Genomic DNA, 55,138 nt, shown 5'->3' with positions numbered 1-55,138 from the left:
GCCGCTCCCGGGCCACACGGGTGCGGCATGATGCCGTGGCACCAGCCATCGAACCAGCTTAGACCGACCGGCAAATGGGAGGCGGCGTCGCGGGGCCAAGGGCTGTTCCGCAATCCCTGGTGGGCGCGCGACGACAGCTGCGGCACCTCGCCGCGCTGTCGGAACGCCCGAATACATCCAGCATGTGGGCGTCCCTCCGCCTTGCGATGCACCACATCTGACGCCGCGCGCTGATCCACCACGGATTACGGGACAGCCCTTGGGCGCCGAGTTGACGCCTCGGGTCGACGCGGTGATCCATTGCGAAGGCGTCCGCGGGCGCGGCGCCGGGCGCTACTGGCCCGCGCGCCGGTAGAAGGGCTGGACCTTCTCCCGCATCCAGTCGCCGACCGGGTCCTGCGCCACGTCGAGCAGGACCAGATTGACCGGCCAGGGCACCCCGACCCGGCCGAGCGCACGGCCGAGGGCGTCCATCGGAGCGTTGCGTCCGGCGCCCTCCCAGGTGGAGAACTCGACGCCGATGAAGAGGACGGGCTCGCCGCCCTCGATGCTGGCCAGCGCCCGGCGGGCGGTGAGCACGACACCGCTCTCCTCGAATTCGCCGGCCGCCGCGGAGAGGAAGTCGACGGGCTCCTCCTGCCAGGCCGGTTCGTACAGCCGGACCCTGCCTCCGCTGTCCGGTCCGTCCAGCGGGGTGCGTCCGGCGCGGCAGAGCTCCGCCACGGCGGGCGGCGGCAGCGGCATCCCGACGGCGCCGCCCGGGTTCACGGCGATGCCGAGCTGCGGGGGCAGGCCGCGGGCGAATTCGCGGGCGGGCGCGACGGTGAAGGGCATACGGGTGCCGACGCAGCTGAGGAACTGCTGTTCGGAGCTGAATACGGGAACGTACGCAGCGCCCTCGATCTCCAGCGTGGGCAGGTCCAGGTCGGGGGAGTCGGGTCCGCCGCCGTTGGGCAGGGGCACCCAGACGTTACTGCGCCCCAGCACCTCGACGAGGCGTCCGCCCGCCTCCGGGCTGCCCACCGAGGCCATCAGAACTTCTTCGAGCTCATTGGCCGGCCATCCGCTCTGCGGATGGGACTGGACCTGTGCCGGAATGTCCACTGCTTCCCCTTCTTGCCCGAGCCTTCCGGCAGAAGATTAACGTCCGGCCGCCAGGCCCTCCGGCCCCTCGCCCCCTCAGGCCCTATGCGTCCGCGAACGCGATCCGGCCCAGCTTGCCCGCCGCCTCCCGGTCGAGCAGCACCGCCGAAGCGCACCCGGGCGGCAGCAGGCCGGTCTCGGTGTTCCGCAGCAGCCTCCCCACCGCCCTGCGGTGCCGGGCAAACGCATATCCCGAGACGCCGCGTCCGCGCTCCCGTTGGCCCTCCCTCGCCGTCTGTGGTGTGACGTCGAGCAGGACGAGGTGCAGGGCGCGGCCCCGGCGCCGCGCGTCACGGGCCAGCCAGCCGCGTACCCACGACTGCGTTCCGCAGTCGTGGACGACGAGGGACTCACCGGAGCGCAGCGCCCGCCACAGCCCCCAGTAGTGGGCGACGCGAACGAGGGGGCGGTAGAGGGCATACGGGAATAAACGGGGCATCAGCCGCGCCCAGCGGTCCCGGGTGTCCTGGGAGTCGATGGCGCGGACCGTGGTGACCGCACGCCGGATGAGCGTCGATTTGCCGCCGCCGGGCAGCCCGGAGACCACCACCACGTCGCCCGCCGCGAAATGCAGGCTGCGCGGGCTGCGCCCGGCCCGCTCCCGCAGATCCCGTACGACGGGCGCGTGCGTGCCGAGCGTTTCCGCAGCTTGAGCCCCTGGCTGTGCGGGCATCGCGCCGTGCGCGGCCCCCGCGGTCGTCGCGTACCGCTGCAACGTCATCGCCCTCCCCCTGTCGGGTCACCCCACGTATGCCCATGAAGTGTAAAGAAAAGGCAATGCGGCACAACCATCCGCGCCGCAGTTTTCCCGTGAGGGACCGGGGCTCCACTCCGGTGCGATGCATGCAATGATGACCCGGCCAACTGCATAAAGGCCGCTTGAATCCGCGCGGGAGAGTTCCGGTCACTGCATGTGCCGGGCGCCGAAGGAGCAAGTTCCTCCCTTGAATCTCTCAGGCCCCGTACCGCGTGGATGAGGCAGATCTGAAAAGCGGGCCGCTTCTGCGGCTCCACCCAAGGTGCAAGCCGACTCCCTTCAGGGGGCTCTCGGCGAACCTCTCAGGTTCCGATGACAGATGGGGAGGGATTTTCCTCGTCGTCATGCCCTGGGAGCCACATCCATGAGCACCGCCCCCCGTCTCACCGCCCTCGATGCCCTGCACCGTTCGCTGGGCGCGACCATGACCGACTTCGCGGGCTGGGACATGCCCCTGCGGTACGCCAGCGAGCGCGACGAGCACAACGCGGTGCGCACCAGGGCCGGTCTCTTCGACCTGTCGCACATGGGCGAGATCACCGTCACCGGCCCCGCGGCCGCGGCGTTCCTGAACTTCGCGCTGGTCGGCAACATCGGCACCGTCGCCGTCGGCCGCGCCCGCTACACGATGATCTGCGCCGAGGACGGCGGCATCCTCGACGACCTGATCGTCTACCGCCTGGGTGACACCGAATACATGGTCGTCGCCAACGCCGGGAACGCCCAGATCGTGCTGGACGCGCTGACCGCGCGGGCCGAAGGCTTCGACGCCGAGGTGCGCGACGACCGCGACGCGTACGCGCTGCTCGCCGTCCAGGGCCCCGAGTCCCCCGCCATCCTTGCCTCCGTCACCGATGCCGACCTGGACGGTCTGAAGTACTACGCCGGCCTGCCCGGCACGGTCGCCGGTGTCCCCGCGCTGATCGCCCGTACCGGCTACACCGGCGAGGACGGCTTCGAGCTGTTCGTCGCCCCCGAGCACGCCGAGCACCTGTGGAAGGCCCTCACCGAGGCGGGCGCCTCCCGCGGCCTGATCCCGTGCGGGCTCTCCTGCCGCGACACGCTGCGCCTGGAGGCCGGCATGCCGCTCTACGGGCACGAGCTGACCACCGACCTGACCCCGTTCGACGCCGGTCTGGGCCGGGTCGTGAAGTTCGAGAAGGAGGGCGACTTCGTCGGCCGCAGGGCCCTCCAGGCCGCCGCCGAGCGCGCCGAGACCGCCCCGCCCCGCAAGCTGGTCGGACTGATCGCCGAGGGCCGCCGGGTGCCGCGCGCCGGCTTCTCCGTCGTCGTCGAGGGCCAGTTCGTCGGCCAGGTCACCTCGGGCGCCCCGTCGCCCACCCTGGGCAAGCCGATCGCCATCGCATACGTGGACGCCTCGCACGCCACGCCCGGCACCGCGGGCGTCGGAGTGGACATCCGGGGCAGCCACGAGCCGTACGAGGTCGTGGCGCTGCCGTTCTACAAGCGCCAGAAGTGACGTCCGCGCACCTCGGAAGTGACGCAGTCGCGTCTCACACCGTAAGACCACCGTTCATCAGCACTCCCCCGCGTACAGGAGAATTCAGGACATGAGCAACCCCCAGCAGCTGCGGTACAGCAAGGAGCACGAGTGGCTGTCGGCCGTCGAGGAGGGTGTGGCCACGATAGGCATCACCGAGCACGCGGCCAACGCGCTCGGCGATGTCGTCTTCGTCCAGCTCCCCGAGGTCGGTGACACGGTGACCGCGGGCGAGACCTGCGGTGAGCTGGAGTCGACCAAGTCGGTCAGCGACCTGTACTCGCCGGTGACCGGCGAGGTCACCGAGGCGAACCAGGATGTCGTGGACGACCCGTCGCTGGTGAACTCCGCTCCCTTCGAGGGCGGCTGGCTGTTCAAGGTACGCATGGCGGAGGAGCCGAAGGACCTGCTCTCCGCCGACGAGTACACCGAGTTCTCCGGCAACTGAGACCCAAAGGGACCACCTGATGTCGCTTCTCAACTCCTCCCTCCACGAGCTGGACCCGGACGTCGCCGCCGCTGTCGACGCCGAGCTCCACCGTCAGCAGTCCACCCTCGAAATGATCGCCTCGGAGAACTTCGCTCCGGTCGCGGTCATGGAGGCCCAGGGCTCCGTCCTCACCAACAAGTACGCCGAGGGCTACCCCGGCCGCCGCTACTACGGCGGCTGTGAGCACGTCGACGTCGTCGAGCAGATCGCCATCGACCGCATCAAGGCCCTGTTCGGCGCCGAGGCCGCGAACGTCCAGCCGCACTCCGGTGCGCAGGCCAACGCCGCCGCGATGTTCGCGCTGCTGAAGCCGGGCGACACGCTCATGGGCCTGAACCTGGCCCACGGCGGTCACCTGACCCACGGCATGAAGATCAACTTCTCCGGCAAGCTCTACAACGTGGTCCCGTACCACGTCGACGACACCGGCGTCGTGGACATGGCCGAGGTCGAGCGTCTGGCCAAGGAGTCCAGGCCGAAGCTGATCGTCGCCGGCTGGTCCGCGTACCCCCGTCAGCTGGACTTCGCCGCCTTCCGCCGCATCGCGGACGAGGTCGGCGCGTACCTGATGGTCGACATGGCGCACTTCGCCGGCCTGGTGGCCGCGGGCCTGCACCCCAACCCGGTGCCGCACGCCCATGTCGTCACGACCACCACGCACAAGACCCTCGGCGGTCCGCGCGGTGGCGTCATCCTGTCGACGCAGGAACTCGCCAAGAAGATCAACTCGGCGGTCTTCCCGGGCCAGCAGGGTGGTCCGCTGGAGCACGTGATCGCGGCCAAGGCCGTCTCGTTCAAGGTCGCGGCGACCGAGGAGTTCAAGGAGCGCCAGCAGCGCACCCTGGACGGCGCCCGCATCCTCGCCGAGCGCCTGGTCCAGCCGGACGTCACCGAGGTCGGTGTCTCCGTGCTGTCCGGTGGTACGGACGTCCACCTGGTCCTCGTCGACCTGCGCAACTCCGAGCTGGACGGCCAGCAGGCCGAGGACCGGCTGCACGAGCTGGGCATCACGGTCAACCGGAATGCCATCCCGAACGACCCGCGGCCTCCGATGGTCACCTCGGGTCTGCGGATCGGTACGCCGGCCCTGGCCACCCGCGGTTTCCAGGCCGAGGACTTCACCGAGGTCGCGGAGATCATCGCGGCGGCGCTCAAGCCGTCCTACGACGCGGATGCCCTGAAGGCCCGCGTCGTCGCGCTGGCCGAGAAGTTCCCGCTGTACCCCGGCCTGAAGTAGTCCGGGACAGAGGTTGTCCTGAAAGTAACCCGGGACACAGTTCGTCACCTTTCGGGCGGGGCACCGCGCACACTGGGCAGTGGGCGCGGTGCCCCATCCCATGTCCCCACTGCTCTTCGGGCCGACCGGTCCGCACCACCCGGCAGACAACGGCGTCTACCAACCCCTTAGGAGTCACACCGTGGCCATCTCGGTCTTCGACCTGTTCTCGATCGGCATCGGCCCGTCCAGCTCCCATACGGTCGGCCCGATGCGCGCGGCCCGTATGTTCGCGCGCCGGCTGAAGAACGAGGGCCTCATCGCCCACACCGTCTCCATACGTGCCGAGCTGTACGGCTCGCTCGGTGCGACCGGTCACGGCCACGGCACCCCCAAGGCCGTCCTGCTCGGTCTGGAGGGCGAGTCGCCGCGTACCGTCGATGTGGAGTTGGCCGACGACCGGGTGGAGCGGATCCGTACCACCGGGCGGATCAATCTGCTCGGCATGCACGAGATCGACTTCGACGCCGACGAGCAGCTGATCCTGCACCGCCGCAAGGCGCTTCCGTACCACGCCAACGGCATGACGATCTTCGCCTTCGACCGCGAGGGCGCCCCTCTCCTGGAGAAGACCTATTACTCCGTCGGTGGTGGCTTCGTCGTCGACGAGGATGCGGTGGGCGAGGACCGCATCGTCCTCGACGACACCGTGCTGAAGCACCCCTTCCGCACCGGCGACGAACTGCTGCGGCTCTCGAAGGAAACCGGCCTGTCCATCTCCTCGCTGATGCTGGAGAACGAGAAGTCCTGGCGCACCGAGGACGAGATCCGCTCGGGTCTGCTGGGCATCTGGCGCGTCATGCAGGCCTGCGTCTCGCGCGGCATGTCCCGCGAGGGCATCCTGCCCGGCGGCCTCAAGGTCCGCCGCCGCGCCGCGAACACTGCCCGTCAGCTGCGCGCCGAGGGCGACCCGCACATGCTCGCGATGGAGTGGATCACTCTCTACGCGATGGCGGTCAACGAGGAGAACGCGGCGGGCGGCCGCGTCGTCACCGCACCCACCAACGGCGCCGCGGGCATCATCCCGGCCGTGCTGCACTACTACATGAACTTCGCGGCCGGCGGCGCCACCGAGGCGGAGAAGGAGGACAGCGTCGTCCGTTTCCTCCTCGCCGCCGGAGCCATCGGCATGCTCTTCAAGGAGAACGCCTCCATCTCCGGCGCCGAGGTCGGCTGCCAGGGCGAGGTCGGCTCCGCCTGCTCCATGGCCGCGGGCGCTCTCGCCGAGGTCCTCGGCGGCACCCCCGAGCAGGTCGAGAACGCCGCCGAGATCGGCATGGAACACAACCTCGGCCTGACCTGCGACCCGGTCGGCGGCCTCGTCCAGATCCCGTGCATCGAGCGCAACGGCATGGCCGCGGTCAAGGCCGTCACGGCGGCGAAGATGGCGCTGCGCGGCGACGGCAGCCACAAGGTCTCTCTCGACAAGGTCATCAAGACCATGAAGGAGACGGGCGCGGACATGAGCGTGAAGTACAAGGAGACGGCCCGCGGCGGGCTCGCGGTGAACATCATCGAGTGCTGAGGGGGCGGGCCCTGACCAGCGCGTTTGCTTCTTTCAGCACTGTCAGGGCCTTCCCTGCTCACCCGGCGGAAAGTCCCTGGAATCAGCGTGAGGACGGCGGCGAGCAGCACGTGGTACAGCCGCGGCCCGAGCGGTGACAGGGGCAGCGGGATACCGATCGCGGCGAGGGCGGCGGCCGCGTACCGGAGCGGTCGGCCCGGTGCTCCCCGGAGGAGCACAGCAGGCAGCTGACCACGACCAGGGCGAGGATCACGCTCCGGTGCCCCAGGCGGCGACCGCGGCCGACACCAGGCCGAGGCAGAGCAGCACCGCGGGGAAAGGATCGCGCAGACTGCGTAGAAAACGCCGGGGCCAGGAGACCGGCCGCCGGACGGACAGCAGGTTCTCCCCGTACCGGTCCAGCCTCCGCTCGGCCTCCGCGTCGGTCAGCCCACGCGGTCCGCTGTCCAACTGGCGCATCACCTGGAGCGCCGTGAGCGCGACCCTGTGCCGCCTTCCCGGTCGACGCGGCAATGCGCTGGACTCCGGAACGAGAGGGTCCGGAGCAGCCGTCTCAGTGACCGGAGCCGCTGCGCCGTACAAGCGTCGAGGTCCGGACGGCACGCGCGGTGAGCTGACCGACCATCACCCGGACCATCGCCACCACATCGGGGTCGTCGACGAAGTAGACCTGACGCCGTCCCTCACGCCGCGAGCGCACCAGACCCGCCAACTTCAGCTTGGTCAGATGCTGACTGACCGCCGGCAGCGCACCACCCACCCGCTCCGCGAGCCCGGTCACATCGCTCTCGCCCTGCGCGAGCGCCCACACGATGTGCAGCCGCGCAGGCGAGGAGAGCAGTCCGAAGGCGGCGGCGGCCTGCGCCAGTACCTCGGCGGGAGGGTCCGCGAAGTCGCCCGCGTCTGTCGCCACCGTGGCTCTCCCATCCCGAGTAGGTCCGAAGCCCCAAGTCTAGGGCCGTGCCGGTCTTGTCCCCTCTCATCGTCGGTGGGGGCTGTTGCCGGGGTTGGGCCGGCTCCGTTCAAGCCGGCCTCTCGCCCTCGTTGGGGACGCGGGCTCCGCCGCCCTGGCGGACGCGGTCGAGAACGGCGGCGTGCAGGTGCGTGAGTCCGCCGGGCGGTACGGGTGCCGGGCTGCCGGTGAGGGTGTACCACTCGTCGGCGTCCGTGTACTGGACCAGAACGGCGGCCCGGCCGTCTGAGAGCGGGCTTGTGGCGACGGTGAGATCGCCGGTGATGACGCCGACCTCGTCGGTCATCGCGCCGCCGGGGCCGGCCTTCACGTGATCCAGGTGCGCGTCCGGGCGGGGGGTGGGGGTGTCGGTCATGGGGAGCAAGTGTCCAGCATCTGACCGAGCATGTCCTTCTCCGCCACGGTTACCGACAGCTCGTACGTGGCCTTGACCGACGTCCAGGCCCGGGCGTAGGCGCACCAGTAGGTCTTCGACGGCGGCTGCCACTCGTCGGGGCCCTGGTCGCCCTTGGAGCGGTTGGAGGCGGCCGAGACGGCCAGGAGCTGCGGGTGGGTCAGGTCGTTTGCGAAGTCCTTTCGCTTCTCCTGGGTCCACTTGTTCGCGCCGGACCGCCAGGCGTTGGCCAGGGGCACGGTGTGGTCGATGTCCAGGTCCGCGGCGGCCTTGAACGTCTTGTCGTCGTAGACGCTGACCCAGGTCCCGGATACCGGACGGCACTCGGAGTCCCGCTGGACGTTCATGCCGTCGCGGTTCAGTACGGTCTCGCGGGTGTTGCAGCTCTCTCCCTGCGAGGCCCAGTGCCGGAACTTGTCGCGGCTGTAGCCGGACATCGAACCGTGGGGAGCCACCTTCAGCTCGGCGAGCTGCGTATGCGCCTGCTCGGCGGTCGGCATACCCGGCAGCGTCCCGTCGGCCTCCGCAGGCCCCCCGCCGGCCGCGCCACTACGTGCAGGGGCCGGCTTGGCATCCCCTGCTCCCGGGGACTTGTCGCCGTTCTCCGCCGAGCAGCCCGCCGCCGTGAGCAGGGCCGCTGCCGCCATACCCGCTATCCATACATGCTTCTGACGTGCCATGACCTGATCCATTCCCTGTGCCTGGGTTCGTACGCGCGGCAGCGTATCTGTTCGATCAGCGCCTGCCTTCCCGTCATGCCGCTGTGGGCCCTGGCGTGGGAACGTGGCGGCGAACGCCAACAGCGTCGGGAGGCCCTCATGTTCGAGACCCTGAAGAACCTCAAGGACAGGGCCCAGGAATACATCGAGAAACTCGGCGACAAATAGCACGCCGAGGGGCCGACTCACCGGCCGAGATGCCGCCGGACGAAGGGCGCCGAGCCGAGAACGAGCGCGGTGAAGGCGAGCAGCCGTTGGAGGCCGGGCTGAGCGGCGATGTCGCTGTGCTGGATCCCGTACGTGGCGTACCAGTTGACGGCGAGGCCGGTCGCCATGATGGCGCAGGCGAGGTCGACGCCCCGGCGCTTGCCGGCGATCAGGAGCCCGGCGGCGAGCGAGTCGAAGAAGGCCGGCGAGGACCAGCTGGTCGGCAGCGGCACATGACTCTGCCGCCCGCGCCGTGAGGGACGGGGTGCTCGTACGGCCGGGCGCCGCAGCCGAGAACCTCACCAGCGCTCCCCAAGCCGCGCACACAGCGCTGACCGGATTCCGACCGCACCGGGACGATCTGCTGATCCGGCTGGCCGATACCCGGCCCACCATCGTCGAGTCGGCGATCACCTCCGCCCCCGGTCAGCCACCGGTGCCCGACCGCACACTCCTGATCGGCGGGAACTCCCGGGCGGCGAACTCATCACCTTGCTGGGCAGCTTCGTCGAGCCCGGGTCGGTCCTGGACATCGCCGCCCCACGGCAGCCAGAGCGGCTCCCGTGGGGGGACGTGGAGAACCTCACCGTGGGCTACAAGCACTGCGAACCCACGCGTAGACCGTCGTTGGAAACCCTGGACCTGGGCGGCTACCAGCACATCGTCGTCCTGACGGACGACAGCATCGCAGGCCGCGCCTGTGGGCCCGAGCGCCACGCGGGCGCCGGGCCGCGGGGACGTACTACTTACTGACGGCGAAGCGCATCAGGGCATGTTCGTCGCCCTGCTTGATCTTCGCCGTCACATTGATCACTTCGAGCTTCCAGGTGCCGCCGACACGCATGGCCTTGGCCACGGCACAGCCGTTGTCCTGGGTGAGGAGGCTGGGCCAGATGTCGGCGACCTGCTGGGAGCTTCCGCCGGTCGCGTCGTACACCTTGAAGCTGATGTTGCGCGCCTTCTGAAAGGAGCTGCCCTTCTTGTAGGCGGCGGCGACGAACACGATCGACGTGATGTGGGGCGGGATCTGCGCGAACTCGACCGTCACGGTCTCGTCGTCGCCGTCTCCGTGCCCGGTCTGGTTGTCGCCGCTGTGCACCAAGGAGCCGTTGCCCATGGGGTCGAGAGAGTCCAGGCCCGCCAGCCGCACCGGGTCGCCCTCGTGCATGGCGATGGCGATCAGGTCGAGATCGGTGCCTTTCTTCTGGCGGAGCTTGCCCAGCACGCCGCCGCTGCTGCCGATGGTGGGGTCCCAGGACACTCCGATGGACAGATGGGTCACCCCGTCCAGATCCGCCGGGCCGGCTTCCTTCGTGAGCGTGATCATGTGTGAATCGTCCTCTTGGTGATGGGGGTTCGACAAACAGAGTGTGCCTGGCGCTTTGGTGGCTCCCCGCGAGGGGCCCTGTCCGTGAGCGGCAGCGGAGAAGCGCGGGCACTGATGGGCGCGAGGGCGTGCGGACCTGCGGCAGGCAGGGGCCGGGTTGCTGCTCGGGCGGGTGCGGCGGCGGTTCAGTCCCGTGAGTTGCCGAAGAGGAGGCGGTACCCGATGAGCAGGACGAGGGAGCCACCGATGGCCGCGCCCCAGGTTGCGAGGTCGAAGAACTCCTTCTGGATCGGGCGGTCGAGGAGCTTGGCGGATATCCATCCACCGAGGAACGCCCCGGCGACGCCGATCAGGGTCGTGCCGATCAGACCGCCCGGGTCCCGCCCGGGAAGGAGGACCTTGGCGATGACTCCGGCAAGAAGTCCGAGAACGATCCAGCTGATGATGCCCACGTCGTGATCCCCTCGTGGCTCGCCGGGCCCGGGATCGGGCCTGGGATGCGAATGGCGTATTGCGCAGTTGCGCAACTGTACCGACACTGCCGGAGACGCCGTACGGGCGGCATCGGTTGCGTTGACCGAAGCCGTGACCGCCCGGCTACGCCACCACGTGGATGCTGCCCCGCTCGCTGCTACCGATACGGCTTCCGGGGCCGGGGCACCGATTCCAGCTCCTGGGTGACGGCAGTTCGACTCGCAGTTGCCTGACGAACCGGGCGCCTGCGCGTCTTGAGGGGTGGCACGGCGACAGGGGCAGCCCGTGCCCGATGGCATTGCCGGCGCCGACGCCGTAGGTGAACTCCTTGGCGATCCGCAGGGGGCGGCGAAGCGGCTTCCGCATGCCGTTCCTCCCGGAGCGCTTGGCGCGGGTCGTACTGGAAACCAGGCCGACGCCAGTGAGGCCCCTGGCCGCGTGGGGTCTTCCAGGAAGCCTCGCCGGCCCACGAGACAGCCTGCGCCCTGCGCGACCTCGGCCGGCCGCGTGACGCAGAGATGTAGACGGCACTCCCGTGATCGACCTGGCGCCCTGCTTCGAGCAGATGGGGCCGCGAGGTCCTGTTCGTCAGCCGGCCTGGCCCGGCGAGATGCTCGATCCGTGCTACTGGGCGGACGGGAGCGAGCGTCCGGCGGGCAACGAATAGCCCTGCCGACCAGTCAGAGTTGTGGTCTTCGGGGCCTGTCCCCTCCTCGGGCACAGGCCCCCACCCCGTCGCGGAGCGCCGTCACCCCCCGGCCGGTTCGATGGCCAGCTCGAGCGTGTCCCTGACCCGGCCCAACAGTTCCACGACGCCGGGGTAGTCGGGTGCGGACACCCACACGCCGATCGGGATGTTCAGGGTGTTGTCCGTGACCGGCACGTAGTCGCCCGGCTCGTAGATCGACAGCACCTTGTCGACACCCGGCATGTTCCGGACCTCGTCCAGGCCGCGGATCTCCTTGAGAATGCCGGGAGGGCCGTCGTTGCGGATGGCGCTCGCGCCGCAGGACTGCCTGAAGTGCACCGGCGCCGCCAGACAGGCCGGACGGACGCCGAGGTAGCAGTCGAGTGCCTGCTCGAAGGGGTTCAGGTCGGTGTGCGCGAGCCACTGGTCCGTCATCGGACCGCCGGGCAGACGCGCGCCGACCTCCATGAGATGGACGCCGTCCGGGCCGATCTTGACCTCGGTGTGGCTGGGGCCCAGCCGTACCTCGAACGCTGTCAGGGCCTCGCGCACGTAGTCGGCCGCGGCCTGCCAGTCGGGATCGTCCTCGGGCAGCTTGGCCGACTCCCAGTACGGGAAGTCGTAGTCGCTGTCGTCGGGCTGCCGGTACTCCCAGATGTCCACGATGCGGTGCTCGCCGTCATGGCTGAAGCAGTTCACGGCCAGCTCGCGACCGCGGATGTACTGCTCGACGAGCCACTCGTCGACCTGCCAGCCGAACTGGTTCTTCGCGTGCATCGTGGACGTCTGCGCCGCGTCCTCGGGGGTGCTCAGCAGGTACGTGCCGTAGGAGCCGGCTCCCGTGGTGTGCTTGGCGATCGCCGGGAAGCCGATCTCCGAGGCCGCCGCGGCGATCTTCGCTGTGCTGTCGACGAGGACGAACCGGGGGATGCGCAGGCCCGCCTCGACCGCGACCCGGCGCATGTCCGCCTTGTTCCGGCGGGCGGACGCCCGGGCGATCCCGTTGCCGGGCAGCGACATCCGGTCCGCCAGGGTGTCGGCCAGGTGCACCGCGGAGTCCATGGCCGGGACCACGCCGATGAGGTTCACGCCGAGCGTGTCGAGCCGGGCGAGGATCTCGTCGGCGTCGGCGGAGTAGATGCTGATGTCGTCGCCGTCCGCGTGATCGGGCCAGTTCTCCGCGATCACGTCCTTGGCCACGGTGTACACCGAAACAGTCGTGAAGCCTCGCCGGTGTGCTTCGGTCTTGTAATGGGCGCCGGTGCGAACGGGGTCCAGAAGCAGAACAGCTGGTGAGTCGTTGACAGGCATGGTCTGAGCAATCTCCTGTGGAGGCGTGCGGGACGAGCGGCGAGCGGACTTCCGGCGTGCGGGAGCGTCGCGGCGTGCGGTGAGGCGGCCGGCCGTGCGGAGGACGGGTCAGAAGACGCCCTGGATGTCCGCCGTCGCCGGCAGGACCCGCTCGCTCGGCATCATCAGCCGGGCCCAGCCCGGCACCGCACGGTGCGAGTAGAAGCGGCGGAGCCACCGGTCCCGCCCGTCGTAGCGAGGGGTGAAGGCGGACCGTCCGTGGGCCGCGATGTGATTGTTGACGAGCATGAGGTCCCCGGGTTCCAGTACGACCTCGACGCAGACGGCCTCCAGGGCCTCAGCCAGTGCGTCCAGCGCCTGCTCCGCCTCGAAGCCGACCGGCTTGGTGTTGAACGAGTCGAAACGGAGGAACTCGCGCCCCGGGTTGCCGAACAGGACCCGGTGCTCCCCTGTCATCGGCCGCTCGCCGCAAGCGCCCCGGGTGAACGAGGTCGGGAACAGGCTCCTGAACCTCAGCCGCCGCAGTACGGCGGTCTCGGCCGCTGACAGGTGGGCCACCGCGTGCCTGACGGAGGCCACGCGGGTCGCGGTCGTCCCCTCGTGTCCCTGCCGCAGACTCAGCAGCCCGAGGAAGTCGGGCCGCAGCGGGTGGTGGACGTTCTCGGTGTGGAAGTCGAAGGCGACCGAGCCGCTGTTCTCCATCCGGTCCTCCTCCCCCCGCACCGGGTGCACATCGTGGAAGAGGTCACCGTTCTTCTCGTCGCCGTACCCGATCAGGCTGCCCAGCACGTCGGCCACGAGAGCGAGCGTCCCGTTGGTGGCGTGCCCGACGAGCGCCCGCGTGCCGTATGCCTGCGGGGTGTCCGGGAGGTCACCTGTCAACACTCCCTTGACGAGCAGGTATCCGCTGCTCGACGTCCCCTCGCGGAAGTCCACCAGCGCGCTGCGCACCTGTCCGGGGACGTCCGGAAGGAGCTCCGACAGGTCGAAGGAGCAGGAGCGGTCCAGGAGCGAGACCACGTTCTCCGACAGCTCCCACAGGGCCTTGCTCTCGGCCGGCGTGAGCTGAACGACAGGCCGTGTCACATGTTTTTCCTGTACGGCAAGTGCCATGTCCACTCCTTAGGTCACAGGGAACTCTGGAACTCGGGTGAAGGGGGCTTGCGGGGCGAGAGGGCCTCGCGAGCCGGTCGGCGCGGCGACACGTCACCGGGCGATCTCAGCACCGCATCCCGTGTCCTGATCCGCCGGGCGAACTCCGCGTCCTCGGACATCAGGAGGCGGTGGACGTAGCGCAGCGCGTGATGCGGCACACCGGGCCACATGTGGTGGACGGTGTGATAACCGTCGGCGTGCGGGTGGAAGAGCAGGCGCTGGAGCCGCCCGGTGTTCGACACCGTTGCGTCGAACACCGTCCTCGCGTCGGAGTACACGTGCTCGTCCGCCTCGGCCACCAGCCGCAGCGGCGGAAGCAGCACGAAGTGTGCGAAGAGCCAGACGCCGACCGCGACGGCGCCGGTGCGCGGCCCCAGGAGGAGCGCCGTGGGTGCCCCCACGCAGACGGCGCTCCACAGCAGGGTGACGAGCGGAGCGAGAGCGTTCGTCCTCAGTTCCCGCAGCCAGCCCAGCTGATAGCGCAGCAGTCTCCTGGTCACACCGGCGGCGAACGCGCCGAGCGAGGTACGGGGCAGGGCCTCCAGGTCCAGTTCCGCGTAGCGGTACCGGTCGGGGTCCTCCGCCGTGCCGAACCGTCCGTGGTGCAGCAGGTGGCTGGTCCGGTACGCGCTGATCCGGCTGCCGGTGGGGGCGGCGGCGAGAAGGTAGCCGAGTACGTCGTTCAGACGCCGCCGGTGCCGGCTCCAGTTGTAATGGGAGGCTTCATGGACAAGATTCTCCAGCGCCCGCAGCTGGCGGGCGATGAGCGCGCCGGCGAGCAGCGCCGGGACGATCGACACGACGGGGTGGTGCATGATGAGCCAGGCCGCGGCCCCGGCGGCGAGTCCCGCGACGAGGTGGTCGAGCAGCGCGCAGGACACGGTGACCCAAAGACGCGTCCGGTGTGCGTCCTTGATGTCCTGGCGGAGCCGCGAAGGGGCGGTGTACCCCTTCGCGTAGGCCCTGGCCGCCCGGTGATCCTTCTCCGACACAAGCATGAACGTTCCTTCGAAGACGATGAACGGTCACAGCACAAGCCGTTTCTTTCAGCCGTGCACGGTTCAGGCGCCGTTCATGAGGCTCAGCAGCTCGGTCCGCTCGAAGCTGTTCTCGCGGAAGACGCCCTCGAAGACGGCGGAGGTCATCTGCGCCCCGGTCTTGATGCCGCGCATCGTCATGCACAGGTGCTCGCCCCGGCCGACGACGGCCACGTCGGGCGATCCGGTGATCTCGCTCACCTCGGCGGCGATGTCGGCGACGAGCCGCTCCTGCACCTGCAGCTTGTGGGCATGCTTGTGCGCGATCCGGGCGAACTTCGACAGTCCCAGCAGGCTGTTGTGGGCCCGGTAGGCGACCTGCAGATCACAGTTGAAGGGCAGCAGGTGGTGCTCGCACAACGACCACACCCGCATACCGGAGACCATGACGGTCTGGTTGCTGGCGACGCTGCTGAAGACGGTGTCGAGGTTGCCGGGGTCGTAGTCGACGAACTCACGCCACCAACGCGCGTAGCGTCGGGGGGTGTCGCGCAGGCCTTCGCGGTCCGGGTCCTCGCCCAGCTCGATCAGGAGGCGCCGGGCGATGGACTCCAGCGGGTCACCCCCCTGTACCTCTTCCTCCAGGATGGTGATGGCCGAGGTGTCCACGTCGATGCTCATCTAGATTCCTCTCTTGTCGCCCCACGCCAGGACATGCAGGCGGGTGGAGAGATTCCAGCCACGCCGCACGACCTCGTCCGCGAGGGAACTCAAGTGCTGACTGATGTGTGCCACGTCCTTGCCCTCGGGCATGACCCATACCGGCGAAATGGCGAAGTCCCTTTCGAGGGCCGCCACTTCGTCCAGGTGCTCCGCCGTACGGCAGACGAACTTGAACGCCACGTCGGGGGTCCGCGCCAGTTTGCGCAGGGCAGCGGGCACGATCCTCTTGGACTCCGGGTCCCCGGCATGGGAGAGCTTCGGGGAGACGTTGAAACGCACCCCCGTCGTGATGATCTCGTCGTCCGGGACGACGGTCCCGTTCGTCTCGAACTCCACCGTGACGCCCGCCTCGCGCAGCCCCTTCAGCAGAGGGCGCAGGCGGCGCTGCTGGCTCAGCGGCTCACCGCCGCTGATCACTACGAGTTCGGTGTCCAGGGCGAGGAGTTCCTTGAGGACTCCGTCGACATCCCTGTTGTGCAGTTCCTTGCGGGGGTCGTACGCGGTTCCTTCGTCGCTCTCCCCCTTCCAGTCCCAGGTGTAGGGGGTGTCGCACCAACGACAGGACAGGTTGCACCCGCCCAGTCGCAGGAAGGCGCACTGGCGGCCGGCCGACGGCCCCTCGCCCTGGACCGTAGGGCCGAAGATCTCATTGACGACTATGCTCACGGCCGGTACTCGGCCCAGGTCTTGTCGGTCTCCGAGACCCGCACGGCGCTGAGTTCGGGGTAACGCTCCGACCACTGCTCATAGATCCACATGGCCATGTTCTCGGCCGACGGGTTGCGGTCCTCGATGACATCGTTGAGGTGCCGGTGGTCGAGCGTGTGGTCCAGCCACTTCTTGAAGTCGGCCAGGTCTCCGTAGTCCCGCACGAATCCGGCCTCGGTCAGCTGGTCCGGCGCGGCGGAAAGACCCAGCTCGATGATGTAGTTGTGGCCGTGCAGACGGGCACACTGGTGGTCCGAGGGCAGGTGGGCCAGTCGGTGACTCGCCGAGAAGTGGAATTCCTTGGTGATATGCAGCATCAATCTACTCCTTGAAGTAAACCGTGGTGTCCGTCGTTTCGGCTTTCTCGAAGGCCTGGATACGGTCGACGCAGGCGGCGCACGTTCCGCAGTGCACCTCGGTGCCCTTGAAGCAGCTCCAGGTCTCGGTCCAGTCGACGCCCAGCTTTTCCCCGAGACGAATGACGTCATGCTTGTGGAGATCAATGAAAGGGGCTACGACTTCCAGGTGGGCCGGCGCATATCCGGCGCACGCCACCTTTTCCATGGCATTGAAGGCGGAGATGAATTCAGCCGAGCAGTCGGGTGCGGTGGACGCATCGCCCGCCAGCGCTCCGATGGCGACCTGATCCGCCTTCACGGCGGCGGCCTTTCCATATGCGACGGACAGCAGAATCACATTGCGATTCGGGACGACATTAACACTTCCCGGTGCCGTGTAGTGCTGATCCGGAACATCGACCTGAGAATCTGTCAGGGAATACCCCGGGAGCATGGCGGCCACGTTCGCGAGATCGACGATCTCGTGCTCGGCACCGATGCGTTCGGCCGCGATCCGGGCGTAATCGTGTTCTTTCCGGTGCCGCTGACCGTAGTCGATCGACAGCAAATGCACCTCATGGCCTTCGGCATGGAGATGGTGGGCGAGCACGACGGAGTCGAGCCCACCGGAGACGATCGCGATCACACGTGCCACGGTGACGCCTTCCTGAAAAAAGAGAGTGGGTACAGGGCCGGACGCAGGCGCAGGCAGCGCCCCTCGGCCACCGGCCGTGCGCGCTGCGCACCACACGGGAACGGAGGGTCGGGAAAAGGTGAATGGGTGAAAGAGGGAGAGGGGTGGCCCCAAGGGCCGCATGCGGCAACGATGTCCGCGTTCTCCGCCGCGGGGAGCTCCGTACCGCCCCCCGTTTACCGGTCGCCCTAAGCGACCGGGTCGCCTGCCAGGTGAACGAGCCGCGCCGCTGACGGTACGGCTGCGAGACACTCGTCCCGTGATTCCCCGGTCGTGACCACGTACGCGTACCGGCCCGCCACGTGGTCGCGGGGCGGCAGCCGGAGCCGGCGGCCCGGGGCCGCCATGAGTGTCACCTCGTGGACCCCCGGCGGCAGCGCGTGGTCGCCGTCGACCGTCAGGGTGGTCACATCGAGATCGTGCTCCGGGTACAGGAACTGGACATGGGCCGTGCCCGATCGCACCGGGGTCATGGCCGGCTCGCCTCCCGCGACGAGGTCCGCGGCCACCATGCCGTAGTCGATCCCGGTGGCCAGCTGGGCCACGTACGGAATCAGGTCCCCGCCGAGGCGGGCGTTGACCTCCACGAGGCGCGGACCGGTCCGGGTCAGACGCAGCTCCGTGTGGGTCACCAGGGTGTCGAGACCGAGCGCCGTATGGGCCTCCTGCAGCACCCGTCGCACCTCGGGATCGTCCAGCAGCGGATCGTTCGCGCTGACCGTGTGGCCGATCTCCTCGAAGTGCGGAGGGAAGCCGAGGGATTTGCGGGCAATGAACAGCGGCGTCACGCGGCCGTCCGCGCAGGCGCTCTCGACGCTGATCTCCGGACCGTCCAGGTACTCCTCGACCAGCACCCAGGCCTCGTCGCGCGGGATCTCGTCGAAGTGCGCCTCGGAGGCCTCCGCGTAGGCGGATTCCAGGGCCTTTGGCCCGTCCGCCCGGACGACGCCGACACTGGCCGCGAGGGCGCGCGGCTTCAGCACGACCGGGTAGCCGATCGCCCGCGCCGCGTCCCGCGCCTGGTCCAGCGACGCGACCGCCCTGGACACGGGCTGTGCCACTCCCGCGGCTGCCAGCGCCTCCCGCCCGAGGTGCTTGTCCCGGCAGGCGCGCACGCCGTCGACGTTCGCGCCCGGAAGCTTCAGGGCCTCGGCGACCGAGGCCGCGACCGGTACCCGGATCTCGTCGTAACAGAGAACTCCGGCGATCGGCGCACTCTCGCCGAGCCGGACGGCGGCTTCCACCGCCGCACGGGCATCGAGCGTGTCGACGATCGTGTTTCCCTTGAGATACCGGGATTCCCAGCCGGGCTCCTTGGGCGCGAACAGCCAGAGGTCATAGGAGTGCCCGACGGACTTCAGAATGTACTCACGCCAGATCTGGCCGCCGCTGCCTATCAGCAGAAGCAGTGGGCGATTTTTCCGGTCGACCCTTCCGGCTCCCGCCGTATCCTCCAGTGACTCATCGAGTCGTAGCATTGCCGCCCCCGTTCAACGTTCTCTGCGAAAAGCCTCGATCACGCTCGACTTACCTTCATCGACTCGATGCTCCACGTCTACAGCGATCAAGGCTCGGAAACGCGTCGGCAGCAACCCGAGGGGGGCACGAATCGGGCATTGGCGAGGAAAACGCCAAATCACTGGAGGCCGGCATCCTCCCTCTTCGCCAGCTGTTCATGAAGGAGATAACCGGCGTGCATTCGGTTGCGCGCCCCGATTTCCTGCATCAGATCCGCGATATGACGCTGACAGGTCCGCAGGGACAGACCCACCCTCGCGGCGATCTTCTTGTCGCTCTCCCCGGCCACCAGCAGGTGCATGATGGCCTGCTTGACCTCCGAGGAGATATTCACGATCTGGCTCTTGCTGTACTGCAGCGGAAACGGCCGGGCCCCGTTCCAGGTCCGCTCGAAAGCGTCCACCAGCGTGTCGATGACGTTCTCGTTGCGCACGACGACAGCACCCTGGGGGTGCCCCTTGAGAGCCAGAACCGCCACGCGCCGGTCGAAGACGAGCATGCGGGTGAAGCCGTCGGCCGTGGTGCGGACTTCACCACCGAGCTTCGACACGTGTTCGACATACGCGACCGTGCCCTGATCGAACTGCGCGGTGTGCTGATATAACGTGCGCATCAGAACGCTGCGACCCAGCAGTTCCTGAGCGAACACCAGGGCGTCTTCCAACTGCTCCACCGGCCGACCACCACCCGGCTGGGAGGTGAGCACTTCGGTCTCGGCGCGCACACTGAACTCCTCGATGAGCGGCAGCACCACGTCCAGATCACGTACCACCTCGATCTGGCCGGCGGCCGAGCCCGCCTCGTCCCGGTAGACTGGCAGGAGCGATCCGAGGCTGGCCCGTATCTGGTCCACCTGCTCCTGCATGACGGAGATTTCGCGCACCAGCGGCCCGAGGAGCCGGAGTTGCGCGGAGTCGGGCGCCACGGCAACGAGTTTGCCGCCGTCGGCGTCGGGGTGCAGCAGCCGCAGGTCCACCAAACCCGCGAGCACCCAGGCCGTCTCCTCCTCGTCCAAGTCGAGCTCCGCGCCCACCTCCTCCGCGGTCACCGCACGACGGCGGACGGCCAGGGCGTAGACGCGCCGCATGTCCGTGGTCAGATGCGTTTCCAGATGTACCAAGGCGGCCCTCCGCGGTGCCTCGCCGCCCCCCTCGACGCCACGCACCACCCAGTGTCACATGGTCAAACCTGCTGGCCAGTGGGGGTCCCGGCCGGCCGCTCACGAACTTCGCATCTGCATGCCAGGTTGTCAAAGGTCTATCCGCAGAACGTTACGCCCTGCTTACATGGCGTGACCCCTCTCCCGTGACCCGCCTACTGACATAACAAGCAGAACGAGGAAATCCCACCTCGGGCGATTTGACGTGCCATCACCTGACAAAACATCGGAGACCGCACTTATCCCGTCTTGTACCCCTGCCGGTTTCCCGCCAGCGGAGACCTGAGCCCGGGTAGCTGTAGACACAACTCGCCCTTATCACAAGGGTGGTAACCGGCACTGCGCACAGATCGCAGGCACGTTCAGGGGAACTACCGATCACGGAACATGTCACGGGGATACTGAAGACAATGCAACATTTCACGGGGACACTGAAGACATCTGTGCTGGCAGCGACGCTGTTCGGCATCGCGGCACTGACTCTGGGGACCGCTGAGCTCCGGATGACGGACACCGCGAAGACGCCAACCACGCTGTCCGGCTCCGCCTCGCCTCGCACCGGGCCCGAGAACGATCTTGGCTGGGGCTGATCCACGACGTCGGCACACCGCGTACGGCATCAGGCCTGCCCGAGGGGCTCGGTGTTCGACGAGCGTGCGATTCCCAAGCCCGGATTTTCTTCAAGTTCTGTGAGGTGACGCCTTGTTGTACACGCGTCGTTGTCCGGTCGGCGCTGTCCTCCTCCTCGGTGGGACACGCATCGAGCCGGTCAGAGCCGCCAAGGCGGCCGGGCTGCGGGTCGCCTACCTGGGTGCCGCGTCACGGACGCCCCGAACCATCCTCGACAGCGCCGATGAGTACACGCTGTTCGAGGACCCCACACCCGAGCGCCTGATGCGGGCAGCTCGGGAGATGCACCGCGAGCGTCCGTTCGGCGTGGCCGTCACCATGGTCGACCGCTACCTGGAGGCCGCAGCCCTCCTCAACGAGGAATTCGGCCTGCCTGCCAACCGGTCCGATGTCGTGCGCACGGTGAACGACAAGCACCGGATGCGCACCGCCACCCTGGGCTCCGCCTGCGGCTCCGTGGCGTACGGCGCCGTCCACAGCGCCGAGGATCTCCGGTCCTTCGCCGGCCGGCACGGATACCCCTTCATCCTGAAGCCGGTCGACGGCTCGGCCAGCCGCGGCATCGTCCTCGTCGACCACGACGTCACGCTTAAGGACACGGCACGTTCGGTGGGCGAGACCGTTCCCTCCCCGGCATCCGGCTGGATCGCCGAGGAGTATCTGACAGGTCCCGAGTTCAGCGTGGAGACCTTCAGTACCGACGGCACCCACCATGTGCTCGCCGTCACCGAGAAGTTCAAAGGCGACAACTTCGTCGAGGTCGGCCATCTCGTCCCGGCCCGGGTCACCGCGGCGGACCGTACCGCCATGGCGGCCGAGGTGGCGGCGCTGCTCGACGCCGTCGGCCTGACCGAGGGTCCCGCCCACACCGAAGTCGTCCTGACCGGCCGCGGACCGCGCGTCATCGAGACACACAGCCGGCCGGGCGGAGACGGCATCGTCGAGCTCGTACGGCTGGCCACGGGTGTGGACATGCAGCAGCTGACCTTCGACTGGCTCGCGGGCAAGCCGGTCGACCCGCGCCCCTCTCCGGTGCCACGCGCCTCGGCCACCTGGTTCCTCACCCCGCCCGAGGGCACGGTCACGGCCGTCACCGGTCTCGACGAGGCGCTCGCCCAGGAGGGTGTCACGGAGGGCTACACGGCCATCGGACCGGGCGACGCCGTCCACCCGCTGCGCAGTTCCGACGACCGTGGCGGCGCGGTCATCACCGTCGCCGACGACCCGGACACCGCGCTCGCGCGGGCCCGGGCAGCGGCAGGCCGCATCAGCGTGACCGTCGCACCAGCCGCCGCCGAGCACGGGGGGCCGGTTCCGCGATGAGCGCGGCACGATCCTACGGATACCGGGCGTTCTTCTCGGAGCCGGGGATTCTCATGTGCGCGCTCGCGGCGGCCTTCGGGAAGCTGCAGGCCGGCATGTTCTCGCTGGGCATCCTGTACGCGGTCGCCGACCAGCGGACGTACAGCGCCGGCGCGTTCGTGGTGGCTGTGTCGGCCCTCGGGGGGCTGTCCACGCCACTCAGGGGCCGGCTGCTCGACCGCTACGCGTACGGCGTGGTGCTGTGGACGATTCTGGTGATCCACACCGTTCTCGTGGGCGCCCTGCTCGTCAACGAGCGTATGAACGGGCCCTTCTGGATCACGGTGGCCTCGGCTCTGGTGGGCAATCTCGCCGCACCCCCGATCGGTGTGGTCACCCGGGTGATGTGGCGGTCGGTCACCACGGAGGCCGGCCGCCCCACAGCCCTGGCGTTCGACTCGGTCCTGGCCGACGCGGGATTCATCCTGGGCCCCACCCTGGCCGCGCTGGCCTGTGTGACGTTCGCCCCCTGGGCGGGCCTGACGGCCGCCGTGGTCTTCACCGCGGTGGCGACCCTCCTGCTGCCGAAGAACATCGGTGACGACAAGTCGTCGGCCGAGGGGGCCGAGCGCCACTGGGCCGGACCGCTCGCCAGCTCCCGGCTCGTCCTCCTGCTCGGAGCGACCCTGTGCTTCGCCACGACCGTGAGCGTGCTGGAGATCGCTCTCGCCACACCGAGCGAGAGCAAGGACTCGCAGCTGCTCAGCGGCCTGCTCCTGAGCGTGCTGTCCATCGGCAGCATCGTGGGCGGTCTGCTGATCGGGGCCATGACGCCGGCCCTGGCCGCCCGGGTGACACAACTCCCCGTGCTGCTGCTCGCCCTGGCCGTCTTCGCCGCCGCGCTCGCCGTCGGCAGCGAGGCGGGGTGGTTCGTGGCCGTACCGCTCTGTCTGCTGACCGGGCTCTCCTTCGGCCCGTCGTTCGTCGCCGTGTACGGCCGGTCGGGAGATCTCGCGCCCCCGGGCACGGCCGCCGAGACCCAGGCGTGGGTCGGCACCGCCCTTCAGCTCGGCGCGGCCGCCGGTGCCGGTGCGGGCGGTGTGCTCCTGGACATCTGGGGGCCGGCCGGCGCCCTCGCCCTCGCGCCCGTGGCCGCGGTGATCGGCGCGGGCACCGCATATCTGGGCGACCGCGTACGGACAACGGTGTCCGCACCGCACGAGGCGAAGGCCCGCAGTGGCCAGTGAGGGGCTTCCCCCTTCTCCAGTCGGTTGTGCGGACGCCGGGCGACTCGGCGTCTGCGCAACAGCTCCGAGGAACCTCGTGAACGCGGCCACCCAGTACGAGCCACTCCGCTCCCCTGCTGCTCCCCCAGGCGTTCGAGACCGGCCGGAGCCCCCGCACCGAGGTCCGTGACCCGCGTTCGCCCCGCCGAGGAGCTCCACGCCTTCGCGTAGGCACGAACTACCTTCCGCCTCCTCGCCCATGCCTTATGTTGCAGGAGTTGGACCGACCGGCAAATGGCCGGCAGGAGCGGGCGAACCGCCCCCGGATGTGTACTGGCGCCGACGCGTGAATTCGATCAGATCCCCGTTCGTATCGTTCATCCGCATCGTCTCGACGAGGGGCACCAATGAGTCAGATTGCGCTGCCAGAGTTTCATATGCCGTTCCAGAGCGCGGGATGCAATCCCGGCATCGACGAGACCAGGAAGGCCGCTTGGGAATGGGCCGAATCCAATGGTCTCGCACTCTCTCCGGTGGCCCGGAAGAAGATGATCCGGACCAGGCCCGAACTCTGGGTATCTCTCATATTCCCCACTGCTTCACAGCAGCATCTCGATCTCTTCTGCCAGTGGCTCTTCTGGGCCTTCCTCGTCGACGACGAGTTCGACGACGGTCCCGCCGGACGTGATCCCCGCATGTGCGAGGCGGCGATCGACCGGCTGGTGGCCGTACTCGACGGCGAACAGCCGCGCGGCCCCATGGAGTACGCGCTCGTAGGCCTGCGCGCCCGGACGTACCACGACCGTTCGCCGCGCTGGATCCGGCAGTTCCGGCGGGACACGGCCTCCTGGCTGTGGACCTACTACGCCGAGGCGGTGGAACGGGCCGCCGGGCAGGTGCCGACGCGGAACGAATTCACGAAGCACCGGCGGGATTCGGTGGCCATGCAACCCTTTCTGGATCTGCATGAGATCACCGCCGGAATCGACCTTCCGGAATCGGCCCGCAGCCTTCCTGCCTATATCACTCTACGCAATGCTGTAACCGATCACTCGGGGCTCTGCAACGACATCTGCTCCTTCGAGAAGGAGGCACTTCTCGGCTACGAGCACAATGCGGTACGGCTCATTCAGCGCGACAGCGGATTCACCCTCCAGGAGGCCGTCGACGAGGCCGGGGGGCAGCTCGCGGAGATAGCGGATCGGGTGCAGCGCGCCGAGAAGGAACTGATCGACGAAATAGAGGCGGCCGGGATCCACGGCCGCACCCGGGCCGCGCTGGAGCGGTGCGTGCAGGACTACCGCGGGCTGGTCCGGGGCGACTTCGACTACCACGCCCGCGCGGAGCGCTACACCCGCCCCGATCTGATGGAGATCGACGAACGGGAGTCGCTGTCACGGTACTTCGCCGCCTGACCGGCCGGCAGAGCATGGCGCGGGGGCCGGTGGCCGGAGGGCCGACTCGGTGGCCGGAGGGCGGACTCGGTGGCCGGAGGGCAGACTCGGTGGCCCTGATCGGCGAGGACGCCCCGCAGGAGCCGGCCGACGCGATGCCCGCGGCGTGGGTACGGTTCGCGGCTTCCGGTGATCCCGGCCGGCCGACCTGGGACACGTCCCGCCCGGTGATGGGCTTCGGCCCCGGAGCGCCTGCCGTGGTGCGCCCCGCGCGGCGAGGAGCTGCGCGGCCGGGCGCCGTACCGGAGGAACACCTGACACCGGTCGGTCCGCCGACAGCGGCGCGGGCGGCGCCCCCCGGCCCGTGGGCCGGGGGGCCTCCCGGCCATCAGGCCTTGTTCTGCGCCGCCCAGAACTCGTCGAACGTGAGCAGCCCGTCGCCATTGGCGTCGTGCGAGTTGATGACGGCCTGCGCCACCGGCTCGGTGACGTAGGGGTCGCCGAGCTGAGCCATCACGCTCTTGTACTCGGCGGCCGATATCAGCCCGTCGCCGTTCAGATCGAACCGCTGGAATGCCTTGCGTGCCGACTCGATGTCCGCCACTGTTTCGCCCCTTCGTAATGCCTGACCAATGCCTGACCAATGCCTGACCAATGCCTGACTGACGTGGGCCAGATTAACGGGCGCTACGGATGGCGGTCGCGGCAGCCGGTAGTCGATCATAAGTGGGAGGTCCGCCGCCCGGCGGACCTCGGTCCGGACCGGGGAGCGGGGCATTGATGGACGACGCACTGGCAAAGATCCTGGCGGCTGCGGCGCACGGACGGTTTCCCCCGCCGGACGGGTCCACGACGGTGGTGCGGCAGCCCGGTGTCCGGGACGCGGGAGTGCTGGCGTTCACCGCGCACTCGGTGGTGTTCCTCGACGAGGATCCGCGGTGGGTGCGGTCCGTGCTGGACGCCACCCCCGGCGACGAGCTCGCCGCGACAATGAATCCGTACTTCCTGAGCGCGCTGCTGGCCCGGAGCGGCCGGCACATGAACACCATCGATCTGCTGACGGTCGCGGACGCACTGCCGGGCGAACCGGAGATCGCGCTGCGGGAGATCGAGGACCCGGAGCACCCTCGGGTGGCACGGGCGATGAAGTACCGCGACGAGGTGCGGGTCTGGTCCGCCGACGGCGGTGTGGTGATCCTCGGCCGGGGGGTCGCCGGGCGCTGGGAGACCGCGATCGAGGTGGCCGAGGAAGCGCGCGGCCGGCGGCTGGGCGAACGGCTGGCGCGGGCGGCCCGGCATCTGGTGCCGGACTCGGTGGTGTGGGCACAGCAGTCGCCGGGGAACGCCCGCAGTGTGCGGACGTTCCAGGCGGCGGGCTACCGGGCGGTGGGCTCGGAGGCCCTGTTGGTCGCGGGGTGAGTGTTCGGCGGATCAGCTGCGCCACGGCTTGTAGTGCGGGTTGTCGACGCACTTGTTCATGATCTCGGTCTTCGTCGCCCGGTCGACCGGGCACGCCCCGACGATGAACTTCCGGTCGAGGCCGCCGGGAAAGGCGACCTCCACCTGGTCGGCGTACTTGTGGGTGTCGCCGATCGTCTTGTTCACGTCGATGCCGCCGGGGGCGTCGATGTAGTAGTTGAACTCGCTCTTCCACCGCTTGTACAGGTCATGGTCGTACGTGGTGGAGACGAACGGCGAAGTCTGGTTGGCCAGGACGTACTTCTCCAGGTCGTACTGGCCGTAGACGACGCCCCTGGCGTGGAAGCCCTCGTCGAAGATGGTCGTCGGGCCCCGGCCGTCCGCCCGGTAGAGCTGGCGGCAGTCGTCCCGCCAGGAGGGCTGCGGGGTGATCCGGCCGAGGTCCACCGGGTCGGCGGCGGCGAAGAGATGGTCGGCGACGGCCGGGCAGCCACCGGGCTTGACCGCGGCGGCCGCGGGAGCCTTGGCGGGTGCGGCCTCGGTGGCGGCGGCCGGGACGAGCACGGCGGAGAAGGAGAGAGCGGCGACTGCGGCCCGGCGCCGGAGACGAGAAGTGATCATCATGATGATCACTGTCCGGGCAGTGCGACGACGGGCCGTGGAGCGTCACCCGAAGGCGAGCGTGTCCGGCGGAGCGTTGACGCCGGGCGTCAGCGGAACACGCCGGTGTGGCCGAGCGAGTAGCGGCCCGGCTGCGGGTAGACGGCGAGTCCGTGCGGGCCGCTGCCCACCGGGATCCGGGCGAGCTGTTTGCCGCTGGCGGTGTCGATCGCGTACACCTCGGAGTTGTAACGCCCGCTCAGCCAGAGGACCTTGCCGTCCGCCGAGACTCCGCCCATGTCGGGGCTGCCGCCTCTCGGCAGGTGCCATTTCTTCGCCAGTCTGCGCTGTGCGAAGTCGAAGACGGAGATGGAGCCCTCGCCCCGGTTGGAGATGTACATCTCCTTGGAGTCGCGGCTGACGTAGAGGCCGTGGGCGCCCTTGCCGGTGGGCAGCAGCTTCGGGGTGGTGAACTTCTTCCCGTCCAGCGCCCACACCCCGTTCGCGATCATGTCCGCGATGTAGAACGTGCCGCCGTCGGGTGACAGCTTCACGTCCTGCGGCATCGCGCCATTGAACGGCAGCTTCTGCCGCCCGACGACCTTCATCTGCGCCGTGTCGACCTTGAGGAGTTCGCCGGAGAACTCGCAGGAGACGATGAAGTACCGGCCGTCCATGGAGAAGTCGGCGTGGTTGACGCCCGCGCAGCTGACCGGGACGGTCTTGGCCGTCTTCATGGTGTGGGCGTCGCGGAAGACCAGTTCGCGGTCCATCGAGGCCATCACCACGGCGTACTTGCCGTCCGGTGTGAAGTAGAGGTTGTACGGGTCGGAGACGGGCACCGTGCGGCGCACCTTCCCGGTGGCCGGGTCGATGGCCGTGAGGCTGTCACCGATGTCGTTGTTGACCCACAGGGTCTTCAGGTCCCAGGACGGGACGACATGTTGCGGCTGGCGGCCGACCTTGATGGTCCTGATGACCTTGTATGTCGCGGGATCGATGACCGACACCGTGTCGGAGTTGGTGTTGGGGACGTACACGCGGGACGGGAAGTCCTTGACGACCGGGGAGAGCTTCCCGGGCCGGTCGGCCGCGTAGATGTCCTTGGCGTCGAGGACCGGCGGCATGCCGGGCAGTACGGGCTTCGCCCTGCCGGACGGTGCGGCGGCCTCGACGTTCCCCTTCTCGGCGGGGGTGCCGCAGCCGGTGAGTACCGCCAGCAGGACGCCCCCGAGCAGGGCCGCAGTGCGCTTGGTGGAGGGAAGCATCAGGTCAGCAGCTCCGTGGTCGTCACCGCGCGCAGTCGGCGGTGGTCGATTTCGGTGAGGAGGAGAGGCAGGGCGGCGACCGTGTCCGCGTAGCCGAAATGCAGGCTCACCACCGATCCGTTGCGGATCTCCCCCGCCACCTTGCGCGTGACGGCCGCGGCGCCGGGAGAGGTGAAATCGAGGGAGTCCACGTCGTACGAGAGGACGTGCGGGTAGCCCGCCCTGGCGGCGAGCCGCTGGACGAGCGGGGTGGCGTACCGGGTGCGCGAGGGCCTGAACCAGGTGCCGATGGAGCCTGTGAGCCGGCGCAGCCGCTGGGCGCAGCCGGTGATCTCCGCGTACGCCTCGGCCTCGCCCATCGAGGAGATGTCGATGTGGCGCTGCGTGTGGTTGCCGAGGTCGTGGCCGCCGTCGAGGATGCGGCGGGCCATCTCGGGGTGTTCGTCGAGCCAGCTGCCGACGGCGAGGACCGTGATCCGCGCGTGGGCCCGTTCGGCCTCGGCGAGTACGGTCCGGGCGATGGCGGGGTCGCCCTGGCCGTGGAAGGTGAGGGCGACGCGGGCGCGGTCGCGGGGGCCGTGGTCGATCTGGACCGGCTGCCCGGGGAAGCGGTGCGGGGCGGGCGCGGGGTGCGGGGCCGCGGGCCGGGTGGTCTCGGTGACGGGGTTCTTCGGGCTCACTGCGGTCGGGACGGTCCTGGCCGACGTACCGGGGGCGTCGCCGCGGTCCGCGCATCCGGCAGTGAGGGCGCCGACGAGGGCGGCCCCTGCTCCCGCGCGCAGGGCGCTGCGGCGGTGCACCGGAATGTCGGAGGCGTTCATGTGCAGACACGGTAGGGGTTAAATGTGCAGAAAATAACAATTCGGACTTATGGGTGGTGCGAATGAAACACACAGCGAATCCCATAAATATTCATGATTTTCCAGGCAAGTGACCCATCACACCTACGATTTGCCGGAGGAATGTCATATTATGACCACTAATGCACCGTTTGCACCTTTGGCGGTGAGGTCACCCATCTGCCATAGTCGGTGACACGACCGCATCGACCCGAGCCCGGTCGTCACAAGCGGCCGTGAACACACCCCCCATTTCACGGCCCCCCACAGAAGCCCCCCGAAGTGCCGCACCACGGCAGACCGGGGGCTTCTGTGCATCCGGACACGGGCCCGCCGGGGGTCAGCGGTCGGAGATCCGCATCTCGAACCAGGTGGTCTTGCCGCGCGGCAGCAGATCCACACCCCACCGGTCGGAGAGCTTGTCGACGAGGAAGAGCCCCCGACCGCTGATATCCATCTCCTGGACGGGCATCAGGCACGGCAGCCCGCGCGAGGGGTCGCGCACCTCGATCCTGATCCAGCCGCGACGGCGCAGCATCCGTAACCCGAAGACCCGGGCGCCGGTGTGCCTCACCGCATTGCCGACGAGCTCCGAAACGAGCAGCACGGCGTATTCGGCGGTCTGCGGGGAGAGCGCCCACTGGCGCAGCACCACACACGAGGTGAGTCTTCGGGCGGTGGCCGCGGACTCCGGGCGGGACGGCAGCCGGACTTCGCCCTCCGCCGGGTTTCCGTACAACTCCAGTGCTTTGAACGCCTGTTCGTCCTCGACTGTCGGCATCCAGCGTGCCGCTGTCGCGCCGCTGCGCGGTCGCGGCTGTTCCACACCCTCCAGGCCCGCCATGCACACCATCATGGCCGCAAGGCGAGGGCTCCGGGGCTGTTCCAACGGAATCCGCACCCCGGAATACATCATTCCGGAGAGGTCGGTAGGCATATGCCAGTGGCAGAATGCGGTTCGGAATACCCCTTCTGACCTGCACAGATATCACGTCCGGGCGAGGTTGCCAGCCCCTCCGACAGCTGAGCCTTAAGGTTCTCTTAAGGCCCAGCTAATCCGCCCGCACGGATGAACTCGCGTTTCTCTGTGCCCAACTGGCGTTCAGTCAGAGGAACTTGGCCTTGCCCGGCCCCTCTTCCACAAAGCTGCGCATACCGCGCTCCCGGTCCTCGGTGGCGAACAGACCGGCGAACCAGTTCCGCTCGATCGTGAGCCCGGTGTCGATGTCCGTCTCCAGGCCGGCGTCGACGGATTCCTTGGCGGCGCGCAGCGCGAGGGCGGGCCCCTGCGCCAGCTTGGCAGCCCAGGCGTGCGCCTGCTCGTACACCTCGGCGGCGGGCACCACGCGGTCCACCAGACCGATCGTCAGGGCCTCCTCGGCCTTCACATGGCGGCCGGTGAAGATCAGGTCCTTGGCCCGGGAGGGGCCGATCAGCCGGGCGAGGCGCTGGGTACCGCCCGCTCCGGGGATCAGTCCGAGCAGGATCTCGGGCTGGCCCAGCTTTGCGTTGTCGGCGGCGATCCGGAAGTCGGCACAGAGGGCCAGTTCGCAGCCGCCGCCGAGCGCGTAGCCGGTGACTGCGGCGACGACGGGCTTGGGGATCCGGGCCACCGCGGTGAAGGAGTCCTGCAGCGCCTTGGACCGTACGACCATCGCCGTGTGGTCCATCGCCTGCATCTCCTTGATGTCCGCGCCCGCCGCGAACACCTTCTCGCCGCCGTAGAGGACCACGGCACGCACATCGTCGCGCCGGGTCGCCTCCTCGGCGAGTTCACGCAGCCGGTCCTGGGTGGCGACATCCAGGGCATTCATGGGCGGACGGTCCAACAGAATCGTGCCGACGCCGTCGCGTACTTCGAGGGTTGCGGTCATGAGAGGCAGGTTAACCGGCGCTAACGACGGCGGGCCCGGTGCTGTTGGTCACAGCACCGGGCCCGCTCGCGTTCCGTACGACGGGAGCTACTTGGTCCACTCCGACCAGGACATGTTCCAGCCGTTGAGGCCGTTGTCCGGCTGAATCGTCCTGTCCTGCGAGTTCTTCACGACCACGACGTCTCCAATGAGCGAGTGGTCGAAGAACCAGGCCGCCGGGGTCGTCTTGCTCCAGGCACCACGTACATCCTGGAGACCGACGCAGCCGTGGCTGGTGTTGGCCGAACCGAAGACGCCGGAGCCACCCCAGTAGTTGCCGTGGAGGAAGGTGCCCGAGGTGGACAGGCGCATCGCGTGCGGCACGTCCTTGATGTCGTACTCGCCGCCGAAGCCGACGGTGTCACCGTTCATCCGGGTCACCCTGAGCTTCTCGCTGATGACCATCTGACCGTTGTACGTGGTGGTCGCCGGGGCACCCGCGGAGATCGGGATGTCCTTGATCTGCTTGCCGTCGCGGACGACCTTCATCCGGTGCGTGCTCGCGTCGACGGTACTGACCTGCTTGCGGCCGATGGTGAAGGAGATCGTCTTGGCCTGCTTGCCGTAGACGCCCGGGCGCCCCTCGACGCCGTCGAGGTTGAGCTTCACGGTGACCTTGGTGCCCGCGGCCCAGTACTCCTCGGGGCGGAAGTCGAGGCGGTCGTTGCCGAACCAGTGGCCCTCGATCGGTACGGAAGGCTCGGCCGTCACCTTGATGGCGTTCTCGACCGCGGCCGGGTCGGTGATGCCACGGGTGAAGTGGATCGAGACGGGCATGCCGACGCCGACCGTGGAGCCGTCCTCCGGGGTGTACTGCCCGATGAAGGTGTTCTGCGGGACCAGCGTCGTGAAGCTGGTGTCCCTCGCCGACTCACGGCCCTTCGCGTCCTTGGCGACCGCGTGGACCTTGTACTTGGTCGCCGCGGCCAGATGCTGCTCCGGCGTCCAGCTCGTGCCGTCCGCCGCGATCTTTCCCTCGACCTCGGTGCCCTTGGGGCCGGCGACCTTCACCGCGGTCAGCTTCCCCTGCTCGGCGGAGATCTTCAGTGCCCCGCTGGTGGCGACGGAGTCCGCCCCGTCCTTCGGCGCAACGGTCACCACGGCCTGCGAGGCGGTGGCGTCGTCGACCTTGCGGCCCTTGCCCGCGCTGCCGCCGTCGTCTCCCCCGCCGCATGCCGTCACCAGCAACAGCAGCGCACCCAGTACCGGAGCCAGCAGTCCGGTGGCCCCTCGACCGCGCCGCCCGCTGTTCGCCCCGTCAGATGTCCCCGATATCGGCTGCCCGTTCAATGTGCCCGTCTCCCCTCACACGGCCTGGCCCCGCCAAGGCCCCGGGAGCCCGCAGGCCCCCGCCCCCGCGCGCTGCACATGCGCGCTCAGCGAAAGATAATCACACCGAACGCAGGAAGATGATCCCGAGGATGTCACCGTTCAGTCCCAACTTGTCCCGGGACTTCACCAGGTGGCACGGGGCAAGGGCGCGGCGGGGCCGGTCGTGGCCTGTCCGTGTCCTCGTCCGCCGGACAGGCCCTTGGGGATCCGACGGAACCTCAGAGCCTGTCGGGCGACCTCTGATCGGGCGGACGTCACCCGACAGGCTCTCAGCGGAGGGCGGAGCCGGCCTTCCACCGGGTCCAGTTCAGATTCCAGCCTCCGAGCCCGTTGTCCGGTGCGACCTGCTTTTCCCTGGAGTTGACGACCTCGATCACATCGCCGATGAGTGTCCGGTCGAAGAACCAGCCTGCCGGGGTGTCGCTGCCGCCGCCCCGCACATCGAGCAGTCCGACGCAGCCGTGGCTCACATTGGCCGACCCGAAGACGCCCTCGTCCGACCAGTAATTGCCGTGCAGGAAGGTGCCGGAATCGGTGAGCCGGAGGGCGTGCGGGACGTCCTCGATGTCGTACTCGCCGCCGAAGCCGACCGTGCGGCCATCCATCCGGGTCACGCCGTACATCTCGCTGACCACCATCTTCCCGTTGTACGTGTCCATCCCCGGGTAGCCCGCCGTGATCGGGACCGTGGAGACGGGCCGGCCGTCGCGGTGTACCTCCATCGTGTGTGCCGCCGCGTCGACCAGGGACGTCTGGGAGCGGCCCACCCTGAAGGTGACCGTCTTGTCCTGAGTGCCGTACACATGTGGCGCGCCCTCCACATCGCGCAGCCCCACCCTGACGGCGACCTCGGTACCCGGCGCCCAGTAGGCGGCGGGGCGGAAGTCGAGGCGGTTGTCGCCGAACCAGTGCCCCACAACCTCGACCGCCGGAACAGAGGTCACCGAAATGGCCTTCTGCACGGCCGCACGGTTCCTGACCGGGCGGTTGAAGTTGAAGGAAACAATCATTCCGGTGCCGACCGTGGACCGGTTCTCCGGTTTGAAATAGCCGATGAAGCGGTGTTCGGGGACGGCCGTGGTGAATGTGGTGTGGCGGACCGTGCGGTGCCCGGCGCCGTCCAGGGCGACCGCGTCGACGCTGTACTCGGAGGCGAGCCTGAGCCGGCCCGTCTTCCCCCGGGGCGTCCAGGAAAGACCGTCGTACGCGATCCGGCCCTGCACCGTCTGGCGCTGTGCGTCCTCGATCCGCGTCACCTCGACGCTCTCCAGCCGCCCGTCGGGGACCTTCACCTCCATCCGGTCGTCCGGGCCGATGTTCTTCGCCCCGTCCCGCGGGGTGATCAGGATCGCTTCCTGCGGGGAGCGCGCCTTCCCGCTGAAGATGGATCCGGCGGTGCAGCCGCTCAGTACGGCCAGCACGGCGAGTAGTCCTGCCCATGTCAGCACGGTGGCCGAGCTCGCCACCGCCCTCTTCGCTACGTGGTTCACGTCCCCCCAACGACGGGGGCCGGTCGGGGGAAACGTGAGTGCGAGCCCCCGCGTGGGCAGAACAGAGGGAAGGACCACACTCGGGGAGCCGCGGCCGGGACGTCGCGCGCTCCCTTTCGGTGCCGGTCCCCATGAGCCGCGGGAGGCGAGCAGGTGTCGAGCGCAGCCGAGCAGGAGGCAGTGCACGGGACGGAGACGGCGGCCGGGCCGAAGAGCGCGCGAGAGGCCGTGCCAAGACGTCCGCCCGCCGTGTGGCCCGGCGCCCCGATGCCGCTCGGGGCCCGCTTCAGGGTGGGTCCCGACGGGGTGGCGGGCACCAATTTCGCGCTCTGGGCGGGCGGCGCGGAGGCCGTCGAGCTCTGCCTCTTCGACGAGGCGGGGAGCGAGACGCGCCTTGTGCTGACCGAGCTGACCCATGAGATCTGGCACGGCTTCGTGCCGGGCGTACGGCCGGGTCAGCGGTACGGCTACCGGGTGCACGGCCGCTGGGACCCGTGGACCGGTGCCCGCTGGAACGCGGCGAAGCTGCTTCTCGATCCGTACGCACGGGCCGTGGACGGCTCGTTCACCCTCCCGGCCGAGGTGTACGGCCATGTGAGGGACTGGCCGCATCAACAGGTCGCCGACACCGTGCGCGACGAACGGGACTCCGCTCCGTACGTGCCGAAGGGTGTCGTGGTTCATGACGACGACGACTGGGCGCAGGACCGCCGGCCCAAGACCCCGTGGGCGGACTCCGTCATCTACGAGCTGCATGTGCGCGGCTTCACCAAGCTGCACCCCGAGATCCCCGAGGAGCTGCGGGGCACGTACGCCGGTCTCGCCCATCCGGCGGCCATCGGGCATCTGCTGCGGCTCGGGGTCACGGCGGTGGAACTGCTGCCGGTGCATCAGTTCGCCCACGAGGACCATCTGCTCCGGCGCGGCCTGCACAACTACTGGGGCTACAACTCCATCGGCTACTTCGCCCCGCACGCCGACTACTCGGCGAGCGGGACAGCGGGCCAGCAGGTCGGCGAGTTCAAGCGGATGGTGCGGGCCCTGCACGACGCCGGGATCGAGGTGATCCTCGATGTGGTCTACAACCACACGGCGGAGGCGAGCGAACTGGGTCCGATGCTTTCGCTGCGCGGCATCGACAACCGCGGCTACTACCGCCTCCAGTCCGACGCCCGCAGATACGCGGACTACACCGGCTGCGGCAACACCCTGCACGTCGTCCAGCCGCACGTCCTGCGGCTGATCACGGACTCACTGCGCTACTGGGTCACGGAGATGGGCGTCGACGGCTTCCGCTTCGATCTCGCGGCCGCGCTGGCCCGCTCGATGCACGACGTCGACATGCTCTCCCCGTTCCTCGCGGTGATCGCCCAGGACCCGGTGCTGCGCCGGGTGAAGCTGATCGCCGAGCCGTGGGACGTCGGCGACGGCGGCTACCAGGTGGGCGCCTTCCCCCCGCTGTGGACCGAGTGGAACGACCGCTACCGGGACGCCGTACGGGACTTCTGGCGCGGCGCCCTGCCCGACGTGCGGGATCTCGGCTACCGGCTGACCGGATCCAGCGATCTGTACGCGTGGGGCGGCCGGCGCCCGTACGCCTCGGTCAACTTCATCACCGCGCACGACGGCTTCACGCTGCGCGATCTGGTCAGCTACGAGCAGAAACACAACGACGCCAACGGCGAGGGCAACCGGGACGGCACCTCGGACAACCGGGCCTGGAACTGCGGTGCCGAGGGCGTGAGCGACGCCCCCGGCGTCAACGCGCTGCGCCGCCGTCAGCTGCGCAATCTGCTCACCACACTGCTGCTGTCGACGGGTGTGCCGATGCTGGTCGCGGGCGACGAGATGGGCCGTACGCAGGGCGGCAACAACAACGCGTACTGCCAGGACAACGAGATCAGCTGGCTGGACTGGTCGCTGCTCGAACAGCCCGGGTGGCGGTCGCTGACCGAGCTGACGGCGCGGGTGCTCCGGCTGCGCCACACCCACCCGGTGCTGCGCCGTCGCGCCTTCTTCTCGGGGCGGGCACAGGCGGCGGACGGGCTGCGGGACCTGGCGTGGTTCACCCGGCAGGGTGCGGAGATGACGGAGGAGGACTGGTACGCACCGGCCGCGACGGTCGGGCTCTATCTCTCCGGGCGCGACATCCCCGGCCGGGACGCGCGCGGCGAACAGGTCACGGACGACAGCTTTCTGGCGATCCTGCACGCGGACCACCGGCCGAGCGGCTTTCGGCTCCCCGGGCCGCCGTGGGCACAGAGTTACGAACTGGTCCTGGACACCTCGCGGGAGGACCAGGCCATGGCGCCCGGCACCGTCCACCGTGGCGGCGGGATGCTGACCGTGCCGGCCAGGTCGGTGCTGCTGCTGCGGGTCAAGGAGTGAGCGTCAGGGAGTGAGGGTCAGCCGAGGATGCCCCGGTCGTATCCGACCGCGACGGCGGCGGCCCGGTCCTTGGAGCCGAGCTTGGCGAAGATATGGGTGAGGTGGGTCTTCACCGTGGCCTCGCTGATGAACAGCTCGGCGGCTATCTCACGGTTCGAGGTGCCCTTCGCGACGAGTTCGAGCACCTCGCGCTCACGGGCCGACAACGACTCGTTGCCCCGGTCCGCCGGGGTGCGCACCCGTGAGACGAGGCGGGAGGCGACGGCGGGCGAGAGCACGGTACGGCCGTCGGCGGCGGCGCGGACGGCGGTGAACAGCTCGTCGCGGGGCGCGTCCTTGAGCAGATAGCCGGTCGCCCCGGCCTCGATCGCGGGAAGAGTGTCGGAGTCGGTGTCGTACGTGGTCAGGACGAGCACCTTGGACCGGGCGCCGCGCGCGGTCAGTTCGCCGATGGCGGCGACTCCGCCGCCGCCCGGCATCCGCAGATCCATCAGGACGACATCGGGGTCGAGCCGGACCGCCAGGTCGACCCCCTCCACGCCGTTCGACGCCTCCCCGAGGACCTCGAAGCCCGGGGCCGAATCGAACATGCCGCGCAGACCATCCCGTACGACGGGGTGGTCGTCGACGACGACGAGTGTGATGACGCGTGCGGATTCTTCAGCCATGGCAGGCCAACCGTACTGGTCATCAGCCTTCCTGAACCAGTGGCACCCGGGCGCTGACCGCCGTTCCACCGCCCGGCTCGGTCTCCACCTCGACGGTGCCCGCGACGCGTTCGGCGCGGGCCCGCATGCCGCCGAGCCCGAATCCGCCCGCGCGGCTGTGCGGCGGCAGGGCGGCCGGGTCGAAGCCGCAGCCGTCGTCCCGTACGTCCAGGGCGAGTTCGTCACCCATGAACGACAGCGTGATACCGACCCGCGAGGCCCCGGCATGGTGGCCGACATTGGCGAGGGCTTCCTCGGCGATGCGGAGCAGGGTGGCGGCTATCTCGTCGTGAACCCGCTCTGCGGTACCGGTGACGGTGAACTCGGCCCGGACCCCGTGGCGTTCCGCCCAGCCGACGACCGTCTTCTTCAGCGCGCCCGTCAGGTCGTCGTGGGCCAGGGCGGCGGGGACCAGGTCGTGCACCGAGCGGCGCGCCTCGCCCAGGCTGTGCCGGGCGAGGGCGGCGGCGCGGTCGAGGTGCTGCCGGGCCAGCGCCGGGTCTTTGTCACCGACCGAGGTCACCACCGTGAGCTGGGCGATGATGCCGGTCAGGCCCTGCGCGAGGGTGTCGTGGATCTCGGCGGCGAGCCGGCGCCGCTCGTCGGCGACGCCCGCTTCGCGGGCCTGGACGAGGAGTTGGGCGTGCAGGCCCGCGTTCTCCGCCAGCGCCTGTTCGAGGCGGGCGTTGGCGGACTCCAGTTCGGCGATGGTGTCGACCTGGGTGCGGGTCTGCTCGGTCTCCCGGGCGTCGATATGAGCGAAGATCAGGGTGAGGGTCGCGTGCAGGGCAAACACGACGCCGAAGGCGACCCAGTCCATCAGGGACTGCGGCGGGAGGCCGCTGCCGGACTGCGAGCCCGCCATGATGACGGCGGTGACCAGCAGCCCGGCGCGCACGGCCCGTTGTGGAAGCAGCCTGCCGGCGTCGAAGTAGCCGAGGATCGCGAACATCGAGAAGAACGGGTTGCACGCGGTCAGTCCGAAGGCAAGCAGAGTACGGACGACGTAGTAGCACGACGCCGCCCACGACTGCGGCGCGGCGGCCGCCCGGGCCCGTCCCCACCAGATCTGGAGGACGAGCGCCAAGGGCGCCAGCACCGCGATGGTGTACCCGTCCGCACGGGACATGATGAGGTCGGCGGTCACGGCCGAGACGGCGGTGCCCAGGCCGAGCAGACCGTAGGGCCCGTATCTGAAGAACCGTTCCCACCACTGCTCGGCCGTCGTGGTGCCTGCCTCGGTCGCGCCCGCCTGGTCCCCCGCGTTCATGGCTGAAGTCTCCCCGGTTTCCCCGCCGAGGTCACTCCCACCGGAACAGACGGGTCGCCAGCAGGGTCACCACGGCCGCCCACAACGCCATGACACCGAGCTGCACCCAGCCGGGCCAGCCGCCGGACGCCGCCCGGTCCAGTGCCTGGGAGGCCGCACCGAACGGGGTGACCTCGACGATGCGCCGGAGGGTGTCGGGCATGGACTGCACCGGGATCCAGACCCCGGCGCTGAACATCATCAGGAGGTTGACGACCGGGCTGATCGCGGCAGAGGCCTTGGTGGTGCGGGAGAGCGCACAGAGCAGTGCGCCGAGCACGAGGACACTCGCCGTCGCCAGGAGCAGCGCCAGGACGTAGCCGAGGGGCTGTCCGGGCAGTGTGACGCCGAAGGCGATCCGGCCGACGGCCATCACCAGCACGGCGGAGCCGAGTGCCGCGCCGCCGTGCAGCGCGATCTGCGCGCTGAGCAGTGCGGACGGCCGTACCGGAGTGGTCGACATGCGGCGCAGGATGCCGCGCTCGCGGTAGCCGGTGAGGACGGGCGGCATGGCCTGCAGTCCGGCCATGATCATGGCGAGCAGCACGGCCACCGGCACGTACAGATCGATGACGCGGCGGCCGCCGAGCTCGTCGTCGGGGTGCCGGAAGGAGGGGATCAGACCGAGGATCGTCATCAGCGCGGTCGGGAAGACGAGGATCCAGAACAGGCTGCCGGGTTCGCGGAGGAAGAGCCGCGTCTCGGTCCTGAGAACCGCCGCCCATGGGGTGGAAGTGGCCGTCGTCCTGGCCGGGGTCGCTGTGGTCATCTCAGGCCGCCTGTTCTGCTTCTGTGAGGTCGAGGAAGGCGTCGTCCAGCGTTGCTTCGGAGACGCGGAGCTGGTGTGCGGTGATGCGATGACGGGCCAGCAGTGAGATCACCGCGTTGACCGTCTCGTCGGTGCCGTGGATGAGGATCCGGCCGTCCCGCTGCTCCGTGGAGACGGCCCCCGGCAGCGCGCCCAGGTCGCCGTCGTCCAGCGGCCGTGACGGTGTGAAGGAGATGACGGTGGAGCTGTCGGACTTGCCGATCAGGCCGGACGGGGTGTCGAGGGCGACGACCTTCCCCTTGTCGATCACGGCGACACGGTCGCAGAGCCGTCTGGCCTCTTCCATGAAGTGGGTGACCAGAAGGACCGTCACACCGCTGTCGCGTACGTCCTCGATCAGCTTCCAGGTGTCCCGGCGGGCGCGGGGGTCCAGACCGGTGGTCAGCTCGTCGAGGACCACGACCCGGGGGTTGCCGACCAGGGCGAGCGCGATGGACAGCCGCTGTTTCTGACCACCGGACAGCTTGCCGAACCGGTTGCCGTACACGGTGTGCAGACCGAGCCGTTCGGCCAGCGCGCGCCAGTCGGCGGGGTCCGGATAGAAGGCGCTGTACAGCTCCAGCGCCTCGGCCACGGTGAGCTTGGGCTGGAGTTCGCTCTCCTGGAGCTGGGCGCCGAGCAGCCCGGACACCCGGGCGTGGTCGGCGACAGGGTCGAGACCGGCCACCCGGACCGTACCGGCGTCGGGAACCCGCAGCCCCTCGACGCACTCGACGGTGGTGGTCTTGCCCGCTCCGTTGGGGCCGAGGATCCCGAAGATCTCCCCCTCGTCGATGGCGAAGCTCACGCCGTCGACCACGGGGCGCCCGGCGTAGGCCTTGTGCACCCCGTTCACTTCGATGATTGCCATGCCTACGAGAATCGTGGGCGAGGAGTCGGCGCACCATCGTCCATCGCGCTCGAAGCGGCATCGTCCGATCGGTTGATACGGGGTACGACCAGCGGGCTCCGGCACCGCCGGACGGCCGAAAAACCACATGAGCGATGTCAGGGGTGAACCGTAGGCTCGGCTGTGATGCCCGAAGAACATGCAGAGCCCAAGGATCGGTCCACCGTTCAGTCCCTGTCGCGGTTGTGGCCTTATGTGAAGCCGGTACGCAAGCGCCTGTTCGGCGCCGCTCTGGTCGCGATCGCCGCGTCCAGCGTCGGCCTGGTGATCCCCCTCGTACTGAAGTGGATCGTCGACGGCCCGGTCGCAAACCACGACCCGGGCGGCGTCTGGCTCGGCGCGCTGTACCTGCTGTTGCTGGGCATCGCCGAGGCCGGGCTCTTCGGGGTACGACGGTGGCTGGTGGCCAGGCCGCTGGTCGGGGTCGAGGCGGCGATGCGGGCCGACCTGTACCGGCATCTGCAGCGGCTGCCGGTGGCGTTCCACGACCGCTGGGCATCGGGGCAGTTGCTTTCACGCGGGACCACGGACCTGATGCTGGTGCGCATGTTCCTGGCTTTTCCGCTGACTTTCCTGCTGGTCAACGGAACGACGATCCTGATCGGTTTCATCATTCTGCTGATGCAGCAGTGGACGCTGGGGCTGGTACTGCTCGCCCCGGTGGTGCCGTTGGTGATTCTCTGCTCGGTCTTCGAGACGAAGTACTCGCTCGTGGCACGCAAGGCACAGGACCAGGTCGGCGATCTGACGACAGTCGTCGAGGAGAGCGTGCTGGGCATCCGCATCATCAAGGGCTTCGGCCGGCACTGCAGCCAGGCCCTCGCGTTCCGTGCCCTCGCGCAGCGGCTTCGGAGCACGGAGCTGGGCAAGGCGCGCCTGCTCGCGGGCGTCTGGGCCGCCATCACCACGATCCCCGAGCTGGCCATCGGGGCGGCGCTGGTCCTCGGCGCGGTCCAGGTCGCGGACGGCGGGCTGTCGGCGGGCACGCTGGTCGCCTTCCTCTCCACGGCGCTCGCGCTGCGGTGGCCGATCGAGTCGATCGGCTTCCTGCTGGCGATGAGCCAGGAGTCGGCGACGGCGACCGAGCGGTACTTCGAAGTGATGGATGTGGCGGAGGAGGAGGACACGGCTGCGGCCGGCAGTCGCGCGCCGAAGGACGCGGCCGGTCAGGGCGAAATGGTCTTCGAGGGCGTGGAGTTCCGCTACCCCGACGCGGAGGCCGGCTCCGTGCCCGTACTGTCCCGGATCGATCTGCGCATCCGCCCCGGCGAGACCATGGCCCTGGTCGGGGCCACGGGTTCCGGGAAGACGACGCTCACCGCCCTCGTGCCCCGGCTGCACGAGGCCACCGCGGGACGGATCACGCTGGACGGCAGGGACATCACCACCATGCCCCGGGACGAGTTGCGTGAGCTGGTGTCCGTGGCGTTCGAGGAGCCGACGCTCTTCTCGGCGACCGTCGGGGAGAACGTGCTGATGGGCGCCGAGGGCGCCGGGGAGGAAGAGCTGCGGCGCGCCCTCGCCATCGCGCAGGCCGACTTCGTCCACGACCTGCCCGAGGGCATCGGCACCCAGGTCGGCGAGCAGGGGCTCAGTCTCTCCGGCGGTCAGCGGCAGCGGCTCGCGCTGGCCCGCGCCGTGGTCGGCCGGCCACGCTTCCTGGTGCTCGACGATCCGCTCTCCGCCCTGGACGTGCACACGGAGGCACTGGTGGAGGCCGCCCTGCGGCAGGTGCTCGAGGAGACGACGGCGATCGTCGTCGCGCACCGTCCCTCCACCGTGATGCTCGCGGACCGGGTGGCGCTGCTGTCGGAGGGCCGGATCACCGCTGTCGGCACCCATCAGGAACTGCTGCGCGACAGTGCGGAGTACGCCTGGCTGATGGCGGGCGCCGGAAGCGCACAGGAGGGTGCCCTCGCCGAGGACGCCTTCCCCGACCCGTCCGCCGAGGACCGCCTCGTGCCGGACGTCCCCGCCGAGAAGGGCCGCACCTGATGACCAGTACGACGACCGGGCCTGCCGACCGGCGCGACGCGCGGAAGACGCCCGAGGGCCCGTCCCCCTCCGACGGCGCCGGGGACCGGTTCGACCGGGACGATCTGCCCACGCCCCGTGGTGCGACCCGCGCACTGCTGATGTCGTTGCTCCGGCCGCACCGGGGCCGGGTGATGGTGTCCGCCCTGTTGCTGCTGGTCCAGCAGGCGGCGGTACAGGCGGGCCCGCTGCTCGTCGCGTACGCCATCGACAGCGGTGTGCCCGCCTTCCGGGACAAGGACTACGGGCCGCTGATCGCGGTGGCCATGGGATACGCACTGTGCTCGGTGGCCGCGGGCGGCATGCAGTACGCGTTCATCCTGGCCTCCGCCCGGATCAACCAGGACGTGCTGCTCGATCTGCGCGGGCGGATCTTCCGCCACGCACAGGCGCTGAGCGTGGACTTCCATGAGCGCTACACCTCGGGCCGGCTGATCTCCCGCTCCACCACGGATGTGGAGTCGCTGCGGGAACTGCTCAGCGAAGGTCTGCAGGAACTGATCGGCGTCATCCTGTCGTTCGTCTCCATCTCGCTGGTGCTGCTCTGGCTGGACTTCGGACTCGGCGCGGTAGCGGTGCTGTCCTTCGTACCCCTGTATCTGCTGGTACGGCTCTACCAGCGGCGGGCCGGAGCGCTGTACGCGGCGCGGTCCACGGCGATCGCCGCGCTCATCGTGAAGTTCGCCGAGTCGATGAACGGGATCCGCCCCGTCCAGGCCTTCCGCCGCGAGCGCATCAACGACAGGCACTTCGAGGACCTCAACAGCGCACACCGGTGGGTGAACGGCGGCGCGATGCTGGAGATGGCGCGCTATGTCGTCGGCTCCCGGCTGGTCGCCAACACGGCGGTCGCCGGGATCGTGCTGTGGGGCGCGTACCGCGTGGCGTCGGGCACGCTGGCGCTCGGTGTGCTGGCCGCGGCCGTGCTCTATCTGCGCCGGCTGTACGACCCGATCGACCGGCTCGGCATGTTCCTCAACTCCTACCAGTCGGCCGCGGCTTCGCTGGAGAAGATCGCGGGCCTGCTCGCCCAGACCCCCTCCGTCCCCGAGACGTCGGATCCGCGGGAGCTGCCCGCCCTCACGGGTGAGCACCCGGGCCGCGAGGTCGTCTTCGACTCGGTGCGGTTCGCCTACCGGACGGGCGGCGAAGTCCTGCCCCGCTTCGATCTGACGGTCCCGGCCGGCCAGACCGTGGCCGTGGTCGGTTCGACGGGCGCGGGCAAGTCGACGCTCGCCAAGCTGCTGGCCCGCTTCTACGACCCGACCGACGGCCGGGTGCTGCTGGACGGGACCGATCTGCGGGATCTGGCCGTTCCCGAGCTGCGGCGGGGTGTGGTGATGGTGACCCAGGAGGCGTTCCTGTTCTCCGGGACGGTCGCCGAGAACATCGCGATCGGCAGCCCGGACGCGACCCGCGAGGAGATCGAACAGGCCGCCAAGGCGATCGGCGCCCACGATTTCATCGCCGGGCTGCCCGAGGGGTACGACACGGACGTACGCAAGCGGGGCGGCCGGATCTCCGCCGGTCAGCGCCAGTTGGTCGCGTTCGCCCGGGCCCTGCTGGCGAACCCGTCGGTGCTGATCCTCGACGAGGCGACGAGCTCCCTGGACGTCCCCGGCGAGCGGGCGGTACAGCGAGCCATGGACACGGTTCTGCACGGCCGCACCGCGGTGGTGATCGCCCACCGCCTGTCGACCGTGGAGATCGCGGACCGGGTCCTGGTGATGGAGCACGGCCGCATCGTGGAGGACGGCGCCCCGGCCGAACTGATCGCCGGCACGGGCCGCTTCGCGGGGCTGCACCGGGCTTGGCGGGAGAGCCTGACGTGAGCGGTCTCCGGCTCGGGGCGCGCGCTGGGGCGGGTGGAGACCGTCCATGGGCGACCACCTATGAATCAGGGCTACCGGGGATCGACAGGACGATCGCTGCGGCAGGGCACAGGTCGACGGCCTCGCGAACCGAGTCCCGCGCTCCGGCGGGCGGCTCGGGTCGCAGCACGACCGCCTTGCCGTCGTCCTGACGCTGGTCGAACACCTCGCCGACCGTCAGCACGCACATCCCGGAGCGGGCGTCAACATTCGCCGGCGCATACCCTCGCCAAACAGACCCACCGTGGCGTGCGCTCCTGGCCAAGTAGATGGCACAGCAAGGCTATTCAGAATGCTCACCGAGCTCATCGAAGAGCCCCTGGTAGGGTCCGCGAAGAGCATCCACAACGCGATTGAGATGGTTCATGAGACTGCTCCCGCTGTTTCTCCGACGGCCGATCGAGGCGGTGTACGAGCGCCGACTGGCCGCCACCCTGGCGGGGCTGCCACGCCCGCAGCATGTCGGGATCATGCTCGACGGCAATCGGCGCTGGGCTCGGCAGGCGGGTCACGCGGACGTCCGGGAGGGGTACCGGGCGGGCGGCGCCAAGACGACCGAGTTCCTGGGCTGGTGCACTGCCGACGGAATCGAGCACGTGACCCTCTTCATGCTCTCCGACGACAACCTCGGGCGCCCCGCCGAGCAGCTCGGCCCGCTGATCGAGATCATCGAAGAGACCGTCCGGGACATCACGGCCGCAGGCCGTCCCTGGGAGGTCCAGGTGATCGGCTCGCTCGACATGCTGCCTGGTAACAGTGCCCAAGTGCTCAAGGAGGCCGCCGCCGCGACCACCGGGCGCGGCGGGCTCAAGGTGGACGTCGCGGTCGGCTACGGCGGCCGACGGGAGATCGTCGATGCGGTGAAGAGCGCCTTCGAGGAACACATTGCTGCCGGTGGCGACCCTGCCGAACTGGTCGAACGGTTCGACATCGAGGACATTTCCCGGCATCTGTACTCGCCGACAGCCGACCACACCGACTTCATCATCCGAACCTCCGGAGAACAGCGGCTGTCCGGCTTCCTTCTCTGGCAGTCCGCGTACGCCGAGATGCACTGGGTGGACTGCTACTGGCCGGCGTTCCGTCACGTGGACTTCCTGCGCGCACTTCGCTCGTACGCGAATCGTGAACGGCGATTCGGCAAATGACCGTCTCCAGCGCCGGGGGTCACCCGGGGCGAGCGGGCTGGTGAGCTCCGCAGTCGCCTCTTCGCCGTGCATCTCGATGTGCTCAACCCCGCCACGCTCCTGGCGGATTCCAGGGGTGTGGCGGGGCTTTCGTCGTGTCCGGGATCAGTACGCGCGAAACCGGGCCGTCAGACGGTGCCGAACTCTCCGGCCTTGACACCTGCCACGAAGGAGGCGAACGAGGCGGCGGAAGCGTTCAGCACCGGGCCGCTCGGGTTCTTCGAGTCGCGGACGGGGACCACGCCGAGCGGGGCAATGAGGTTGGCGGCGACCTCGATGCACTGGCCGCCGTTGCCGCTGTAGGAGGACGTGAACCAACGGGGGGATTCGGTCGTCACGGGGTGCCCTTTCGTTGCCGCCAGCAGGGGGAAGCACGGAGGTCGTATCGCGTCCCAGATGCCCCCGAACCACCGCGGCAAACCGGCAACAGCCTGCAACCATAGCCAAAGCCCCGCCACGTTCCCCACGTTTCCGTGGGCGTGGCGGGGCTTTGGTCGCGTCCGGGATCAGTGCGCGCCGAACTCTCCGGCCTTGACGCCCGCCACGAAAGAGGCGAACGAGGCGGCGGAGGCGTTCAGCACCGGGCCGCCCGGGTTCTTGGAGTCACGGACGGGGACCACACCGAGCGAACCGAGGAGGTTCGCGGCGACCTCGATGCACTGGCCGCCGTTGCTGCTGTAGGAGGACTTGAACCAGCGGGGGGATTCGGTGGTCACGGGGTGCCCTTTCGTACCTGCTCAATCACGGCTACGGACGCTGCTTGGGACAGCGCTTCGGCTTGCATCTGATGGTAGGCCGTTACCAGAGGCTGCACGAACCTCATATCGCGCTCCAGGCGCCCCTGTTGTGCGGACTCGGTGTACGCGATCTGAGACCGGTCGGCAAGGGTAAGCAGCGTCACGGGCAGATCGAACGCCCTGCGCTCCCCGAGGTCGAACGGAGCCACCTGCACGACGGTTGACGGCAGCGCGGCGAACGCGACAAGCCGGTCCACCTGTTCCGCCATGACTCCGGGGCCGCCCACGGGACGTCTGATGCAGCTCTCGTCGAGCACCACATACACCAGCGGTGGGGGCGTCCGCTGCAATGACGCCTGCCTTCGAGCGAGGAGCGACAGCCGCTCTTCTGCCTGCTGCTCCGTGATCGCCCCGCGTCGCACGGCACCCGTGGTGATGGCTGCGGCGTACTCCGGCGTCTGGAGCAAGCCAGGAATGATGCCGAGCTCGAAGAGCCTGATCTCTGCGGCACGCACCTCGTGCGCCACGAACTCCGGGAACCCCTCAAGTATCGCGGTGTTCCAAACGGCCCGCCCCTGGCGTTCGAGTTGGTCGCCCGTTCCGAATGCCTTGTCAGCACTTGCTGAGAAGCGAGGAGTTGGCGGTCGCCGACCAGTTTCGACGGCAGAAATATGCGTTCCGGAGCACCCCATGCGTACGGCCAGCTCGTCCTGTGTCCAGCCGCGCTCGTCGCGTAACTGGCGCAGACGCTGCCCGAAGCGGGCAACGGGCGACTTATCGGGGTCCAGCTCCTTGCGGTTCACCATCCAGGAGTCCTGTCTCTCCGCTCAATTGGCGCAAGTTGAAGACTCCTCGACTCTAAGCCACGCTGAGCCCCCTTGGTAGCGAAACCGTTACGGAGAGGAGTGGCCCGTGTCTGCGAAAGACGGCCCCCCGAACGAGCAGAACCCCCCACAAGTACCCTCCCCCGGCACGCTGTTGGTGGACGCCAGCCCGTCGTGACCAGGTGGGGGAGTTCCGAGGGGTGGCCGGCCCGTACTGGTCGTTGCGGCCGGTCTGCGGTGGGAGGGAGTGGGAGGCGGAGCCCGTAAACGTGCGGCCGCCGAGCCCCATAGAGCGGTTGCGGGCCGAGCTCGCTCGGTGCAATGCCCGGAGCGAGGGGCGGATCCTGTGACTGGCGATGCGGATGGACGACCTGGCATGAACGGACAGCCTGAGCCGACGAGTTACCAGTGCGAGGCGCTCGCCGAAGGACTCGTGTACGGCGCCGACGAAACGGCGCGGTACGTCCTGGGCACCTTCCGGACGATCTCCCCCGTCCTCGCGCTGCGATGGCTCGGCGGACAGGCGCTGTGGATCGTGGACCGGCTCGGCCTCGACCCGCGCCTCGGCCACCTCGCGGAACTCCGCGCCTGGTACGAGGACCGCGAGAGCCAACACGCCGCCCACGCACACATCAAGACCGGCGCCCCGCTGCTCGTCGTCGTCCCCGACACGGACTGCACGTACACGCTGTCCGTACGATCCGTGGAGCAGGCACCTGCGGCCACGTTCCGCTGCCAACCCGGGGAGGGATCCGGATCAAGGATCGCTCACTGCACCCGGTACGACCCCCGGACCACCGCAGCGCCATGCGGTACCTGTGGTGGCTGATCGTCTGTCAGCGCCACCGGATCGCCGCAGGTTCGCTGCTCGGCAGCGCCTGGATGGCCTGCCTGACACTGCCTCCGTACCTGCTGTCCCGCGCCATCGACGACGGACTGCAACCGGGGCGGTGGCCCGCGCTGCCGGACGGCGCCCGTGCACAGCAGCTCGCCCTGGCGCGCGTGGTGCTGGCCGATCCGCACACGCCGATCCTCGACGAGGCCACCGCGCTCCTGGACCCGAGGACGGCCCGGCACACGGAGCGGGCGCTGGCCGCCGTGCTCGAAGGCCGGACCGTGGTCGCCGTCGCACACCGCCTGCAGACGGCTCACGACGCCGACCGGGTGGCCGTGATGGAGGACGGCCGGATCACCGGACTGGGCACCCACGACGAGCTCGTGGCGGCCGACGGCGCCTACGCCGCGCTCTGGCGCTCCTGGCACGGCGAACGGCCGCCTTCCTCCTGAGCCGGCGGGCGCGGTCGCGGCGGGACCGCCCCTCGTCCGCACCGCCCGGCGCGCGCGATCCGGCCGGAGCTGGTCTGCTGATTCGGGGACCGTCCACCCGTATCCCGGAGAGAACCAGATGAGCGTCTATCGAGCCGCGCAGGTCGCCACCGCCGGTGGTCCGTTCGAGATCGTCGAGCGCGACGTGCCGCAGCCCGGCCCCTGCCACGTACGGATGGCCGTGGAGGCCTGCGGGGTCTGTCACAGCGACGCCCTTTTCGTGAGCGGCGGGCTTCCGGACCTACGGTTTCCGCTGGTCCCCGGGCATGAGATCGCCGGGCGGATCGAGGAGCTCGGTGAGGGAACGCAGAGCGCCTGGCAGGTGGGCGACCGTGTGGCGGTGGGCTGGTTCGGCGGCAGCTGCGGCCACTGCACACCTTGCAGGCAGGGCGACTTCATGGTGTGCCTGAACCTGAAGGTCCCCGGATGGGCGTACGACGGGGGCTATGCAGAGACGGTGATCGCGCCGGTGGACGCCCTGGCCCGGATCCCCGACGCGCTGGAAGCAACCGATGCGGCGCCCATGGGCTGCGCGGGAGTGACCACCTTCAACGGGCTGCGGCGCAGTTCAGCCCGGCCGGGTGACCTGGTCGCCGTACTCGGCATCGGCGGCCTCGGTCACCTGGGGGTGCAGTACGCCGCCGCGATGGGCTTCGAGACCGTGGCCATCGCCCGCGGAGCCGCCAAGGCCGACTTCGCCAAGGAGCTCGGCGCGCACCACTACATCGACAGCACCGCGGGCACCACCGCCGCGGACGCGCTGCGGGCCCTCGGCGGCGCCAGGGTGGTCCTGGCCACCGCGGCCAACTCCGAGGCGATCTCGGCGACCGTGGAGGGGCTCTCCCCGCGTGGTGAGCTGGTGGTCATCGGTGTGGACCCCATGCCGCTGAGGATCAGCCCGGCCCAGCTGCTCATGAGCGGCAAGGTCGTCCGGGGCCACCCGTCGGGCACCGCGCAGGACGTGCAGGACACCCTGGCGTTCAGCGCCCTGCACGGGATTCGCCCGATGACCGAGACCGTGCCGCTGGACGCGGTCGACGAGGCGTACGGGAAGATGATGTCCGGCGCCGCCCGCTTCCGGATGGTGCTGACCACGCGCTGACGCGCCCGGCCCGGCACGAAGGGCGGCGGGCTTCACCGCGGCCGTCGCTTCTCCTCGGTGCGGGCGCCGCCCCCCGCTCCGTCGACCGGTGCGGACCCCGTCCCCCGGAGCAGGGCAATGGAGACCGACCGGCAACCCCGTCGAGCGCGGCCGACGGCCACCAGCACGCGACCACCACCGGCATCCGGTCACCACGGCACCCCGTCGCCGTCCGCATGGCCACTACCGGCATCGGGCCACGCGTTCGGCGGCCAGGCAGGTGCGGACCATCGCCACCCGTACCGTCGGGCCGCCGATCCCGCACTTGATGACGTAGAAGAGGAAGACGTTGGTCGAGGTCACAGCCAGCGCGTACACGTAGACGTCATGCAGTATCTCCAGGTACAGGAAGGTGCCGACGGTGAGCACGGCCGTGGCGTAGAAGAGCGAGGTCGGCACCCACTGGGTGAACGCGGAGAGCCCGGTGATCTTGCCGTCGTCGCTCGGGAGCGTACTGAGCCCGAGCCGACGTGAACGGGCGATGACGGCACGGACGTAGGCGAGGGTCAGGAAGTTCGCCAGCCAGGTCAGGCACTGCCCGATCGCGGAGTTGAGGGGCCACCAGCGGGGTTCGACCAGGGTGATCGCCAGGACGAGCAGACAGGGCACGACGGCCATGACCCGCATGACCACCTCGGTCGCCAGGGCCAGCCGGCTCAGCGCGCCGGCCCGCCAACCGATGGTGAGCGGGGTGAGACCGGAGAACAGTGTCTGGTAGTACTTCGGTGCCGCGATGGCGTAGGACAGCCCGACCATCCGGGCCGGGAGGTTGGCCCGCCAGTCAGGCAGTCGGTAGTCGGCGTGCCGCCACGAGTCGACGATCGGGAGCCCATCGCTCCCTCCGTCGAGGTGCTGCACCAGTTCCACCAGCTTGTTGCCCCAGTCGAGGTCGAAGTCCCGCAGCAGCCAAGTGATGACGGTGGTGTTCGTGACCGCCCAGATCAGCGCGGATACCATCGCCCAGACGAGCAGCCAGTTGGCGAAGGGGCTGCGGTGCGCGTCGGGGCGGGCGCTCTGCTGCCGGTGCATCCGCCACAGCCGCCATTCCCGGCCCGGGCCCCCGGCCAGCGGGCGCAGCAGGCCGGGCAGCGCTCGCCAGCCGGTCTCGGCCCGCAGTTCGGACTCGCCGTTCTCGGCGGCCTGTACCATCTCCAGCTCGGCGAGGAAGGAGTTCTTCAACTCAGCGAAGGAGAACTCCTGTTCCGTTCCGGTGCCGAAGACGATGAGTCGGCGTGCCGGATTGGCGTCGATCAGGTCCTCGATGAAGCGGGCCAGTTGCACGGCGCGCATATAGAAGATGTCCGGGACCAAGCCGTCGGTGTCGGCGCGGCCGGTGCCGAAGAGGATCAGCAGCCGGCCGAGCGAGTAGAGGTCGGCGCGTGCGATCTCGCTGTCGCCCGCCCTGATCTCCGGGGCGATGTAGGAGGACTCGATGCCGGGTGTGCCGGTGATGGTGTGGGTGTAGAGGTAGTTGCGTCCGAGGTCGACGAGTCTGAACGCGCTGTCGGCGTCGGACACGATGATGTTGGACGGCGAGAGGTCGGCGTGCACGCCCTTGAGGCGGCCGTGCGCGGGGGCGTCCCGTGCGACGCGTTGCAGGTCCTCCAGCGCCTCGAAGAGCAGCACCCCCTTCTCCCGGAGCCGGTCGAGCCGGAGGGAGCGTGCCTGGCCCGCCCCGGACGGTTCCGGATCCCCTTCCTCGCGGAGGAGTTCGGCGAGCGTCCTGCCCTCGATGAAGTCCATCAGGATCCAGCTGTCGAAGCTGGCCCAGACGCGCACCAGATGCCGTGAGCCGGTGTCGGCGGTGCCGTACGTCTCGGCGTACTCGTGCGTGGCGCGGGTGAGGGTCGGGATCCTGGTGAACGGGTACAGGATCAGCTTGAGGGCGAACTCCGGACGGGCCCCGTGCACGGCTCCCGCCGTGGTGCCCCGCAGGATCACCGAGGTGCTGCCGTGCCGGTGGAACCGCAACTCCCTTCGTATCGCCCGCCATTCGCGCTCGGCCGGTTCCGCGGCGGCGTCCGCGCGACGGCGTCCGGGACGTGGCCGCGGATGGTAGATCTCGGCGATGGCGTCCGCGACCGCGTCCTCGGTGGCGAGCACGTCGCAGACGGCGCCGCAGTCGTGTGTCAGGGCCCGGCCGTCGCCGTGGCCGGGGTCGGGCGACGGCTGCGCGAGCGAGCGCTGGGCCTCGGATTCGGCGAGGCCGATCAGGGTCAGCAGGTGCAGGCCGACGAAGCCGAACAGTTCGGCGTGGCTCGTCCGAAGCCGTTCGCTCCGCGCACGGTATCCGAGGCACCAGGCGGTCAGGCCGGTGATCACGTCCTGTCGGCCGCCGGGCCCGAACCGGTCGTCGAAGGTCCGCTCGTCCAGCGGAATGTCCTGGAGCAGGCGCCGCCACGTCGCGAGGCGGCGGGCCCGTTGACGGGTGGTCTCCGGCTCTCCGTCGGCGTCGGGCAGCTCCAGCAGGTCCCGTAACCGTGCCAGGTGCCGGTCGCTATATCCCGTCAGCTCGCGCAGGGCCGCGACCAGCAGGTCCGGTGTCGCGCCTCGGTTCTCCATTCGCGGTGTCCACCACCATCAGTCTCGGCATGGCACGGATGCTTCCGCGGCGGATCAGCTCGACGGACCGGCCCTCGGTGGCGCAGAAGGCGATCCCGTACGCCATCCGCGCGTTGTCGAGGAGCCGGCGCTGGTCCAGCTCGTGCCGCTTGAGTTCCGGCATCCAGGGCAGCGGCGCCAGATCGAGGACGTACGGCGCGGCGGCCGCCGGGTCCGTACGCATCCGGCGCAGCCAGTCCTGGTCCGTGTGTTTCCGGCGGATCGCCGCCAGGTAGCCGTGACCGAGACCGCTACGCATCCGCTCCAGGTGCATGCCGGTGAGGCGGTGCAGCAGGGAAAGCCCGCCGTTCGTCGACCGCATCGGGCGCGTGCTGAGGGAGAGGATGTGCGTGCAGCCGTCGTCGACCGCGAGCCGGAACGGCAGGGCGGTGAGCACCCCGCCGTCGACGGCGCGCCGTCCGTCGGGCGTCGGGACCGTGCCGGGCAGGGCGATGGGCAGCCAGGCGGAGGCGCGCAGCGCGGCCTTGAGCTCCTGGCGGGTGGCGAAGTCCCGCAGGACGACGGTCCGCAGGGCGTCGACGTCGGTGACCGGCACGACCAGCGGTATCGGCGACCTGATGACCGCCTCGTAGTCAAGGGGCTTGACCCGTTCCATGACGCGGTCGAAGGAGTACGCCAGGTCCAGGATCGGCCGCCGCCGCAACACCCGGGAGAAGTCGACGAACTGTTTGGTCGCCAGGTCGTCGTAGTAGATCGACAGGGGGTACCAGGTCTCCCCGGCGAGGAAGTAGGCGCCGTTGATGCCGCCCGATGAGCAGCCGTACACCACGTCGAAGGCGTTCTTGTAGCCGTAGTCCTCCAGTTGGGACAGCATCGCCGCCGAGATCACCCCACGCATGCCGCCGCCCTCCACGGCGAGGGCCACGCGCGCGCCGTCGTCGCGCCGCCCCGGAAGGCTCCCGGAAGCACGCCGGGCCCGCAGGATCTCCAGAACGGGGTGGGCCTGATCCCAGTACTCGCCCCCGCCCCCGGCATCACGCACCCGCATGGCACCACCCCCGCTGGAACATGCCCGGGTTCTCCCGCCACCACACATCACGGCGGTACCCCGCGCACGGTGCCGGGCGGCGACGCGGCGGGCTGTCCGCGGGGCACCAGATCGCCGACCCGTACTCCGCGTCAGCACACGGGCGCACGGGCGCACGGAGTGGATTCTTCCGCATACCGGGAGGCGGGGCGTTCCACTTGCTTCCGCGCGTAGCGCCCTCGACGGCCGGGGCTTGAAGTCGCCGCCCTGCGACTCCGGTTGGTGTGCGGGCACCGGGCCGAAACTGCCCAGCCCCGAGCGCAAGGAAAGAAATCAGCCATATCCCGGCACCATCTCAGCCAATGACGACCACCCGCCACCCAACCCGGTGTTCGAATACGGTCGCCCCGCGCCCGATCCCGCCCCGCGCTTCGGATTCGGCCCGCGCGGGCCCCTTTACGGCACCCCGGCATCGATCGGCGAAACGTCCGGTTAACGAACATGACCTTTACGGCAACGAACGACTTCCGGCCAAATTGTTGACGCGGTCCTGACAGAACCACCCTCCGGCTGACACTCTTCACCCCGTTCTGCGCACTTCTCGTTCGCCCCGGCCGGACTCACCGGCCGCTGGTACCCCCCTCGCAGAAGGAGTCCGCGTGAGATCCACGCCCAGCCGTCGTGCCACCGCGACCGGCGCTCTGATAGCCGCAGCAGCCCTCCTCGCCGTCGGAGTCCAGACCGGTACGGCAACTGCCAGCCCCGACAGCACCACCGCGGCAGCGTCGGCGGCCGCCGGCGCCGACCGCGGTGCCCTGGCCAAGCAGCTCACCCCCGCCAAGCGTGCCGAGCTGATCCGTGAGGCCAACGCCAGCAAGGCGGCCACGGCCAAGGAGCTCGATCTCGGCTCTCAGGAGAAGCTCGTCGTCCGGGATGTCATCCAGGACAACGACGGCACCACGCACACGCGTTACGAGCGCACCTTCGCCGGACTTCCGGTGCTCGGCGGCGACCTGATCGTCCAGGAGTCCAAGGCCGGGGCGACCGAGAGCGTCTCCAAGGCGTCCAAGGTCTCCAGCTCCCAGCTGAAGGCCGTGGACACGACGGCCGACGTCGCACCCGCCGTGGCCGAGAAGCAGGCGCTCGGGCTCGCCAAGGCCGACGGCTCCAAGAAGACCGAGGCCGACCGGGCGCCCCGCAAGGTGGTCTGGATGGCGCAGGGCAAGCCGCAGCTCGCCTACGAGACCGTCGTCGGCGGCCTCCAGGACGACGGCACCCCGAACGAGCTGCACGTCATCACCGACGCCACCACCGGCGCGAAGCTGTACGAGTGGCAGGGCATCGAGAACGGCACCGGCAACACCCAGTACAGCGGCCAGGTCACCCTCGGCACCGCACCGTCGTACACGCTGACCGACACGGGCCGCGGCAACCACAAGACGTACAACCTGAACCACGGCACCTCCGGCACCGGGACGCTGTTCTCCGGCTCCGACGACGTCTGGGGCGACGGCACCCCGCAGAACGCCGAGACCGCCGCGGCGGACGCCCACTACGGCGCGGCCGAGACCTGGGACTACTACAAGAACGTGCAGGGCCGCACCGGTATCCGGGGCGACGGCGTCGGCGCGTACTCCCGCGTCCACTACGGCAACAACTACGTCAACGCCTTCTGGCAGGACAGCTGCTTCTGCATGACGTACGGCGACGGCAGCGGCAACGCCGCGCCGCTGACCTCCCTCGACGTGGCCGCGCACGAGATGACGCACGGTGTCACCGCCGCCACCGCCAAACTGGTCTACAGCGGTGAGTCCGGCGGCCTCAACGAGGCGACCAGCGACATCTTCGCCAGCGCGGTCGAGTTCTACGCCAACAACTCCACCGACAAGGGCGACTACCTCATCGGTGAGAAGATCGACATCAACGGCGACGGCACCCCGCTGCGCTACCAGGACAAGCCGAGCAAGGACGGTGCGTCCAAGGACTCGTGGTACTCGGGCATCGGCAACATCGACGTCCACTACTCCTCGGGCCCGGCGAACCACTTCTTCTACCTGCTCTCCGAGGGCAGCGGCGCCAAGGTCATCAACGGCGTCTCCTACGACTCCCCGACCTCCGACGGTCTGCCGGTGACCGGCATCGGCCGCGACAAGGCCGCGCTGATCTGGTTCAAGGCGCTCACCACCAAGTTCACGTCCTCGACGAACTACGCGGCGGCCCGCACCGGCACCCTCGCCGCGGCCGGTGAGCTGTACGGCACGTCCAGCGCCGAGTACAAGTCCGTCGCCGACGCCTGGGCCGGCATCAACGTCGGCCCGCGCCCCGGTGGCGGCACCGACCCCGGCGGCACGGTCTTCGAGAACTCCACCCCCGTCGCCATCCCGGACGCGGGCGCGGCGATCACCAGCTCGGTCAACGTCACCGGCGTCACGGGCAACGCGCCCAGCACCCTCAAGGTCGGCGTGGACATCACCCACACCTACCGCGGTGACCTGGTCATCGACCTCGTCGCCCCTGACGGCACGGCCTACCGGCTGAAGAACTCGGCCTTCGACTCTGCGGACAACGTCCAGACGACCTACACGGTCAACGCCTCGTCCGAGGTGGCCAACGGCACCTGGAAGCTCAAGGTCCAGGACGTCTACTCGGGCGACACCGGCAAGATCAACAGCTTCAAGCTGACCTTCTGAACCCGGAGCCGGGCCTGACCCGGCACAGCCGCCCGGGAGGAGCGCACGCGCCGCCCGGCGGGGGGGCGGGCTGGGGGGGCCCGCCCCGCCGTCGGGGGGGTTGGGGGGGGTGAGGGGTCCTGGGGGGCGGTGGGGGTGTGGGGCCCG

Annotated in this window: 53 protein-coding genes, 4 pseudogenes and 1 riboswitch; of the genes and pseudogenes, 20 read left to right on the top strand and 37 right to left on the bottom strand. The window is 69.4% G+C overall.

Features of this window, described 5'->3' with window-relative positions; translation table 11 throughout:
- Positions 1 to 333: 333 nt before the first annotated feature.
- Positions 334 to 1,104, bottom strand: coding sequence for an enhanced serine sensitivity protein SseB (locus tag ABTZ94_RS02880; protein ID WP_351196813.1), 771 nt, complete (start codon positions 1,102 to 1,104; stop codon positions 334 to 336).
- An 82-nt stretch (positions 1,105 to 1,186) separates the two neighbouring features.
- A complete protein-coding gene (locus ABTZ94_RS02875; RefSeq protein ID WP_351196811.1) occupies positions 1,187 to 1,864 on the bottom strand; it encodes an AAA family ATPase in 678 nt (225 codons plus the stop codon).
- Positions 1,865 to 2,023: 159 nt separating this feature from the next.
- Positions 2,024 to 2,121: riboswitch (glycine riboswitch) on the top strand.
- Between the two features lie 143 nt (positions 2,122 to 2,264).
- Here ABTZ94_RS02875 and gcvT point away from each other — a divergent pair.
- The 4 genes from gcvT (at position 2,265) to ABTZ94_RS02855 (ending at position 6,692) form a co-directional block, all read left to right on the top strand.
- Positions 2,265 to 3,380, top strand: coding sequence for a glycine cleavage system aminomethyltransferase GcvT (gene gcvT / locus ABTZ94_RS02870; protein WP_351196809.1), 1,116 nt, complete (start codon positions 2,265 to 2,267; stop codon positions 3,378 to 3,380).
- A gap of 91 nt (positions 3,381 to 3,471) precedes the next feature.
- Positions 3,472 to 3,849, top strand: a complete 378-nt coding sequence (gene gcvH, locus ABTZ94_RS02865; RefSeq protein WP_351196807.1) for a glycine cleavage system protein GcvH — start codon at positions 3,472 to 3,474, stop codon at positions 3,847 to 3,849.
- Positions 3,850 to 3,868: 19 nt separating this feature from the next.
- A complete protein-coding gene (gene glyA / locus ABTZ94_RS02860; protein ID WP_351196805.1) occupies positions 3,869 to 5,128 on the top strand; it encodes a serine hydroxymethyltransferase in 1,260 nt (419 codons plus the stop codon).
- 181 nt (positions 5,129 to 5,309) lie between these two features.
- Positions 5,310 to 6,692, top strand: coding sequence for an L-serine ammonia-lyase (locus tag ABTZ94_RS02855; RefSeq protein ID WP_351196803.1), 1,383 nt, complete (start codon positions 5,310 to 5,312; stop codon positions 6,690 to 6,692).
- A 184-nt stretch (positions 6,693 to 6,876) separates the two neighbouring features.
- Here ABTZ94_RS02855 and ABTZ94_RS02850 read toward each other — a convergent pair.
- The 4 genes and pseudogenes from ABTZ94_RS02850 to ABTZ94_RS02835 form a co-directional block, all read right to left on the bottom strand.
- A pseudogene (locus ABTZ94_RS02850) lies at positions 6,877 to 7,205 on the bottom strand (cation-transporting P-type ATPase); the annotation flags it as partial.
- Between the two features lie 40 nt (positions 7,206 to 7,245).
- Positions 7,246 to 7,605 carry an ArsR/SmtB family transcription factor gene (locus tag ABTZ94_RS02845; RefSeq protein ID WP_351196801.1) on the bottom strand — a complete coding sequence of 120 codons (360 nt, stop codon included), beginning with the start codon at positions 7,603 to 7,605 and terminating at the stop codon, positions 7,246 to 7,248.
- A gap of 109 nt (positions 7,606 to 7,714) precedes the next feature.
- A complete protein-coding gene (locus ABTZ94_RS02840) occupies positions 7,715 to 8,020 on the bottom strand; it encodes a hypothetical protein (RefSeq protein WP_351196800.1) in 306 nt (101 codons plus the stop codon).
- Entirely contained in the window at positions 8,017 to 8,739 is a 723-nt protein-coding gene (locus tag ABTZ94_RS02835) for an HNH endonuclease family protein (RefSeq protein ID WP_351196798.1), read from the bottom strand. Before ABTZ94_RS02835 ends, ABTZ94_RS02840 begins: the two co-directional genes overlap by 4 nt.
- A gap of 75 nt (positions 8,740 to 8,814) precedes the next feature.
- Between ABTZ94_RS02835 and ABTZ94_RS02830 the strand changes: the two genes are divergently transcribed.
- Complete coding sequence (locus ABTZ94_RS02830; protein WP_351196796.1) at positions 8,815 to 8,946, top strand: hypothetical protein; 132 nt, start codon at positions 8,815 to 8,817, stop codon at positions 8,944 to 8,946.
- A 17-nt stretch (positions 8,947 to 8,963) separates the two neighbouring features.
- On the opposite strand, the gene ABTZ94_RS02825 is transcribed toward ABTZ94_RS02830, so the two are convergent.
- From ABTZ94_RS02825 to ABTZ94_RS02810, 4 genes are all read right to left on the bottom strand, one after another.
- On the bottom strand, positions 8,964 to 9,218 hold the full coding sequence (locus ABTZ94_RS02825; protein ID WP_351196794.1) for a hypothetical protein: 255 nt from the start codon (positions 9,216 to 9,218) through the stop codon (positions 8,964 to 8,966).
- A gap of 509 nt (positions 9,219 to 9,727) precedes the next feature.
- The gene (locus ABTZ94_RS02820; RefSeq protein WP_351196792.1) at positions 9,728 to 10,312 is read right to left on the bottom strand and encodes a TerD family protein; all 585 of its coding nucleotides are present in this window, start codon (positions 10,310 to 10,312) and stop codon (positions 9,728 to 9,730) included.
- A gap of 185 nt (positions 10,313 to 10,497) precedes the next feature.
- Positions 10,498 to 10,764: a GlsB/YeaQ/YmgE family stress response membrane protein gene (locus ABTZ94_RS02815; RefSeq protein ID WP_351196790.1), complete on the bottom strand. Its 267-nt coding sequence runs from the start codon at positions 10,762 to 10,764 to the stop codon at positions 10,498 to 10,500.
- A 145-nt stretch (positions 10,765 to 10,909) separates the two neighbouring features.
- Positions 10,910 to 11,152, bottom strand: coding sequence for a hypothetical protein (locus ABTZ94_RS02810; protein WP_351196908.1), 243 nt, complete (start codon positions 11,150 to 11,152; stop codon positions 10,910 to 10,912).
- Between the two features lie 154 nt (positions 11,153 to 11,306).
- Between ABTZ94_RS02810 and ABTZ94_RS02800 the strand changes: the two are divergent.
- A pseudogene (locus tag ABTZ94_RS02800) lies at positions 11,307 to 11,453 on the top strand (S-adenosylmethionine-dependent methyltransferase); the annotation flags it as partial.
- A gap of 81 nt (positions 11,454 to 11,534) precedes the next feature.
- Here the strand turns inward: ABTZ94_RS02800 and ABTZ94_RS02795 are convergent.
- The 9 genes from ABTZ94_RS02795 to ABTZ94_RS02755 all read right to left on the bottom strand — a co-directional run bounded on the left by ABTZ94_RS02795 (position 11,535) and on the right by ABTZ94_RS02755 (position 19,913).
- Positions 11,535 to 12,785 carry an ATP-grasp domain-containing protein gene (locus ABTZ94_RS02795; RefSeq protein WP_351196788.1) on the bottom strand — a complete coding sequence of 417 codons (1,251 nt, stop codon included), beginning with the start codon at positions 12,783 to 12,785 and terminating at the stop codon, positions 11,535 to 11,537.
- 108 nt (positions 12,786 to 12,893) lie between these two features.
- On the bottom strand, positions 12,894 to 13,898 hold the full coding sequence (locus ABTZ94_RS02790) for a TauD/TfdA family dioxygenase (protein WP_351196786.1): 1,005 nt from the start codon (positions 13,896 to 13,898) through the stop codon (positions 12,894 to 12,896).
- A gap of 14 nt (positions 13,899 to 13,912) precedes the next feature.
- Complete coding sequence (locus tag ABTZ94_RS02785; protein ID WP_351196784.1) at positions 13,913 to 14,938, bottom strand: fatty acid desaturase family protein; 1,026 nt, start codon at positions 14,936 to 14,938, stop codon at positions 13,913 to 13,915.
- Positions 14,939 to 15,001: 63 nt separating this feature from the next.
- Positions 15,002 to 15,598 (bottom strand): GTP cyclohydrolase I, encoded by a 597-nt coding sequence (gene folE / locus ABTZ94_RS02780; RefSeq protein WP_351196782.1) that lies wholly within the window; start codon positions 15,596 to 15,598, stop codon positions 15,002 to 15,004.
- Positions 15,599 to 16,306 (bottom strand): 7-carboxy-7-deazaguanine synthase QueE, encoded by a 708-nt coding sequence (locus tag ABTZ94_RS02775; RefSeq protein ID WP_351196780.1) that lies wholly within the window; start codon positions 16,304 to 16,306, stop codon positions 15,599 to 15,601. It lies immediately after the preceding gene.
- The gene (gene queD / locus ABTZ94_RS02770) at positions 16,303 to 16,665 is read right to left on the bottom strand and encodes a 6-carboxytetrahydropterin synthase QueD (RefSeq protein ID WP_351196778.1); all 363 of its coding nucleotides are present in this window, start codon (positions 16,663 to 16,665) and stop codon (positions 16,303 to 16,305) included. The genes ABTZ94_RS02775 and queD overlap by 4 nt, the downstream gene beginning before the upstream one ends.
- 4 nt (positions 16,666 to 16,669) lie before the next feature.
- Positions 16,670 to 17,332, bottom strand: a complete 663-nt coding sequence (gene queC, locus ABTZ94_RS02765; protein WP_351196776.1) for a 7-cyano-7-deazaguanine synthase QueC — start codon at positions 17,330 to 17,332, stop codon at positions 16,670 to 16,672.
- Between the two features lie 236 nt (positions 17,333 to 17,568).
- Entirely contained in the window at positions 17,569 to 18,858 is a 1,290-nt protein-coding gene (locus ABTZ94_RS02760; protein ID WP_351196774.1) for an ATP-grasp domain-containing protein, read from the bottom strand.
- A gap of 158 nt (positions 18,859 to 19,016) precedes the next feature.
- Positions 19,017 to 19,913, bottom strand: a complete 897-nt coding sequence (locus ABTZ94_RS02755; RefSeq protein ID WP_351196772.1) for a LuxR C-terminal-related transcriptional regulator — start codon at positions 19,911 to 19,913, stop codon at positions 19,017 to 19,019.
- 554 nt (positions 19,914 to 20,467) lie between these two features.
- Between ABTZ94_RS02755 and ABTZ94_RS02750 the strand changes: the two genes are divergently transcribed.
- The 4 genes from ABTZ94_RS02750 to ABTZ94_RS02735 all read left to right on the top strand — a co-directional run bounded on the left by ABTZ94_RS02750 (position 20,468) and on the right by ABTZ94_RS02735 (position 24,630).
- Positions 20,468 to 20,647, top strand: coding sequence for a hypothetical protein (locus ABTZ94_RS02750; protein ID WP_351196770.1), 180 nt, complete (start codon positions 20,468 to 20,470; stop codon positions 20,645 to 20,647).
- Positions 20,648 to 20,759: 112 nt separating this feature from the next.
- On the top strand, positions 20,760 to 22,010 hold the full coding sequence (locus ABTZ94_RS02745; protein ID WP_351196769.1) for an ATP-grasp domain-containing protein: 1,251 nt from the start codon (positions 20,760 to 20,762) through the stop codon (positions 22,008 to 22,010).
- Positions 22,007 to 23,236: an MFS transporter gene (locus ABTZ94_RS02740; protein WP_351196767.1), complete on the top strand. Its 1,230-nt coding sequence runs from the start codon at positions 22,007 to 22,009 to the stop codon at positions 23,234 to 23,236. The genes ABTZ94_RS02745 and ABTZ94_RS02740 overlap by 4 nt, the downstream gene beginning before the upstream one ends.
- 386 nt (positions 23,237 to 23,622) lie before the next feature.
- Positions 23,623 to 24,630 (top strand): terpene synthase family protein, encoded by a 1,008-nt coding sequence (locus tag ABTZ94_RS02735; protein WP_502967165.1) that lies wholly within the window; start codon positions 23,623 to 23,625, stop codon positions 24,628 to 24,630.
- A 367-nt stretch (positions 24,631 to 24,997) separates the two neighbouring features.
- Here ABTZ94_RS02735 and ABTZ94_RS02725 read toward each other — a convergent pair whose 3' ends face one another.
- Positions 24,998 to 25,213, bottom strand: a complete 216-nt coding sequence (locus ABTZ94_RS02725; protein WP_351196765.1) for an EF-hand domain-containing protein — start codon at positions 25,211 to 25,213, stop codon at positions 24,998 to 25,000.
- A gap of 176 nt (positions 25,214 to 25,389) precedes the next feature.
- Between ABTZ94_RS02725 and ABTZ94_RS02720 the strand changes: the two genes are divergently transcribed.
- Positions 25,390 to 26,028: a GNAT family N-acetyltransferase gene (locus ABTZ94_RS02720; RefSeq protein WP_351196763.1), complete on the top strand. Its 639-nt coding sequence runs from the start codon at positions 25,390 to 25,392 to the stop codon at positions 26,026 to 26,028.
- Between the two features lie 12 nt (positions 26,029 to 26,040).
- On the opposite strand, the gene ABTZ94_RS02715 is transcribed toward ABTZ94_RS02720, so the two are convergent.
- The 7 genes from ABTZ94_RS02715 to ABTZ94_RS02685 all read right to left on the bottom strand — a co-directional run bounded on the left by ABTZ94_RS02715 (position 26,041) and on the right by ABTZ94_RS02685 (position 33,470).
- Positions 26,041 to 26,649 (bottom strand): ADP-ribosyltransferase, encoded by a 609-nt coding sequence (locus tag ABTZ94_RS02715; RefSeq protein WP_351196900.1) that lies wholly within the window; start codon positions 26,647 to 26,649, stop codon positions 26,041 to 26,043.
- Between the two features lie 89 nt (positions 26,650 to 26,738).
- Positions 26,739 to 27,896, bottom strand: a complete 1,158-nt coding sequence (locus tag ABTZ94_RS02710; RefSeq protein WP_351196762.1) for a YncE family protein — start codon at positions 27,894 to 27,896, stop codon at positions 26,739 to 26,741.
- Positions 27,896 to 28,717 (bottom strand): polysaccharide deacetylase family protein, encoded by an 822-nt coding sequence (locus ABTZ94_RS02705; protein WP_351196760.1) that lies wholly within the window; start codon positions 28,715 to 28,717, stop codon positions 27,896 to 27,898. Before ABTZ94_RS02705 ends, ABTZ94_RS02710 begins: the two co-directional genes overlap by 1 nt.
- A 358-nt stretch (positions 28,718 to 29,075) precedes the next feature.
- Positions 29,076 to 29,591 (bottom strand): ATP-binding protein, encoded by a 516-nt coding sequence (locus ABTZ94_RS02700; RefSeq protein WP_351196758.1) that lies wholly within the window; start codon positions 29,589 to 29,591, stop codon positions 29,076 to 29,078.
- 250 nt (positions 29,592 to 29,841) lie between these two features.
- A complete protein-coding gene (locus ABTZ94_RS02695) occupies positions 29,842 to 30,609 on the bottom strand; it encodes an enoyl-CoA hydratase/isomerase family protein (protein ID WP_351196756.1) in 768 nt (255 codons plus the stop codon).
- A gap of 87 nt (positions 30,610 to 30,696) precedes the next feature.
- Entirely contained in the window at positions 30,697 to 31,938 is a 1,242-nt protein-coding gene (locus ABTZ94_RS02690) for a L,D-transpeptidase (protein WP_351196754.1), read from the bottom strand.
- A 311-nt stretch (positions 31,939 to 32,249) separates the two neighbouring features.
- Complete coding sequence (locus ABTZ94_RS02685) at positions 32,250 to 33,470, bottom strand: L,D-transpeptidase (RefSeq protein ID WP_351196752.1); 1,221 nt, start codon at positions 33,468 to 33,470, stop codon at positions 32,250 to 32,252.
- Positions 33,471 to 33,623: 153 nt separating this feature from the next.
- Between ABTZ94_RS02685 and glgX the strand changes: the two genes are divergently transcribed.
- Complete coding sequence (glgX, locus tag ABTZ94_RS02680; protein WP_351196750.1) at positions 33,624 to 35,858, top strand: glycogen debranching protein GlgX; 2,235 nt, start codon at positions 33,624 to 33,626, stop codon at positions 35,856 to 35,858.
- Positions 35,859 to 35,875: 17 nt separating this feature from the next.
- Here the strand turns inward: glgX and ABTZ94_RS02675 are convergent, their stop codons facing one another.
- From ABTZ94_RS02675 to ABTZ94_RS02660, 4 genes are read right to left on the bottom strand one after another with little or no spacing between them, the layout of a single operon-like run.
- A complete protein-coding gene (locus ABTZ94_RS02675; RefSeq protein ID WP_351196748.1) occupies positions 35,876 to 36,526 on the bottom strand; it encodes a response regulator in 651 nt (216 codons plus the stop codon).
- A 22-nt stretch (positions 36,527 to 36,548) separates the two neighbouring features.
- Positions 36,549 to 37,835, bottom strand: a complete 1,287-nt coding sequence (locus ABTZ94_RS02670; protein WP_351196746.1) for a sensor histidine kinase — start codon at positions 37,833 to 37,835, stop codon at positions 36,549 to 36,551.
- 31 nt (positions 37,836 to 37,866) lie between these two features.
- Positions 37,867 to 38,643, bottom strand: a complete 777-nt coding sequence (locus tag ABTZ94_RS02665; RefSeq protein ID WP_351196744.1) for an ABC transporter permease — start codon at positions 38,641 to 38,643, stop codon at positions 37,867 to 37,869.
- Position 38,644: 1 nt separating this feature from the next.
- Positions 38,645 to 39,553, bottom strand: a complete 909-nt coding sequence (locus tag ABTZ94_RS02660; protein WP_351196742.1) for an ABC transporter ATP-binding protein — start codon at positions 39,551 to 39,553, stop codon at positions 38,645 to 38,647.
- 165 nt (positions 39,554 to 39,718) lie between these two features.
- Between ABTZ94_RS02660 and ABTZ94_RS02655 the strand changes: the two genes are divergently transcribed.
- Positions 39,719 to 41,587, top strand: a complete 1,869-nt coding sequence (locus tag ABTZ94_RS02655; protein WP_351196740.1) for an ABC transporter ATP-binding protein — start codon at positions 39,719 to 39,721, stop codon at positions 41,585 to 41,587.
- The gene (locus ABTZ94_RS02650) at positions 41,587 to 43,458 is read left to right on the top strand and encodes an ABC transporter ATP-binding protein (protein ID WP_351196738.1); all 1,872 of its coding nucleotides are present in this window, start codon (positions 41,587 to 41,589) and stop codon (positions 43,456 to 43,458) included. The genes ABTZ94_RS02655 and ABTZ94_RS02650 overlap by 1 nt, the downstream gene beginning before the upstream one ends.
- 58 nt (positions 43,459 to 43,516) lie before the next feature.
- On the opposite strand, the gene ABTZ94_RS02645 is transcribed toward ABTZ94_RS02650, so the two are convergent.
- A complete protein-coding gene (locus ABTZ94_RS02645; RefSeq protein ID WP_351196736.1) occupies positions 43,517 to 43,687 on the bottom strand; it encodes a ferredoxin in 171 nt (56 codons plus the stop codon).
- A 175-nt stretch (positions 43,688 to 43,862) separates the two neighbouring features.
- Between ABTZ94_RS02645 and ABTZ94_RS02640 the strand changes: the two genes are divergently transcribed.
- Positions 43,863 to 44,645: an isoprenyl transferase gene (locus ABTZ94_RS02640; protein ID WP_351196734.1), complete on the top strand. Its 783-nt coding sequence runs from the start codon at positions 43,863 to 43,865 to the stop codon at positions 44,643 to 44,645.
- Between the two features lie 167 nt (positions 44,646 to 44,812).
- On the opposite strand, the gene ABTZ94_RS02635 is transcribed toward ABTZ94_RS02640, so the two are convergent.
- The 3 genes from ABTZ94_RS02635 to ABTZ94_RS02625 all read right to left on the bottom strand — a co-directional run bounded on the left by ABTZ94_RS02635 (position 44,813) and on the right by ABTZ94_RS02625 (position 46,227).
- Positions 44,813 to 45,022 carry a DUF397 domain-containing protein gene (locus ABTZ94_RS02635; RefSeq protein WP_351196732.1) on the bottom strand — a complete coding sequence of 70 codons (210 nt, stop codon included), beginning with the start codon at positions 45,020 to 45,022 and terminating at the stop codon, positions 44,813 to 44,815.
- Positions 45,023 to 45,190: 168 nt separating this feature from the next.
- A complete protein-coding gene (locus ABTZ94_RS02630; protein ID WP_351196730.1) occupies positions 45,191 to 45,400 on the bottom strand; it encodes a DUF397 domain-containing protein in 210 nt (69 codons plus the stop codon).
- Positions 45,397 to 46,227: a helix-turn-helix domain-containing protein gene (locus ABTZ94_RS02625; protein WP_351196728.1), complete on the bottom strand. Its 831-nt coding sequence runs from the start codon at positions 46,225 to 46,227 to the stop codon at positions 45,397 to 45,399. The genes ABTZ94_RS02630 and ABTZ94_RS02625 overlap by 4 nt, the downstream gene beginning before the upstream one ends.
- 106 nt (positions 46,228 to 46,333) lie before the next feature.
- Here ABTZ94_RS02625 and ABTZ94_RS02620 point away from each other — a divergent pair.
- The 4 genes and pseudogenes from ABTZ94_RS02620 to ABTZ94_RS02605 all read left to right on the top strand — a co-directional run bounded on the left by ABTZ94_RS02620 (position 46,334) and on the right by ABTZ94_RS02605 (position 48,673).
- Positions 46,334 to 46,595, top strand: a pseudogene (locus ABTZ94_RS02620) (hypothetical protein).
- 26 nt (positions 46,596 to 46,621) lie between these two features.
- Complete coding sequence (locus ABTZ94_RS02615; RefSeq protein ID WP_351196727.1) at positions 46,622 to 47,074, top strand: hypothetical protein; 453 nt, start codon at positions 46,622 to 46,624, stop codon at positions 47,072 to 47,074.
- Positions 47,075 to 47,169: 95 nt separating this feature from the next.
- Positions 47,170 to 47,532 (top strand): annotated as a pseudogene (locus tag ABTZ94_RS02610) (ABC transporter ATP-binding protein); the annotation flags it as partial.
- A 118-nt stretch (positions 47,533 to 47,650) separates the two neighbouring features.
- The gene (locus ABTZ94_RS02605; protein WP_351196726.1) at positions 47,651 to 48,673 is read left to right on the top strand and encodes an alcohol dehydrogenase; all 1,023 of its coding nucleotides are present in this window, start codon (positions 47,651 to 47,653) and stop codon (positions 48,671 to 48,673) included.
- Positions 48,674 to 48,895: 222 nt separating this feature from the next.
- Here ABTZ94_RS02605 and ABTZ94_RS02600 read toward each other — a convergent pair whose 3' ends face one another.
- Complete coding sequence (locus ABTZ94_RS02600) at positions 48,896 to 51,274, bottom strand: protein kinase family protein (protein WP_351196724.1); 2,379 nt, start codon at positions 51,272 to 51,274, stop codon at positions 48,896 to 48,898.
- Positions 51,210 to 52,322, bottom strand: coding sequence for a patatin-like phospholipase family protein (locus tag ABTZ94_RS02595; protein ID WP_351196722.1), 1,113 nt, complete (start codon positions 52,320 to 52,322; stop codon positions 51,210 to 51,212). The genes ABTZ94_RS02600 and ABTZ94_RS02595 overlap by 65 nt, the downstream gene beginning before the upstream one ends.
- 638 nt (positions 52,323 to 52,960) lie before the next feature.
- Here ABTZ94_RS02595 and ABTZ94_RS02590 point away from each other — a divergent pair.
- Positions 52,961 to 54,991: a M4 family metallopeptidase gene (locus tag ABTZ94_RS02590; protein WP_351196720.1), complete on the top strand. Its 2,031-nt coding sequence runs from the start codon at positions 52,961 to 52,963 to the stop codon at positions 54,989 to 54,991.
- The last annotated feature ends 147 nt before the right edge of the window (positions 54,992 to 55,138 follow it).

Source organism: Streptomyces sp. NPDC002785 (assembly GCF_040295565.1).
In the GTDB taxonomy this organism is placed as follows: Bacteria; Actinomycetota; Actinomycetes; order Streptomycetales; family Streptomycetaceae; genus Streptomyces.
The sequence above is the reverse complement of the archived record's forward strand: the minus strand, read 5'-3'. Positions and strand labels throughout refer to the sequence as shown.

Excerpts from the sequence above, each read along its gene's own strand:
- ABTZ94_RS02875 (WP_351196811.1), bottom strand. The coding sequence starts at position 1,864 with ATGACGTTGCAGCGGTACGCGACGACCGCGGGGGCCGCGCACGGCGCG.
- gcvT (WP_351196809.1), top strand. The coding sequence starts at position 2,265 with ATGAGCACCGCCCCCCGTCTCACCGCCCTCGATGCCCTGCACCGTTCG.
- gcvH (WP_351196807.1), top strand. The coding sequence starts at position 3,472 with ATGAGCAACCCCCAGCAGCTGCGGTACAGCAAGGAGCACGAGTGGCTG.
- glyA (WP_351196805.1), top strand. The coding sequence starts at position 3,869 with ATGTCGCTTCTCAACTCCTCCCTCCACGAGCTGGACCCGGACGTCGCC.
- ABTZ94_RS02840 (WP_351196800.1), bottom strand. The coding sequence starts at position 8,020 with ATGACCGACACCCCCACCCCCCGCCCGGACGCGCACCTGGATCACGTG.
- ABTZ94_RS02835 (WP_351196798.1), bottom strand. The coding sequence starts at position 8,739 with ATGGCACGTCAGAAGCATGTATGGATAGCGGGTATGGCGGCAGCGGCC.
- ABTZ94_RS02830 (WP_351196796.1), top strand. The coding sequence starts at position 8,815 with ATGCCGCTGTGGGCCCTGGCGTGGGAACGTGGCGGCGAACGCCAACAG.
- ABTZ94_RS02820 (WP_351196792.1), bottom strand. The coding sequence starts at position 10,312 with ATGATCACGCTCACGAAGGAAGCCGGCCCGGCGGATCTGGACGGGGTG.
- ABTZ94_RS02810 (WP_351196908.1), bottom strand. The coding sequence starts at position 11,152 with ATGCGGAAGCCGCTTCGCCGCCCCCTGCGGATCGCCAAGGAGTTCACC.
- ABTZ94_RS02795 (WP_351196788.1), bottom strand. The coding sequence starts at position 12,785 with ATGCCTGTCAACGACTCACCAGCTGTTCTGCTTCTGGACCCCGTTCGC.
- ABTZ94_RS02790 (WP_351196786.1), bottom strand. The coding sequence starts at position 13,898 with ATGGCACTTGCCGTACAGGAAAAACATGTGACACGGCCTGTCGTTCAG.
- ABTZ94_RS02785 (WP_351196784.1), bottom strand. The coding sequence starts at position 14,938 with ATGCTTGTGTCGGAGAAGGATCACCGGGCGGCCAGGGCCTACGCGAAG.
- folE (WP_351196782.1), bottom strand. The coding sequence starts at position 15,598 with ATGAGCATCGACGTGGACACCTCGGCCATCACCATCCTGGAGGAAGAG.
- queD (WP_351196778.1), bottom strand. The coding sequence starts at position 16,665 with ATGCTGCATATCACCAAGGAATTCCACTTCTCGGCGAGTCACCGACTG.
- ABTZ94_RS02760 (WP_351196774.1), bottom strand. The coding sequence starts at position 18,858 with ATGCTACGACTCGATGAGTCACTGGAGGATACGGCGGGAGCCGGAAGG.
- ABTZ94_RS02750 (WP_351196770.1), top strand. The coding sequence starts at position 20,468 with ATGCAACATTTCACGGGGACACTGAAGACATCTGTGCTGGCAGCGACG.
- ABTZ94_RS02740 (WP_351196767.1), top strand. The coding sequence starts at position 22,007 with ATGAGCGCGGCACGATCCTACGGATACCGGGCGTTCTTCTCGGAGCCG.
- ABTZ94_RS02735 (WP_502967165.1), top strand. The coding sequence starts at position 23,623 with ATGAGTCAGATTGCGCTGCCAGAGTTTCATATGCCGTTCCAGAGCGCG.
- ABTZ94_RS02720 (WP_351196763.1), top strand. The coding sequence starts at position 25,390 with ATGGACGACGCACTGGCAAAGATCCTGGCGGCTGCGGCGCACGGACGG.
- ABTZ94_RS02715 (WP_351196900.1), bottom strand. The coding sequence starts at position 26,649 with ATGATCACTTCTCGTCTCCGGCGCCGGGCCGCAGTCGCCGCTCTCTCC.
- ABTZ94_RS02710 (WP_351196762.1), bottom strand. The coding sequence starts at position 27,896 with ATGCTTCCCTCCACCAAGCGCACTGCGGCCCTGCTCGGGGGCGTCCTG.
- ABTZ94_RS02705 (WP_351196760.1), bottom strand. The coding sequence starts at position 28,717 with ATGAACGCCTCCGACATTCCGGTGCACCGCCGCAGCGCCCTGCGCGCG.
- ABTZ94_RS02700 (WP_351196758.1), bottom strand. The coding sequence starts at position 29,591 with ATGATGGTGTGCATGGCGGGCCTGGAGGGTGTGGAACAGCCGCGACCG.
- ABTZ94_RS02695 (WP_351196756.1), bottom strand. The coding sequence starts at position 30,609 with ATGACCGCAACCCTCGAAGTACGCGACGGCGTCGGCACGATTCTGTTG.
- ABTZ94_RS02675 (WP_351196748.1), bottom strand. The coding sequence starts at position 36,526 with ATGGCTGAAGAATCCGCACGCGTCATCACACTCGTCGTCGTCGACGAC.
- ABTZ94_RS02670 (WP_351196746.1), bottom strand. The coding sequence starts at position 37,835 with ATGAACGCGGGGGACCAGGCGGGCGCGACCGAGGCAGGCACCACGACG.
- ABTZ94_RS02665 (WP_351196744.1), bottom strand. The coding sequence starts at position 38,643 with ATGACCACAGCGACCCCGGCCAGGACGACGGCCACTTCCACCCCATGG.
- ABTZ94_RS02660 (WP_351196742.1), bottom strand. The coding sequence starts at position 39,553 with ATGGCAATCATCGAAGTGAACGGGGTGCACAAGGCCTACGCCGGGCGC.
- ABTZ94_RS02655 (WP_351196740.1), top strand. The coding sequence starts at position 39,719 with ATGCCCGAAGAACATGCAGAGCCCAAGGATCGGTCCACCGTTCAGTCC.
- ABTZ94_RS02650 (WP_351196738.1), top strand. The coding sequence starts at position 41,587 with ATGACCAGTACGACGACCGGGCCTGCCGACCGGCGCGACGCGCGGAAG.
- ABTZ94_RS02645 (WP_351196736.1), bottom strand. The coding sequence starts at position 43,687 with ATGTGCGTGCTGACGGTCGGCGAGGTGTTCGACCAGCGTCAGGACGAC.
- ABTZ94_RS02640 (WP_351196734.1), top strand. The coding sequence starts at position 43,863 with ATGAGACTGCTCCCGCTGTTTCTCCGACGGCCGATCGAGGCGGTGTAC.
- ABTZ94_RS02625 (WP_351196728.1), bottom strand. The coding sequence starts at position 46,227 with ATGGTGAACCGCAAGGAGCTGGACCCCGATAAGTCGCCCGTTGCCCGC.
- ABTZ94_RS02615 (WP_351196727.1), top strand. The coding sequence starts at position 46,622 with ATGAACGGACAGCCTGAGCCGACGAGTTACCAGTGCGAGGCGCTCGCC.
- ABTZ94_RS02605 (WP_351196726.1), top strand. The coding sequence starts at position 47,651 with ATGAGCGTCTATCGAGCCGCGCAGGTCGCCACCGCCGGTGGTCCGTTC.
- ABTZ94_RS02600 (WP_351196724.1), bottom strand. The coding sequence starts at position 51,274 with ATGGAGAACCGAGGCGCGACACCGGACCTGCTGGTCGCGGCCCTGCGC.
- ABTZ94_RS02595 (WP_351196722.1), bottom strand. The coding sequence starts at position 52,322 with ATGCGGGTGCGTGATGCCGGGGGCGGGGGCGAGTACTGGGATCAGGCC.